Genomic DNA, 57,671 nt, shown 5'->3' with positions numbered 1-57,671 from the left:
AATTGCAGCACGCCAAACTATTTCTGTCGCTTATCTTGAGCAATTATTTGCAAAATTGAAGCGCCATGGCTTGGTATCTAGCGTTCGTGGAGCAAATGGTGGTTACCATCTTGCGCGTAATGCTGAAGAAATTACGATTTTAGCGATTATTGAAGCTGTCAATGAAACGGTTGATGCAACACGATGTGACCATAAAGGCAACTGCCAAAATGGTGCAATGTGCTTAACACATGACCTATGGCAAGAACTCTCCCACCACATTGCCGATTATTTAGCAAAAATCACACTTGCCGATCTTGTTGCACGTGACAACGTTCAAACTGTTGCACTACGCCAAACATCTTCGAGTCATCTTGATTCAGCCCTTTTATCGGTTACAGGTATTTGACATGAAACGTCCTATTTATCTTGATTATGCAGCAACCACGCCTGTAGACCCACAGGTTGCGGAAAAAATGATGGAATGCCTGACGTTTGACGGGACATTTGGTAACGCAGCGTCTCGCTCACATGCTTATGGTTGGCAGGCAGAAGAAAAAGTTGAATATGCACGTGAACAAGTTGCTAACTTAATTAAAGCTGATCCACGTGAAATCGTTTGGACTTCAGGGGCAACAGAGTCAGATAACTTAGCATTAAAAGGTATTGCTGAGTTTTATGGCTCGAAAGGCAAACATATTATTACGAGTAAAATTGAACACAAAGCCATTTTAGATACTTGCCGTGAGCTTGAAGAAGATGGTTTTGAAATCACTTATTTAGAACCAGAAGAACGCACAGGTCTAATTACCCCTGAAATGGTACAAGCGGCTTTACGCCCAGATACAATTCTTGTTTCACTGATGATGGTCAACAACGAAATTGGTACAATCACTGACGTTGCTGCAATTGGTGAATTAACTCGTGCCAACAAAACTTATTTCCACGTTGATGCCGCACAAGCTGCTGGTAAAGTTGAAATTGACCTAAGCACAATGAAAGTTGACTTGATGAGTTTCTCTGGTCACAAAGCATATGGCCCGAAAGGCATTGGTGCTTTATATGTACGTCGTCAACCACGTATCCGTATCAAAGCGCAAATGCACGGTGGCGGTCATGAACGTGGTATGCGTTCAGGTACACTTGCAACCCATCAAATCGTAGGTATGGGTGCTGCATTTGAATTAGCAGGCAAAACTTTAGTAGCTGAACAAACACGTTTACGCGCACTTCGTGACAAACTTTGGAATGGCTTACAAGACCTTGAACAAGTGTTCTTAAATGGCCACCCTGTTTATAACGTTGCTAACTACTTAAACGTAAGCTTCAACTTTGTTGAAGGTGAATCATTAATGATGGCACTCAAAGATGTTGCCGTATCAAGCGGTTCTGCATGTACTTCTGCAACACTTGAGCCTTCTTATGTTTTACGTGCATTAGGTCTTTCTGACGAATTGGCACACAGCTCAATCCGTTTCAGTTTTGGTCACTATACAACTGAAGAAGACATTGATCACGTAATTAAAATCAGTAAAGCTGCCGTTGAAAAACTTCGTGCACTATCTCCACTTTGGGATATGTATAAAGATGGTATTGACCTAAGCTCGGTTGAGTGGGCTGAACACTAATTCCCTCAATACACGCATTGCACTGAAACTCAGTGCAATGCCACCACATTAACCTTGTAGCAATACATATTATCAACGGCTGACCCCGAGTTCTGGAGAAGCATCATGGCTTATAGCGAAAAAGTAATTGATCATTACGAAAACCCTCGTAATGTTGGTGTGTTAGATAAAGATGCAGAAAATGTAGGTACAGGTATGGTCGGCGCACCTGCATGTGGCGACGTGATGCGCTTACAGATCCAAGTTAATGATAACGGCGTCATTGAAGAAGCTCGTTTCAAAACTTATGGTTGTGGCTCTGCAATTGCCTCTAGCTCTTTAGTTACTGAATGGCTTAAAGGTAAAACTCTTGATCAAGCACAATCAATCAAAAATATTGATATTGCAACTGAACTTGAACTTCCTCCTGTAAAAGTACACTGCTCTGTACTTGCAGAAGATGCAATTAAAGCTGCTGTTGAAGATTACCGTAGCAAAAAAACCAAAGCTTAATATCGATTGTTTTCACTCGATACAGATGATTATTTAACGGAGTTTTCATGATCCATTTAACTGAAAATGCTGCAACTCATATCAGCAATTACTTAAGCAATCGCGGTAAGGGTGAAGGTATTCGTCTTGGTGTGAAAACTTCGGGCTGTTCAGGCTTGGCATATGTATTAGAGTTTGTTGATGATATTGATACGCATGACCAAATGTTTGAACAATTTGGTGTTAAAGTTTTTATCGACCCGAAAAGCCTTGTCTATCTTGATGGCATGGAAATGGACTATGTTAAAAATGGTCTAAATGAAGGTTTCGAGTTCAACAATCCCAATAAAAAAGGCGAATGCGGCTGCGGTGAATCATTCACTGTATAATGCCCTTTGGTTTCTTTTTACATTAAAACAGTGTCCAACACTGTTTTAATTACATTCAATACCATGCTTTTAAACATATCATTGCGGACACCTCTCCCATGAGTCATTTTGAGTTATTTAATCTCCCAACTGAACTCGATATCGATCTTGCTCTACTGAAATCCAATTTCTTAGCATTACAACAGCAATATCATCCAGACAAAGCTGAAGACAAAGATCGTGCGCTCATCAAATCAAGCGAAATCAATCAAGCTTATAAAGTCTTGGCAAATGTCGATAGTCGTGCTGCGTATTTACTGTCTTTAAAAAAACAAGATCACCATCTCGATCAATCGATCAGTGATTTTGAATTTTTACAGTCAGCGTTAGAAATTCGTGAACAGCTTGATGAAGCATTCGATACCGCAGAACTTCAATCTTTAAAAAAAGAAGTTCAACAATGGATGGATGGTTTAGTCCGAGAGTTTAAACTTGACTATACACATGAAGAATGGGCAGATGCACGTGATACTGTACGTAAACTGCGCTTTTTCCAAAAAGTCATGAATGATATTGATAAAGCTGAAGATCAACTTCTTGATGATGAAGATTTTGATCTTGATGATGAATTTTAATACTGTTTATTTTTAGATTTATTTTTTGTTAAGGATGTAACACAATGGCACTCTTGCAAATTGCAGAACCCGGACAATCAAGTGCGCCACACGAACACCGCATTGCGATCGGTATCGATTTAGGCACCACACACTCTTTGGTTGCCACCGTACGTTCTGGTCAGGCAAAAGTTCTTCCTGACGCACAAAATCGCGTGTTACTTCCCTCTATTGTTCACTATTCCAAAAACTCAACGGAATATGGCGATGCAGCGAAACCCTTTCTGACCACTGATCCGAAAAACACAATAAGTTCAGTTAAACGTTTCATGGGTCGCTCAAAAGCAGATATTAAATTTCAACACTCTTACACCCTTGTCGGTGAAGATAATCAAATGCCTGCATTTGAAACTGCTCAGGGACGTAAAACACCTGTAGAAATTTCAGCTGAAATTTTAACGCAACTTAAAATTCGTGCAGAAGACAGTTTAAGTAACGAAATTAATGGTGCAGTGATTACGGTTCCTGCTTATTTTGACGAAGCACAACGTCAAGCAACCCGTGATGCTGCACAACTTGCAGGTCTCAATGTTTTACGCTTACTCAATGAACCGACTGCTGCTGCTGTAGCCTATGGCTTAGATCAAGACAGCAACTTAGAAACCGATCGTAACTATGTGATTTACGATTTAGGTGGCGGTACTTTTGACGTTTCAGTACTACGCTTCTCTCAAGGTGTATTTGAAGTTTTAGCGACGGGCGGACACACCGCACTCGGTGGTGATGACCTTGATCGCCTGATTGTCAAATGGGCAAAAAAACAACTCAATATTGAGACTTTAGATGATGCTGAATATGCACATTTCTTGGTGTCTGCACGTAAAGCCAAGGAAGCGTTAAGTGATGCACAAAGTGTTGATCTTAAAGTTCTTGATCACCACATTGCTTTAGATCGTGCAACATTTGAAGCGATTATCAAAGTTGCCTTAGACAAAACAATTAGTGTTTGCAAACGTGTATTACGTGATGCCAAATTACAACTTGATGATATTCAAAATGTTGTTTTAGTCGGTGGTTCAACACGTTCTTATGCCGTACAGCATGCTGTACGTGATGTATTTAACCAAGAACCACTCTGCACTATCAACCCCGATGAAGTCGTTGCAATTGGTGCTGCAATTACAGCAAATCAATTGATTGGTAACAGTCTTGATGGCTCATTACTGCTTGATGTTACACCACTCTCCCTCGGTCTTGAAACCATGGGCGGATTGGTTGAGCGTCTAATTTCTCGCAACACCCCAATTCCTGTCGCACGTCGCCAAGAATTTACCACCTATCAAGATGGTCAAACGGCAATGTTGATTCATGTGGTACAAGGTGAACGCGATTTAGTTGAACATTGCCGTAGTCTTGGACGCTTTGTCTTACGCGGTATTCCACCAATGACAGCGGGTCAAGCGCGTATTGAAGTAACATTCCAAGTAGATGCCGATGGTCTATTGGCTGTTTCTGCACGAGAAACGTCTTCAGGTGTGCATGCCCAGATTGACATCAAACCATCGTATGGTTTATCTGATGATGATACACAGCGTTTACTTCTTGATGGTTATAAATTTGCTGAAGAAGATAAAAACCTTCGTCACTTAAATGAAACCAAAGTAGAAGCACGTCGAGAACTTGAAGCATTAGAACAAGCACTCAAAGCCGATGCTACGCTACTCTCGAAAGAACAGCTCAATGCAATTCATCAGGCTGCCGAGCAACTCAAGACACAACTTGAAACTGATCAGATTCAATTGATTGAACATGCAGTCGAACAGCTTAAAGTTCACAGCGATGCTTTTGCAGCAGCACGAATGAATCAACATATCGATGAAGCCCTCAAAGGTACACGATTGGATGATTGGTCAAACTCAAACTAATTTATAGGACAAGACTATGCCACGTATTAAAATCTTACCACATGCAACGATTTGTCCGAATGGTGCTGAGTTTGAAGTGAAAGCGGATGCAAATTTATGCCAAAGCTTACTTGAAAATGGCATCAAAATTGAACATGCTTGTGACATGTCTAAAGCCTGCACAACATGTCACGTTGTCGTTCGTAAAGGTTTCGACAATCTAGAAGAAATGGATGATATTGAAGCTGACTTACTCGATCGTGCTTGGGGCTTAGAACCTGATTCTCGCCTGTCATGCCAAGTAAAAATTACAGATGAAGATTTGGAAATTGAAATTCCAAAATATACACTCAACCATGCATCTGAAAATCATTAATTTAAAACGATATAGTTTTAAAGATAAAACCACTCAAATTGAGTGGTTTTTTTACATTCTTTTATATTAAAATAAATAAAACTTTAGCATCAATGTGTTGGTAAATCGACTTCATCTTCTACTTTTAATTTTGCAATACCCTGAGAATTAGTCAATTGCTGTTGCATTTGAATACGTTTAACCATTTTTTCCATTACTTGAATAAGCTCTGAATATTCAAAATTTTGTACTTCTTCAAGATTCAACACCAAATGAAATCCTTTATACTCATAATCAAACCACTGTTGATTTTCATTGCGACTTTGAGAATAACGTTCCATCACCTGCCAAGTTTTTACAAGACCTTGTATACCTTTCAGTTCAATCGGCTCTTGCGGTGCACAAAGATAAAAGTTTTTAATTAAACGATGAGTTTCATCAGAAATTAGAATTTCATCAATATCAGCAGCACTTTGTAGACGTGCAGCAAGATTCGCATCACGCCCTACAATGGTATACGCCATACGATGTACCGCACCATAGTTCCCAACGTGACAATATCCTGTACTCACCCCCATGCGAACATGTAATGGTGCATATCCCATTTTCACCCAACGCTCACGTAAAAATTTCATCTGTTGGCGCATCATCAGTGCCATTTCGATACAGTTACGCGCATCCTGTTCTACACCCTGCGAATCTGGATCACCAAAGAAAATTAGGATGGCATCGCCCATAAATTTGTCAATGGTTGCACCATACTGCTTGGCAATTTCAGTCATATGACTCAAATAATCATTCAGTAAAAATGCTAAATCATCAGGAATAAGGGATTCTGAAAGCTCAGTAAAACCCTGAATGTCTGAGAAAAAAATCGTGATTTTTTTACGCTTATATTCAAGTTTTGCTTCCGACTCACCACGCATAATGGACTGCCACAACTGTAAAGGCGCATAACGACTGAGTTGATTAGACAATTCAATATAGCGATTCATTTCATTAAAATAGTTTTCACGTTGTTGATCAATCTGTATAACACGGCGACTTTGATAATAATTACCAATACAGATAAAGAGCATAATACTCATAAAAGCAACAACAGAGAGCTCAGGGCTTGTTTGCTGAAAATAATCATCAAAACCAAATACAAAAATAATGCTTAGGTAAAAAACAATAATTGCAATAAGCCAAGAAAGTGAAGCAATGAGAAATGAAATTTTGCTATTAAGTGCGGTATAAACCAATGCAAAAACACAGACAAATGATACAACTAAACTCAGATGTACTGCAGCTAAGGCCACTGCCACAACCACAACATCAATTAGGAAATAAACATTTTTACGAACATTACTGTCAAATCTATATTGAATCCAACGCGATAAACGTGGACTAATCAAAAAAATAAACAGTAAAAATAAAGGAAAGTAAATCTGATAATTTGCAATAGGTGAAGTGAAATAATAAATCGTCACCATTAGACTGATGATCGTGTAGCCTATCGCACGAAGAAAAACTTCAAATTGCTCAGGCTCTTTATCAAGCATGCGATCAAATGGCACGAACTATTTCACTCCAATCCCAGATTGGTACTCTATTCCTGCGAGTACCTTTATTTTGTACTTATTTCAACTTAATCCATACGCCAATCAAAAGGCATATCCCCTTGACCGCGTAGAGCAAGCATCAGTGTTTGGCGCATATGTGCCAACACATCATTTGAATACGGTACAGCAGGTGTACCCCATACAGGCTGTGGCCAAACAACGTCATTTTGGTAGCGTACTATATGATGAAAATGTAGTTGTGGCACCATATTTCCAAGTGCAGCGACGTTCATTTTATCTGCACGAAAAACACGTGATAATTGGCTCGATAACCAACTTGATTCACGTAAAAATTGTTCTTGGTCAGCTTGGCTCAATTCATATAGCTCTGTAATTCCAGGTACACGTGGAATCAAAATAAGCCATGGGAATTGCATATCATTCATTAAACGACATGTTGAAAGCGGAAAATCGCCGACAAAAAATGTATCTTGAGCAAGTTGTGGATGCAAACTAAACATATCTTTATAAATGACGCAAAATTAGAATGATGAAGTAATACTAACACATCAGTTTTAGTGTGAATATTGCTAGTATTGTGTTTTAGTACAAATAAATCATGTTTGAGCTGTAATAGATCACAGCTCTACTTTAAACAATCTCGATAATATTTCAAGCACTACTATAAAAATTTTCTGACTGTTCAGTTAGATACTCTAAATTAAAAAAATATACACATTAACTGAACAATCTGAGCCTATTTGATTTCACTAAGCAGGTTATTCAATAAGTCGGTCATAAACTGAATTCGCTTATCTGCTTCATCAAGCATGACCATAACTCGTAGACGTTGCCCCCCCTCCATACGGAACCATGTTGGGTGCTTTTGCATTAATTGAATAATACTGATGGCTTGAACAGGCGTATCAGGAGAGAATTCAATTGCCCCGCCATTTTTTCCAATATCAATTTTGGTTATACCCAATTGTTCAGCTTTAATGCGCATTTGATGCACGCTAAACAATTGCTTAACGGGTTGTGGAGGCACACCAAAACGATCTATCAATTCCATGCGAATATTATCGAGTTTTTCTTGTGTATCAGTATTACTAATCCGTTTATAAAACATGAGGCGTTGATGCACATCACCCAAATATTCATCGGGAATTAGTGCAGGCATATGCAGAGTAATTTCAGCAGTCAATGATAATGGTGCATCAAAGTTTGGTGTTTTACCTTGTTGAATGGCTTTAGTCGCTTTCTCAAGCATTTCCATATACAAACTATAGCCAATGGCATTCATTGAACCACTTTGTTGCTCGCCCAAAAGCTCACCCGCACCACGAATTTCTAAATCTTCAGTCGCAAGCATAAAACCTGCACCCAAAGTTGAGGCACGAGAAATCGCATCTAAACGTTTTTCTGCATCACCCTTTAAGCCTTTGATTGATGGCACCATTAAATATGCATAAGCTTGATGATGTGAACGTCCTACACGTCCACGAAGCTGATGCAGTTGAGCCAAGCCCAATTTATCAGCACGTTCAATAATGATGGTATTGGCATTTGGAACATCAATCCCTGTTTCAATAATCGTTGAACACACCAAGACGTTATATTCTTTATGATAGAACTGCTGCATGACTTGTTCGAGTTCACGTTCACGCATTTGCCCATGTGCTACGGCTACACGTGCTTCTGGCACTAAATTTCTAACATTTTCCGCTGCTCGCTCAATCGTATCGACTTCATTATGTAAAATATAAACCTGCCCACCACGCAATATTTCACGCAAAATTGCTTCTTTCATGGTGTCGTCAGTTTGTTCATTAATGAAGGTTTTTACTGCCAAACGACGAGCAGGTGGTGTCGCAATAATGGATAAATCACGCATGCCACTAAATGCCATATTCAGCGTTCTTGGAATAGGCGTCGCAGTGAGAGTGAGCATATCAACATCGGCACGCATGGCTTTAATACGCTCTTTATCACGCACACCAAAGCGATGCTCTTCATCAACAATCATTAAACCTAAATTTTTAAACTGAATATTTTCCTGCAAAATTTTATGCGTACCAATCACAATATCGACTTTACCATCTGCTAAATCAGCAATGGTTTTGGTATGGTTTTTACTTGTTCCAAAACGTGATAAAACCTCTATACGAATGGGCCAATCAGCAAAACGATCTTTAAAGGATTCATAATGTTGCTGTGCAAGCAATGTTGTCGGGACAAGCACAGCCACTTGTCTATTGTTCTGTACAGCAACAAAAGCTGCACGCATCGCAACTTCTGTTTTACCAAAGCCCACATCACCACAGACCAAACGATCCATTGGTTTCGCCAATTGCATATCATGCAAAGTTGCTTCAATCGCATTTGCCTGATCTAAGGTTTCTTCATAAGCAAATCCACTTGAAAATTGCATATAACTGCTTTGATCAAGTTCAAAACTAATACCTGGTTTCGACTGACGGCGCGCCTGTATATGTAATAACTCAGCCGCAACATCATGAATTTGTTCAAGTGCTTTACGTTTTGCCTTATTCCAAGCATCTGTGCCCAATTTATGCAGTGGTGCTAAATCAGGATCACCACCACTAAAACGACTAATCAAATGTAAATTGGTTACAGGGACATAAACTTTGGCATCATCTGCATAGTTCAGCTGTAAAAACTCATAATCTTGATCATCAATATTCAGCGTCACCAAACCAGCATAACGTCCCACACCATGATCTATATGCACTACAGGCGCACCTAAACTTAATTCAGTTAGACTTCTAACTAAGAATTCTTCAGACACTTCTTGTTGGCGTTTACGGCGACGCTGTACCACACGATGTTCATATAACTGATTTTCTGAGATAACAGATAAATCATCGGTAATCACTAAACCACGATCAAGTGGCGCATGGGTAATGGCAACTGAAAAGTTTGATTGCTGAAAAGCAGCAAAATTTTCAACCACAGGAATTTCACCCAAACTCGCACGTAATGCATCTTTTAAGGTTTCACGGCGACCTGCACTTTCTGCAACGAGCAAAACAGGATGATTGGCATCATCGACATATTTTTTCACAACCTTAAAGGGTTGCTCACTTTTAGGATCGACAGGAAGCTTAGCAGGTTCTTCCACATGTAAATTGAAAGCGCCTACTTTGACTTCTATTGGCTCATTCGATGCAATAATTCTTGGAAATTGATTGAAATATTCATACAACTGATTGGGTTGAATAAAAATTTGCTCAGGTGGCAATAACGGCTGATCAATATTATGACGACGATCTTCATAACGTCGCATGACATCTTTCCAAAAACTCACTAGACCTTCATCAATATATTGGTCTGTAATGACAATAGCATTACTTGGTAAGTACGATGTCAGGCTACTTTGCGCTTTCATTGCTTCAGGACTAAAGAATAGCGGGAAATAAAAATCGAGACCAGGAGATGCAATGCCTTCCATGACATCTTGATAAATCGGGTTTTTTTTCGGATTTGCTGTTGGGAAACTTTCAGCATAACGATCACGAAACACTGATCGTGCTTCTTTCAATGGGAATTCTTTTGCAGGAAGCACAATAAAATTTTCAAGTTTATCGGTTGTGCGCTGTGTTTCTGGATCAAAGAATTTTAAGCTATCAATTTCGTCATCAAATAAATCGATACGAATCGGCGCACTCTGCCCCGAAGCATAAATATCCATAATACTGCCACGTACAGCAAATTCACCATGGTCATAGACGGTATCGACCAAATGATATCCCGCTTGGATCAAGCGCATTTTTTGTTGTTCTAAGTCGAACTTCTGTCCAACTTTAATATCAAAATGCTCACCCAACACCCACGAGGTTGGTGCCACACGCTGAGCTAAAGTTGTCGCGGAAACCAGTAAAATCCCTTTCTTTGGCATGTTTGCCAAAATAGATAAGCGTTCAGAGACGATATCTTGATGCGGTGATAATCGATCGTAAGGTAAAATTTCCCAATCTGGAAAAACCGTAGGTTTTATGCCATAAAACTCTAACTCGCTTTCCAACTGCCCTAAATGCTGATTATTCTTGGCAATGAGTACCAACAATTGTTCGGATTGCTCTGATATTTCTTTAAATAATAAGGCGGCTGATGAACCTAGCATTGAGCCGATCCAACGCTTTTCGCCAGCTTTAAGTTGTTTTAGATTGAGGTCAGAGATTGCTTGTTTAAACATAATCGCATAAGGTCTAAAAGACATGGACGATAGTTTAGCATGATGATTTTATACCGTTGAGTGATTTTGTTTTATCTTGTTGATTGATTAGATATACAAGTTTTAAAATTTCTTCGATCGTTCGTATATTAATGTTGCCACGCAGTAAAATTAAGAAAATGAACTCAATATTTTTCAATATCAAGCTTTAAGCATAAACTTCAATCATTTTTATAATCTATTAGATTCCTTTCACATCAATGCAAATTCAAGCAAATTACACCTGCATCAAAATCAAATCATTTGGGTTCTACAGAATCATCCGATGTAAAAGCAAGCACAACATAATATTCTTCTACTTCAGCTACAACTTTAGCGATATCCTAAGAAGTTGTTTTCATTTTTATAAAGGCTTTATCGTACTCATATTTACATACTTAATATTTTCAACATTCAAAATATTGCACCCCAGAATCTGTTCACTTAGTTCGGAAAACAGAAAATAAACCATATCATGCTCAGGTACAGCATTTTCATGATCATCTATATAGTAAACCTTACAAATGTTTCCTTCTTCCCACTCTTCTATCGAATCCGCATCAAAATCTGCCCCTTCAATATTTTTAGTCTGCCATTCTCCATCATGGTCTTCATATTCAAGCTCATAAAAAACAGTAGCATTTAACCATTTCGCTTCAAAAGCGGATAATATTCCAGTTTGCTTAATTCCTTCATCTTCATTTTGTGAAATTGAACGAATAAGCTGAGCATTTTCAAAAATACCATAAACATAGTAACCACCACTATCAAACATACCGAATACAATCAGCTGATCTAACAAGCCTAGTTCACTTAACTTCTTGCTCCATTGCTCTTCTTCAAACATTGAAAGTGAATAATCTGCATGATAGATAATTAAATGATCTGATATAAATGCCAAACTATAATTTTCAATAAGCCGTGTATCCAAATATATTTCAGAGCTCTTATAAAGCTTTGTATTATTCAACTTTTCGACCAATGCAACTGCTTCTTGCAGAGTTCCTTTAAACGGAATAATTAGACCACCCGCCGAAATTCCCATTTTCCCTCCTATTTATCTCTTTTAAATTCTTTATAATAGTCATTAAGTTTCTGAATAATTTTCTTAAATTGTTTTAAATTTTCCTCTGTATTACCTAATCGTGCTATGTATCTCCCTGATGCAATTTCCAAATCAATTTTTTCATTGATTAAAATGGCTTTGTAAAATAAAGCATTTAAATCATCAAAATTTTTTAGTTTACGATTCGAAAAGTATTCTAGACGTTCTTTCAGTTCAGTATTTAAGATAACGCCATCAACAATAAAACCCTGTTCAGCATTAAATACAATGTTATTTCCTTGCAAAAACACTTCTTCTGCTTTGGCTTCTTTACTCTTAAATAAATCTGTCAGCTTATTCAGCATCTTTCAATCTCAGACATTAACAATAAATGAAGTTTAATCTGATTTGATAAATGATAAAACTTAGAATGCTTAGGCTATTCTAATCAGTAATAAAAAAGCACCCTTTACGGATGCTTTTTAAACTGAAAATTAAACGCCATATTGCTGTTGTAAATATTTCACAATCGCTTCTGACTCAAACAATTGAGCTCCTGTGTTTACATCAACCAAATACGGCACTTGAATATCATTCTTTTGACGCCCCATCACAGGTACAACTTTTTCACGCTTACCACCTGCAAGCGGAATATATTTACCCGGTTTTAAACGTAGAACTGATGGTCCTTGATCCTGCCAACGTTCTTTTGGAACATTATGAAAAACAAATGGTAACTCAAGCTCAGTTAACACACCACGTACCACACGAGTATAAGGACTTGCCTCAAATCCCCACAATTCCAAAAGTTCTTTTGGCGCTTCCCGATTAATAATTTGTTTATCAATCCATACACCACGCGCACCATTAATCAATGTTCCTGCAAAAGCCACTACAGGATATTTTGGATAATGTGCATATTTTTTCGGTGTCGTACCACTTTTACCATAATGTTTAAATAAATAATCTACAATATCAACCGACTCATACATTGCTGTTTCAGTATTTTCATCGACAAAATATGGAAAACGTAATTTACCACCTTGTTCTTTGACGATTTTACGGTATTTGGTGCCACCCTTTGGACATGGATACACTTCATAATCCAAGTTCAATAAAGTTAAAACTTCACGTACACGGCGACAAAATGGTGACCCCTCAAACTCATACAACTTTAAAGCTTTTTCAGGTTGAATAGGAAATGCTGTGCCATTTGCCCCTCGACCACCTGCAGTAATTGTAGATGCTAAAGCCTGTACTACTTTAATTTGATGATGCACCATTTTGCTATCCTTGGGTTTTTCTTACCCGGTTTTATCTATCTTATAAATGATCAATCGACCAATTTTTCTTTTGAAACCACAATTCCGTTATTATCTGCATAGATATATTCACCTGAATTGAAGCTTACACTACCAAAATACAATGGCACATCCACTTCGCCTATGCCTTTACGATTACTTTTTCGTGGAATTGCTGCCAATGCATGCACCCCTAAATCAAGTTCTGCAAGTGCATCAATATCACGGACACAACCATAAATAACCACACCATTCCAATGATTCTTCACTGCTGATTCTGCAATCATATCGCCCATCAGCGCACATCGCATAGAAGCCCCACCATCAACCACAAGTACTTTTCCTGTACCGTCAGTCGCTAACAACTCTTTTACACGCGAATTATCTTCAAAGCATTTTACTGTAACAATTTGACCACCAAAGGTTTTACGTGCGCCATAACTTTGGAAAAAGCGTCCATCCATTGACGGAATAAGTGTTTGAATATCTTTTTCAGGATTGTCATCAAGTAAATCACAAGTCACAAATGGAACGGGCATGTTTGTTTTCCTTATATCGTTGATTTATGTTGCTGTATGCGTAAATTATCATAAATTTCAAATGGAATATTCTGACTTTGCGCTGCATCGACCATAGTATGAGCCACTTGCGCTGCGGTCACAGGCTTATATTTGAAGGTATCGGGTACAAATTTTGAGAATTTTCGATACAACTTTTGTGTCGCATCTTCAAGGATGCGTGACTCTTCACGCTCTCCCAATAAAAGCGATGGACGGATAATCGACACGCGCTGCAAACCAAGTTGTTGTATATATTGTTCCAAGCGGCCTTTGACTTGATTGTAAAATATTCGTGATGATGGATTGGCACCCATTGCACTCACCAAAAGATAATGTGCATCTGTTTTAGCAATAAGATCTGCAAAATGTGCATTCATCTCAAAATCAATACGATAAAAATTTTCTTTTGAGCCTGCTTTTTTCAATGTCGTGCCCAAACAACTAAAAGCTTGGCTATAGCCCTTCACGTCATCTTCACTTAATAAAAAAGAGTCATGAATAATAAACTGTCTTACCTTTGTGTATTTTTTCAGCGCTTGATCTTCTTTACGCACTACCGCCGTAATCTGCTCACAAAAAGGGTGCTGATTCAGCTGTTTTATTAAGCTTTTCCCGACTAGACCCGTTGCACCTATTACAATTACACTTTTAATCGAATTTGTCATTTTTTAAGCATTCCCCTTTCAATCTGCCTAATGTATCGATTTAATTCGGAAAAATCTGCATCAAAAATGTAGCCAAACTCTGTCAGGACTTGACTTTAGCGCTCCATTTAATCACAATGTGGCACTCGTTTACGGGCTGGTGAAAATCTTCTGATGTTGGTTTTCAGTTGTTATTTCAGCCCGCCCAGACCAATCTAATTCAAGGAGTGCACGAGTGGCAAACTCTGCTCAAGCAAAAAAACGTGCTCGTCAAAACGTTAAAGCACGTAAACACAACGCAAGCTTACGTTCTATGGTTCGTACTTACATCAAACGTACTTTGTCTGCAATCGCTACTGGCGAACATGCAGCTGCAACAGAAGCTTACAAAGCGACTGTTCCAGTAATCGATCGTATGGCTGATAAAGGCATCATCCATAAGAACAAAGCTGCTCGTCATAAGAGCCGTTTAAATGCACAAGTTAAAGCGTTAGCTAACTAATTTATGCATGTGAAAAAAGCCCGCAAGGGCTTTTTTTGTGTCTGTAAAAACAATCTTGGTCATTAATCGTTGAAAATAAAACAGATTCAAACGTAAAAAATTAGCGATTAAAAACGTAATACTAAATTTAAAAAATAACTAAATAATTTCAATTTTAAAATTGTTTTTCCACCATTTTATTATTTAAATTCATTCAAAGCGGATTTGTTTCTTTTGGCTATTATTTTTTGATAACCACTTTATATTTTTTATGGTTTTACATTCAAATTTGACATATTATTTCTATAATTCATTACATTAATAATCTACGATATGATAAAAATACAAGCAAATACTCCTCTCTTTATAGCAAAAAACTTACTTTGTGCTTTACTATTCACCACATCAAGTCTTAGCTTTGCCACATCAGACGTATCAACTACACAATTTCAACAAGCTGAAGTCTTACTCAAACAAGAGAAGTATGCACAAGCCTTTGAACTGCTTAAATCTGCTGCTGAAGCAGGTCATGTTCCTGCACAAGCTGAACTCGCACGCCAATATATGGATGAAGAAGCTGATTATTTTGATTATGCACTCGCAATGCAATGGGCAAAAAAAGCTGCCGCTGCAAATAATCCATCAGGTATGAATAGCATTGGTTATTTATATAATAATAGTTTCGGCGTTGAAGAAAATAATCCAGAAGCCATGAAATGGTTTTTAAAAGCCGCGAACTTGGGCTTTTCCAAAGCCAAATATAATGTTGGCAAAATGTATTTAGATGGACAAGGCATCAAACAAGATGTGAATAAAGGGCTTTCTCTCATTAATACAGCTGCCAAAGAGGGTTATCTTGATGCACAACTCGAACTTGCCGATGCCTATCATCTTGGATGTACAGAGGGTGTTGAAATTAATGCTAAAAAAGCTCTTTATTGGTATGAACAAGCCTTAAAACAAAATGATGCGGAAGCCCAATATCAACTTGGACGAATTTATCAAGATGGCTTGGAAGAAATACAACCAAACGCTAAAAAAGCTGTCGAATATTTAACACTCGCAGCAAACCAAAACCATGCCTATGCACTCAATAGCCTTGGAGTTATTTACCATGATGGTCAAGATAACATTCAAACAGATATGACCAAAGCTATTGCTTACTACAAGCAAGCTGCTAAATTAGGTAATGAAATTGCTTACGAAAATCTTGGTCTTATTTATAAACAAAGCAATGATATTCAAACTGCTTTAGAGATGTATAAAAAAGCAGGTGAAATGGGTTCAGATGAAGGCTATTTTAATGCCGCTGAAATTTACGATAATAGTGATAAAATTAAAACAGATAATAAACAGGCTTTTAAATATTACAAACTCGCAGCCGAAGCAGGACACGAAGATGCACAACGTCGTTTAGCCGAAATGTATGAGCAAGGAATAGGCACTAAAAAAGATATCAGACAAGCAAAATATTGGCTTGATTTAAGCACAGGCGATGCTGAAATATAATACGATTAACATGTTTAAATCATCAAAAAGTAGGTTAAGACTTTCTATAACCTACTTTTTATAGACCAGTACACGAAAACCACCATTTTTAAATTTTATTCTCTCTAGCACTTTACCACTCTAAGCGCTGAAACTCCCGAATAGACAATGACCCCAACTGACCTCGCCAAACCCATTTCAGTTGACTGTCTGCAAAATCATCCCCCTCAAACCATACAAATAAACCTTCCATCATCTCAGGCCATTCCGATTGATCAATGCGGGTACGTCTTGATATCACTGCAATAATTGCGGCCAAAATAGTGTCGTGGCTTACAGCCAAACTTAAACCATTATTATTGGTTGGGTGAGTTTCATAAATTAATTCAAGTACATCCAGAACACCCCGAATAGAATGTTTCATTCCAGGCAAAGCATTATTAACAAAGCTATTGATAAAACCTAATGCACCTTGCTCACGAAAATAAGGTGCTGCTTGTTTAATATCAAGCACGAAACTACCTGGCTCAACCAATAAGCCTTGTTCAATAATTTCAATATGATGAGTATTATTTTTAGCAGAAACTGCATCTGCACCCTCAATCATCAATGCAGCAGTATCAACACAACGCTGGATTGGACTTGAAATACAGTGCTGAATCACACGATCTGTATTTTCAATCAGGCATTCTCCCCATGCATAGGCAAGTTCTCGCCCCTGAGAGGTCAGTTGTAAGTCATATCCTGACAAACCTCGACCATCCACAATTTCACGCAACGAATGTCGTGTAAATAAGGTGACAGGCACTTGAGCTGTCGGCAGTAAATCCATTGCTCTGAGCATACTTTCAGGCAGTAAATTAAGCGACATAATTTCTCGAATGGCATAAAGGGTCATTCACTATAACAGTTATTGACCGACACTAAAACGTGTAAAGCATGCCACATTTTCATAATTCAATATTGCTGTAAATGTCACACAGAAACATTCTGCAATGCATCTAAAGCGAGTTGTTTATTATCCTCATTCCGATAAGCAATAAAACCTGCATTTAATAAGGTATCTCGTTGATTATAGATAAAAGGTTGAGCATCTAGACTCACCAATCCACCACCAATACTTTCAAGTAAGCCCTGTCCTGCACTTGTATCCCACTCTGATGTTGGATGAAACCGTGGATAAATATCAATTTCACCCTCAAGCATCATACAAAACTTATAAGCACTGCCTGCCTCACGGCGCATAACTGGATTTTCTTGTTCAAGATAATCAATGTATTGCTGATATTTCGGATTTTTACTACTGTGGCTTAAACCTACTTGAATGGCATCTTGCTGAGTTTCTTTAAACTTGTTGTAACGCTCCCAACGCTCCGTCACAAATGAACATTTATAAGGAAGCTCAGTTAAATAACCCAAATACATCACTTGCTCAGTCGGTACTGCAATCACTGAAAAAATGGTTTGATGGTTTTGGATCAAGCTCAAATTAATAGTAAATTCATCTCGTTTATGAATAAATTCTTTAGTTCCATCTAAAGGGTCAAGCATCCAACACATTTCCCACGTATGTCGTTCAGTATTGTCACTTTCTTCGGACAACACAGGCAATTCGGGTGTAATTTTTGCCAATTGCTCTATCAAATACGTATTAACTCTCAAATCTGCTTGTGTGACAGGCGATTCATCATTTTTGCGCTCAATATTAAATGCCTGACCATCACAATAGTTTTGATATTCCTCAAGTAGAATCTGACTCGCCTTTGCCATAATCGGCACAAGTTTTAAAATTTGTTCATCTTGCGGTACTTGAGTTGTTATAAACATAGCAAAAACCTGTCCTAAGCGAAGTGATTCTATCAGCATTATATTTTCTAATTTTTATATTGTAGCTGATAAAAATTCAATAATGTATCTATTGAAAATCTTAGAACATCACTTAAAATTGAGTAAATTTATGATCACTATACGCACGCAAAATCATACTAGTTGAATTCACAATAATTTTATCATCTATAACATACTGCATTTCACTCAATACGATCCTCCGTATCACTCATTCGACTTTACTGTCCTAAAACCAACATGACTAATCGCCAAATCGCTTTCTTGCGGATGTCGTGCCGCAGCTCTATATCGTGCACAATAATTGTCTGCACACAAGTATGAACCACCTTTAATGGTATAATTATTAAATGCCTGCGGTTTATGTGCATGCAATTGTTGCTCTGTCCCCATATGGTCGTCATGGCTACCTACGAATGGCGTTTGGGTGTATTCCCACACATTTCCAATCATGTCATAAAGTCCAAATCCATTGGCAGCAAAGCATCCTACAGGTGCCACACCTGCAAAAGTATCAGTTTGATCGTTATGATATGGAAATTCACCTTGCCATACATTGGCATTTACATGATCTTTATCTAAAGAAGCACTTACATCACGTTGATGACTAAAGGCTTTGGCGGCATATTCCCACTGCTCTTCCGTGGGTAAATCACGACCTAACCATTTTGCATACACCATAGCATCTTTTAGCGTAATCATGCGAACAGGTTCATGCTCAGCGATGGGTTTAGAATTCGGCCCTGTTGGTTGTTTCCAATTGGCATTGGCTTGCAATTGCCACCATGTTAATTCTCCCACTGTTTGCGTAGGTGGTGTAAATACAGCAGCTTCACCTTGTTTTTCAGCTTCCGTCACATAAGCTGTAGCTTGAACAAAACTTCGAAATTGTGCATTGGTGACTTCGGTGGCATCGATCCAAAAATCATCCACTTTTCTTTCACTTTTCAGTAATGAACGTTCTTCAGGATAATGATCATTACTCCCAATTTGAAAAGTTCCACCTGAGATTCGTACCATACCTGCATGTTTATTTTGCAACCATTGTTGCGGTAAGCCGCTATAAGCCTGACATTTCTCTAAAGTTCCCAAAGCAGTTTTGCTTTGCTCAGTTGCATTTAAATCCGTTTTGGCATTACAACCCGAAAGTAACACAACGGCGACTAGGCTGAGCACATAAGTTAAGAGGGATTTATTTTTCATGGCATTTACTCAATACGCTAAGTCAAAATATTTCAGCAACTTCATAAAATTCAGCTACGCTATATTCGATAGCGCAACTGAATCTCAGCCAAAAAATGCATCTTTTGGCTTATTTCAAACAATGCTTATTATTCAAGATCGTTATACTGAATATCAAAGTTCTTATCGGTAATGAATAAAAAAGTCACATCATTATCTTCTTGAGCACCATGAAACATGGTTTCACCTTCAGGAAACCATACAAAGCTTCCTGGAGCAAATTCACCAACCGAAGTCACTAAAATGCCATCTAAAACATACATGCCATGCGCACAATGATGCGTATGAGATTTATTCATAAAACCCGCTTTATAACAGGCTTTAGAAATTGACATCCCCGTCATATTGTCTAAAAACAACGGTTTCATAAAAATACTTGCATCAAGTTCAGGAATAGGTAATTCCTGCCAAGGCATACGATTGCTATCCATTGTGATCACTTGTGAATGACTCTCCATGTGAAACTCCTGTTTATTCCATTAAATGATATCAATTCATTACGTTAAAAATGAGTAATGATTAAAATGGGTAATTCGGCGCTTGTGCCTGAATCGTCATCCATTGCCATTGGGTAAATTCATCCACATTTGCAGGGCCACCAATGCGCGTACCATTACCTGATGCACCAAAACCACCAAATGGATTCAGTGTTTCATCATTGACTGTTTGATCATTAATGTGTAATAGACCGACTTTTAAAGATTGTGCCACTTGCATGCCATGACTGACATTTGAGGTAATAATGCCAGCAGACAAACCATAATCGCCCATATTAGCCAAGACGATCGCTTCTTCATCTGTTGCAAATGGAATAAGTACAGCGACAGGGCCAAAAATTTCTTGTTCGAAAATAGGATTATCTTGCGTAACCTGAGACAACACTGTTGGCTCAAAGAATACACCGTTTGCTTTGCCACCCACTTCTAGTTTTGCACCTGCAGTAATCGCACTTTGAACTAGACCTTCGACACGTTGGCACTGTCTTTGATTGATTAATGGACCAATATTCACGCTTGGATCCATTGGATTGCCCATTTTCAATTTTTGGACTTTTTCAACTACTCGTTGTTTTACTGCTTCAAAAATCGATTGATGAATTAATATTTTACCTGAAGTCATACAAATCTGACCTGAATGCAAAAACACACCCCAAGCAATATTTTGTGCCGCAAGTTCAATATCAGCATCATCTAAAATTAACAGTGAGTTTTTACCGCCTAATTCTAAAGATACTTTTTTCAGTGTACGCCCTGCACCTGCACCAATAATACGACCTACTTCAGTTGAACCTGTAAACTGAATGCTCGCAATATTCGAATCATTGACCAAAGCTTCGCCAACCTCAGCACCACCCGGTAAAACATGCAGTAAACCTTTTGGCAAACCTGCAAGTTCAAAAATGCGTGCGATGACAAAACCACTACTCACTGCTGTACGCTCATCTGGCTTTAATACCACGGCATTACCCAATGCCAAGGCAGGAGCAACCGCACGAATCGCTAAATACAATGGAAAATTAAAAGGTGAAATCACACCAACTACACCTAGTGGCAGACGCTTTGCCAAACTGAATTTTCCATTTTGCGTTGGAAGTACTGAACCTTGAACACTCGATGGTAAGGTCATCGCATTTTTCAGCGCTTGAATGGCTAAATCGGTTTCAAAACTTGCTTTCATGACAATCGAACCACTTTCTTTGATCAGCCATTCGATGATGTCAGCTTTATGATCAATCGCCACTTGAATTGCATTTTCAAAAATTTGTGCACGTTCTTGGTATGACAATGCCCACCATTTTTCTTGAGCGATTTTCGCTTGTTCTGCAGAGTGCTGAACATCACTTGGTTGAGCATAGCCCATGACACCCAATGGATCGCCTGTTGCCACTTCAGTCACCGCATAGTTTTTTTCTGCGACTGTCCATTGACCATTAAAAAAACGATTTTCCCAAATTTCAGTTGCTAATATACTCATTTTTCTATCCTTAACTCATTGAAATGTGATCAAAACACAATCACGATTTACGTCGAAATCCCTTCCAATATAGGTAAAAACCAATATATTGTGTTAGATATATTGAATATATGCATATAGCATGCCAAATTTTATTTTTATAAAAATCATAAACATATGAAATGTGATATTTTATTGTCTATATTTTTCACACATCCTAAAAGCAATCTGTCCAAATCCTAGACACTCTATTTTTGCTTTTTCATCCGCAACAAAAAAATGAAGTAAATGCAGTGAATAAGTATGTAGTCACTGCGCTATCAGCATCAATTTAGATATTTATAAACCGTTGATCTTGAAATATTAAGTCGCTTGGCAACCTTCGTCACATTCATATTTTCTTCTTGATAAACACGTTTAATGGTTTCTCGTGTTAATCCATCTAGGTCTGATGTTGACTGAATCTGTAAAGGTGTTGTCACATGCCCTTTATCCTGTAACAGTAATTCGGTGATCATTGAATCCTCTGAAAAAACCGCGGATACTTTCAGCACATTCATTAATTCACGAATATTCCCCGGCCATGCATAATTTAAAATTTGCGCTTTAACTTTGTCTGAATAGCGATAATCACCTAAATTTGCCAAAATAGTATTTGCAATCGTGAGCTTATCATCCCGATCTCTCAGCGGACTCAACTCAATTTCATAGCCCCGAATACGATAATATAAATCACTACGAAATAATCCTTGATCGACTAAATCTTTCAGGTTTCGATTGGTTGCACAAATAAGTTTAAAATTAGATTTTAATGCAGTTCGACCACCAACTCGATAAAACGTATTGTCTTGCAACACACGTAAAACTTTGACTTGTAAATGAATAGGTAAATCACCCAATTCATCTAAAAATAAGAAACCGCCATTTGCCATTTCTACCAAGCCAATCTGCCCTTTAGCTTTTGCACCAGTAAAAGCACCACCTTCATAACCGAATAATTCAGATTCAAGTAAATTATCAGGAATTGCACCGCAGTTAATTGAAATAAAAGGCTGTTTTTTAAATTGATCGTGAATTTGTTGCGCTAAAAACTCTTTCCCTGTCCCTGTTTCCCCCGTAATTAAAATAGGAATATCCGCTTGAATGGCGCGGATACATTTCTGTAATTTAACATCCGCCACTTGACTCGTATTTTTCTGTGGATGAATCACTTTGGCATAACAAAATGCATGATCATTTTTCTTCAATAAATGGATATCATTGCTGTGATGCATAATTGATTCTATATTGACAAAAATTTGATTAATTTCAGTGCCTAAAGCATCTTTCACCTGACAGCCAATCAACTGACTTGCCACCTGATTCATATGCGTAATATGACCATTCTGATTAAATGCAATTAAACCTGAATAAGCACCACCGATTAAATCGGGAGTATTTTGAAAATATAAAAAATACTTTGCTTCTTGTGTAGTACGAATAAATTCATTTTCAAATTTATAAGACTGATATAATAAATGATTCAGCCAATTCCCTGTTGCAATTGAAATTTTAGAGGTAATATCTAAAGCACCAAGAATATCGCCTCGCCCATTAAAAATAGGCACAGAAGCACATGAAAATGAAGAAAATTCTTTTAAATAATGCTGATGCCCATTTAAAGCAATTGGTAAACGTGAATCTATACTGCAAATCGGTGCAATCGTACCAAAGTTTTCCTCTGAGACTACTCGACCTACTTTCAGAAATTCATATAAACTATCAGTAGAGTCATCATGTAACTCTTTTACAATTAAACCCATATTATTAATCAGAAAAACACTGATACTTTGTTGTTTATATAAGTTAAAAATATTTTCGAGATAAGGCTGTGTTAATCGAGCAAGCTGTTGATCATCATAACTTAGTGATTGAATCTCAAAATTTTGTTTGTTAATAATAGAATTATATGGAGTCAAACCTGCATTTTTAGCTTTTTGCCATGAATCTAGAATGGGCAACTGATCTAGTTCAAGTTCAGGTCGAATACCTGATTCAAAAAAATCATACTTTATGCTTTCCCATGATAGCGACTCAATCAATTTATTCATAAAAATCCCTTTAAGAACATTATATAATGATCGATAGATACAACAAATAATCATTTGTATTCAATATCATTGCATAAGACAAATTTATTTATTTCAAATGATGACTTAATGTTATCTATAGATTATAAAATAAATAGGAATACTTGATAATAGTCATTTAAAGCATAATTAAATACATTTAAAATCTATATATAAAATTAAAAACAAAGCATTGATAATCAATTCATATATTTAATATTAAGCACATACCCAAAAAAAAACTAACTGAATTAATTCAAAATTTTATTCAGATCAAATTAAATATTTTTTTTGAAAATATAAATTCTCAAATGAGTTACGTTTATATAATGTCAAATTATTTTCAATCCTGTGTTTTAAATTTGGACACCTCGAAAATAATTCGTTAAATATCTAGACATAAGAACCGAACATATAGACTCAAGTTATTGATTTAATAATATTTAATCTATTGGCATGCTTCATGCTAATAAAGTGATTAGAACGGAGCGCTGTGTGCCCCATACGTAGCCGAATCACTTTTATATTTGATGTAAGGGAACTACATTGATGAAAATTTTAAGTAAATTTAAGATTAAACCGACCTGTCTTTTTATTCTTCCTTTAACGAGCCTTTTTTTGGGCGTGCCTGTCATCACCATTGCACAGGATATCTTGCCTTTTCCATTGGCACCTTCAGCAAGTATCGCAAAAGATACGATGGAAGAATCTACTCATATTCGTCGAATCGAACAACAAAAACTCCCTGCCGATGCACCAAATATTTTAATTATTCTCTTGGATGATGTCGGTCCGGGTATTCCCGATACCTATGGTGGTTTAATCCATACCCCCAACCTGAGCCGTGTTGCTAAACAAGGGATTTCATATAATCAATTCCACTCCACGGCAATGTGCTCACCTACTCGTGCGGCTTTGCTTACAGGTCGTAACCACACACGTGTCGGCAATGGACAAATCACTGAACTTGCCAATGATTGGGATGGTTTTAGTGGTGTCATTCCAAAAACCTCTGCAACACTCGCGGAAGTCCTTAAAAATTATGGATATAGCACTGCAGCTTTTGGTAAATGGCATAATACACCAACGGCACACACGACCCAAGCAGGACCATTTGATTATTGGCCAACACATTATGGTTTTGAACATTTTTATGGGTTCTTTGGCGGAGAAGCTTCTCAATATGACCCATCTTTAATTTTAAACACCCAATATGTTGATAAACCTGCAAAAACTTCACAGGGTGCTTATCACTTAACCGATGATTTAACCGACAATATGATTGGTTGGATGAAAACCCAAAAAACCTTAAATCCTAATAAACCATTACTCATGTATTGGGCACCTGGTGCTGTACATGGGCCACACCAAGTCGATCAAAAGTGGGCAGATAAATACAAAGGTCAATTTGATGCAGGATGGGATGAATATCGAAAAATAGCCTTTGCAAGACAAAAAAAATTAGGGTTTATTCCTAAAAATGCACAACTCACGCCACGCCCTGACTCGTTGCCTGCATGGGAAAGTATCCCGCAGAATGAACGCGCATTTCAAACACGTTTAATGGAAGTCTTCGCAGGTTTTGTTGAGCATACTGATTATAACGTTGGACGTATGCTCGACGGTCTTGATGAAGTAGGGATTGGAAACAATACTTTAGTCTACTATATCTGGGGCGATAACGGCTCAAGTGCCGAAGGTCTCCAAGGCACCATCAGTGAAATGCTCGTATTGAACCGTATTCCAAGTAAAATTGATGATCATATCCGTGTTTTAAATGAAGAATTGGGCGGACTTGATGCGCTAGGTACAGCTAAAACCAGTAGCATGTATCATGCAAGTTGGGCTTGGGCAGGTTCAACGCCATTTAAAGGCACTAAATTGGTGGCATCGACCTTAGGTGGTACACGTCAGCCTTTAGCAGTTTCTTGGCCACTAAAAATTGAAGCTGATGCAAAAATGCGTAGCCAATTCCATCATGTCAACGATATTGCTCCGACCATTTATGAGATTCTAAACATTACCCCACCCAAAGTGGTCAATGGTTTTACGCAAGATACCTTAGATGGTGTCAGCATGGCATATACCTTTAACAATGCCAAAGCTGAAGGGCAAAAACACACCCAATTCTTTGACATTATGGGCAGTCGTGCCATTTATAAAGATGGTTGGATGGCAGGAACCTTTGGACCTCGTGTGCCTTGGAGTGCAACTAATCCGGGCATGGCAACTTGGACACCTAACAAAGACGTTTGGGAATTATATAATCTTAAAGAAGATTTCACCCAAGCCAATGATTTAGCAAGAAAATATCCTCAAAAATTAGAAGAGTTAAAAAATAACTTTATGGAAGAATCTCGTGCCAATAAAAATCTACCGATTGGTGGTGCACTGTATACCATGATTCATCCTGACAAAATGTTGGTCAATCCTGCCACCGAATATAATTATAAATCGGTCATTACACGTATCCCTGAATTTACTGCACCACGTTTGGCAAGCAGAAATAACAACCTAACGATTGATGTTAAAAACCCTGACAATGCCAATGGCGTATTGTTTGCAATGGGTGGCTTCGGTGGCGGTGTGAGCTTATTTATTCAAGATGGTTATTTACATTATGAATATAACGCCTTCGAAATTGAGCGTACCAAACTCAAAAGTGCGGAAAAACTTCCGATAGGCGATTTAAAGATTGAAGTTAAACTCAATAAAAAACCATCGGTAGATGGGATCAAGCATTTATCTTCAGGTGATTTACAAATTTTGGTTAATGGTAAAGCTATTGCACAAGGCACCATTCCGAAATTGGTCTCTTTCGGCTTTACGGTGAATGAAACTTTTGATATTGGTTCAGATGTCGGGTCACCTGTTTCCTCGGCTTACTATGACCAAGCACCATTTGCCTATAACGGAAAAATTAACAATCTTAATGTGAAATATACCCCTTAAGGTCGGCTAAATTTTGGCTAAAAATCTTGTGTTTTTAGCCTCTTCAATTGGATTCCTACGGCAGATTTTTTAAATTTGTCGTTATAAATCCTGAGTAAAACTTCGTTTTTTCGCTTCTGATTTTTCAATTTTTGAAGAGTCATGGGTACTTTATAACTTTTTTAGGTCAAAACCCTTAAAAACCAAAACAAATCAAGACTTAAGCATCAGCACTTGATAAACGAGCAACAGGATCGTTGCTTTTTACCTCCTCAAGGAATATGACAACATGAAACATTTTAATTTCACCTTACTTGCACTAAGCATGTGTGCCATCAATCCTGCACACGCAAATTTTATCGATCAATCTACAGTGACATTGACCACAAAGAATGTCTATATCGATCGTAATTATATGGGTGAAGGAGTTGCTCAACCTGCCTCTAAAGAATGGGCTCAAGGTTTTATGCTCAATATGAATTCAGGTTATACCAAAGGTGTAATTGGTACAGGGCTTGATGTTTATGCAGGTTTAGGGTTCAAACTGTGGGGAGATGCAGAGCATTCAAGGGGCACAAGTATGTTACCGCTTGATCCTATCACGGGAAAACCGGAGAGTAGCTTTGCTGAAATTAGCGCAACTGCAAAATTCAAATATGCAGAGACGGAATTAAAATACGGTACATTATTTCCAAAAACACCTGTGGTCATTGCCTCGTTTAGCCGTGCCCTACCTCAGTCTTATCATGGGGTTCAATTGGTTTCAAAAGATATTAAAAATCTCAAACTCGAAATGACGTACTTAGATCAAGTCAATCAGCGAGATTCGACCAATTATGAAGATATTAAATTGATCCCTGCTAATGGACGTTTTAAACCTATTTCAAGCGATTACCTTTATTATATAGGCGCCAATTATGCATTGAATCCACAGACAGAAATCACCTTATTTCATGCCAATTTTCATGATATTTATCAACAATATTATACTGGGCTTAATCACAGTTACCCCATCAATGATGCAATGAGTCTGTCTACCGATTTTCGTTATTTCCGCACCCTTGATGAAGGAAAACAGCTTGCAGGTAATATTGATAACCATCATGGCAATTTAGTTTTCGGTGTTTCTCAAAATAATCATAAATTGAGTGCAGGCTATATTCATAACTCTGGCAATACTGCAATGCCTTACTTAAGTAGTGGCGAAACTGCAACTTATATGGACTCTTGGGCAACGGATTTTCTCAATAAAAATGAGAAGGCCTACACTATTCGCTATGACTATAATTTTAAAAATTATATTCCAGGACTAAGAGCCATGACACGCTACACTTATGGTCAAGACATTAACCTTGACCATATTGCAGGGCTAGAAAATAAAGAACTGTATGAAAAAGAATTGGGCTTTGATTTGATGTATCAAGTACAAACAGGCGTGTTTAAAGGTTTAAATTTCCGTGGTCGTTATGCAAATTATGATACTAATCACGGTGTAAAACCAACATTTAAATCTGCCAATGAAACCCGTTTCAATATTGATTACACGTGGAAATTTAAATAAATCGTTCACCTTTATTGAAATGAATATTCTCTCTCCCTGCAATCGCTTGATCACAGGGACAAGTTTTTTGTTGAATCACGCTGTACAATAAAAACTCAATGTCTGTTTTTTGGACACTCGTCCACAAATCGAACACCACATTCCAATTTAAATCCTTAATAATCAATTGGTTAAAATTGGCACACTTTTTGATTAAGTTAGCTTTATTAACATACTGAAATTAATATCACCAAAACAATATAGGTCACATCAAGGAGATGAAAATGACTGATTTAATAGATATTCAAGCTGCGGTTACAGAAGGTCAAGGCGCAGATTTTGTTTTACAAGATTTAAAAATCAGACCACCACAAGGCAATGAAGTGCTTGTTAAAGTCGTTGCCACAGGAATGTGCCATACTGATCTTATCGTGAGAGATCAATATTACCCTGTGCCATTACCAGCTGTGTTAGGGCACGAAGGCGCAGGCATTATTACTGCTATTGGTGAGAATGTAAAAGACCTTGCTGTTGGTGACCATGTCGTTTTAAGTTATGGCTACTGTGGGATATGTAAACAATGTAGCTCAGGTGCGCCTGCTTATTGTAGCGAATTTTTTGCACGTAATTTTAGCGGTGCAGATCCACAAGGTGAAAATGCAATTTGCAGACATAATCATGAAAATGTTCACGATCATTTCTTTGCGCAGTCTTCATTTTCAACCTACGCTCTAGGCCTTGAAAATAACACAATTAAAGTCGATAAAAATGCACCTTTAGAACTACTTGGCCCTTTAGGTTGTGGCATCCAAACAGGTGCAGGCGCTGTCATGAATAACTTAAAAGTAACACCAGCAAGTAGCTTTGTCACCTTTGGTGCAGGTGCCGTAGGTTTAAGCGCACTTTTAGCCGCTAAAATTTGTGGTGCAACCACAATTATTGCCGTCGATATTGTAGAAAGTCGATTAGAACTTGCCAAAGAACTTGGTGCAACACATGTCATTAACAGTAAGAATGTAGATTCTGTACAGGCCATTAAAGACATAACAGAAGGTGGTGTTACTTTCGCTTTAGAGTCGACAGGTCGTCCTGAAATTTTAAAACAAGGCATAGATGCTCTAGGTATTTTAGGAAAATTAGCAATTGTTGGTGCGCCTCCTCTAGGGACATTGGCGCAGTTTGATGTCAATGACCTTTTACTTGGTGGTAAAAGCATTGTTGGTGTTGTTGAAGGCAGTAGTGTGCCAAAAACCTTTATTCCACAATTAGTTGATTTATATCAAAAAGGATTATTTCCTTTTGATAAATTAGTGAAATTTTATGACTTTGAAAATATAAATCAAGCTGCTTTAGATAGTCAAAGCGGTATCACACTCAAACCAATTATCAGAATTGTACAGCCTTAAATATAGATTGAATTGCGATTGTATGGACTCATCATGCAATCGCTTTTTTATGTGCATCTATTTTCATATTTAAACAAACTTCACACCCCATGATGTACATAAGCCAATTAAAAATTTAAGATTTTTAATGCTGATGACGTTCAAAAATTTATTAGGATTCACCATGAAACAAGGATTGTCGCTTCTTTTACTCAGTGCAAGCATTTTGGTGCAACACAGTTATGCAACATCAGTTGAACCACAGAAAATACCACAGCTTGAGCGCAAGCAAGATGAGCGAAATGCACAACGCGGTTTGATAGCTCGTCCATACAGCACATTAACGGATGAGCAAGGTAAACTGATTTGGTCGTATGATGATTATGAGTTTTTAAAAAATTACTCAGGCAATAGCATCAATCCAAAATTACTTACTCAAGCAAAATTAAATCAAAATATCGGCTTATTTAAAGTCACCGAAGGCGTATGGCAACTAAGAGGTTTTGACTTAGCCAATATTACCGTAATTGAAGGGAAAACAGGATGGATCATCGTCGATACCCTCGCTTCTAAAGAAACCGCGGCTGCTGCGCTTAAATTTTTACGTGCGCAATTAGGTCATAAAAAAATCAGTGCGATTATTTTAACTCACAGTCACTATGACCATTTTGGTGGTGTCGCAGCCTTTATGGAAGATAAAAACATTCCAATCATTGCACCATCGAGCTTCATGGATGCCGCAACGAATGAAAATATTATGGCAGGCCCAATTATGGGAAAACGTGCGTCTTATATGTTTGGTATGAATTTAGATGTCAATGAAAAACAATTGGTTGATAGTGGCTTAGGTAAAGGATTGTCTTTTGGCACAGTTACCATTGCCCAACCGACCATTTTAATTGATCAACCTGAGCAAAAACTCAATGTCGATGGTATCGAGATAAAATTTTTTAATATCCCTGACTCAGAAGCACCATCTGAATTAACCTTTAGCATTGAGAGCAAAAAACTTTATTGTGGTTCAGAAATCATTACGCATACTATGCACAATTTATACACTTTAAGAGGAGCTAAGGCTCGCGATACCTTAAAATGGATCCGATATCTAAATGAAGCAAAAGAGTATAATAATCAAGCCAAAACTGAAATTTTAGTTTCGCAACATCATTGGCCTGTATGGGGAAATCAAGAAATTTCTGAATTTATTACATTACATCGTGATGTGTATAAATTTCTACATGATCAAACCTTAAAAATGATGAACCAAGGCTATACTGCAGATGAAATTGCCGAAAAAATTCAACTGCCTGAAAATTTAAATAAACACCTCTCGATGGGTGGCTACTACGGCAGTATCAAACATAATGTCAAAGGTATTTATCAATACTATATTGGATGGTTTGATGGTAACCCTGCCAATTTAGACATGCTACCAAGAAAACAACGTAGCTTAAAATATGTCAGCATGATGGGTGGTGAGCAAGCAGTACTCAAGTCAGCCTTAAATGCACAAAAACAAGATGAACCTCGTTGGGCGGCTGAGCTTTTAAATCATATTTTGAATGTAAACTCTAATAATGAAGCTGCAAAACAAGCACTTGCCGATGTCTATTTAACTTTAGGTTATGATGCAGAATCGGTGTCTTGGCGTAATTTTTATATCAGTGCAGCAAAAGATTTACGCAATGAAAAATCAAGTTATGACCGTAAAAAAATTGATATGTCTGCAATTTTACAGCACGCCCCTACGACTGCATTTTTAGAAAAATTATCGACCTTAATAAAGATTGATGCCTCAGATAACACGGTGTATATGCAGATTGATCAAACTGATTTATATGAAATCTCTCTTCAAAATTCAGTAATGAATTATAAAGTGGTCGATGCTAAATCTGTGGGAAAAAAGATGGTTTTAAAGATTTCAAAAACGGATTTAATCGCCATCATGAATAGTGCTAAAAAAGTCGAAAATCCTGCCGAGCAACAGTTTTTTAATAACTTTGATTTTAAAATTACACCTATTAATTTATTGTATTAAATGCTAATACCTATTCAATAATAATTTATATGAATTGTTTTTAAAATTAGAAAATAGCTCTGAAATCATTGATTATTTCAGAGCTTAATGTTTATTTTACCACCTAATTAAATGCTATTTTAAAATTCAATACTCATAAAGATTGGCTACATCAACATCTCGATCAACCTGAATGTTATGATCAGTCATGTTTTTTTATTTAACACAAATATGCAAAATACGTTTTCCGATAGTGATCAAATCAGTGTAGTTTCTAGTTTTGCAACATTGGTCAATTCAAATTTCCATGGCAATATGAATGCAATCTGTTGGCATAGAAATTTGCTTGGCGACTTTAAGGAAATCGTGTCAAAGCTTGATTTAATAGAAAATATAACTGAAATTTCGATTGAAGATCTTTCCGCGTTACAACTTTCAGAACAAGGTCATATTGCAAGAGAAACTATTCTTAATGACATCCAACTACTAAGCGATTTCGGTGCATCCCCCTCTCTAAATTTGCTTAAAAATTATGAACGAGATGATGAGTTTGATTTCATTTCAACTGATGTATATTCATTTCATGTAGACCGTGCACCCATTGAAACCAATACTTTTTTATGTACTTATTATGGTCCTGCAAGTGATATTTTGCCCAATAATCAGGTTGAGCAAAAAACTAGCATTCCTAGTATCAGAGAAAAACTTAAAGAAATATATGAAGGTACAGAAGATGAGTTTGAAGCTTTCTTAACAGATTATTGTTTTGATCTGCATTATCAAGCCAAAGAAAACTCACAACCCGTAAACTTGGGCTCAGGGCATCTGTGGCGTTTAGCGGTAGAACATCCAAAACAACAGGTCTTACCATGTGTACATAGAGCACCTGTTGAAAAAGATGGTGAGTTTCGATTACTGCTGATTTGTTAAATAAAGCTACAAATTTTACTCAATAAATCTAAAAGTTATGCGGTTTCTACCTGCCCAACCGAATGATAAGCGCGATTAAAATAGACTAAACTTTCATCTTGCTGACTGTGCTGAATAGCAACCACACGACACATAAAAATACTATGTGTTCCGACTTCCTGAATTTGCTCAATCTGACAATCAAAACTGACTAACGCATCTTTTAATATCGGTGCACCCGTTTCTAGCTTTGCCCAAGAACCTAGCTTAAAGCGTTGTTCAGAATTAAATTTACTTGAGGCAAATGCATTTGAGATGTGTTCATGTTGTGAACCTAATACATTCACAGACAAAATTTCATTTTCCATAAAATGAGTATAAGAACGAGAAGATTGATTCATACAAACCAACAATGTCGGTGGTGTATCGGTCACACTACACACAGCAGATGCAGTAAATCCATGCATTCCTGTCTCGCCTTTTGTCGTAATGACATTAACAGCAGTCGTTAACAAAGACATTGCATTTCTAAAGTCAGTCGCTTCAATCATCTTTTCAATCTCAAATTTGAATTTTGCTTATTTCAAGTCGGAATGAGCAAATAATGATTTGATCAATCAAAATGGTTGATCAAATCATCATAGCTTGTCCTTATTCTGAAAAACTCAATTCTTAAAAGTTCTCTTCTTAAAAGAACCGAATTAAGCTGAGAGTTCTTTACGAATAATTTCAGCACCAGCACTTAAAGCATTCAGTTTACCACGTGCCACTTCACGTGCGAGTGGTGCCATACCACAATTGGTTGATGGATATAGCTTATCAGCATCTACAAATTGAAGCGCTTTGCGTAAAGTATTGGCAACTTGTTCAGGCGTTTCAACCTTATTGCTTGCCACATCAATCGCACCGACCATCACTTTTTTGCCACGAATCAATTCAATTAAATCCATTGGCACATGTGAATTTTGACATTCAAGTGAAATAATGTCGATCTTAGATTTTTGTAATTTTGGAAAGGCTTCTTCATATTGACGCCATTCTGAACCCAAAGTCTTTTTCCAATCTGTATTGGCTTTAATGCCATAACCATAGCAAATGTGTACCGCAGTTTCACACTTCAAACCTTCAAGCGCACGTTCTAATGTCGCCACGCCCCAATCATTCACTTCATCAAAGAATACGTTAAATGCTGGCTCATCAAACTGGATAATATCTACACCTGCAGCTTCTAACTCAAGTGCTTCTTGATTGAGAATTTTGGCAAATTCCCAAGCCAATTTTTCACGGCTTTTATAGTGACCATCATATAACGTATCAATCATCGTCATTGGACCAGGAAGTGCCCATTTAATCGGTTGTGTGGTTTGACTGCGTAGAAACTTTGCATCTTCAACGAATACTGGCTTTTGACGACTTACAGCACCCACAACAGATGGCACACTTGCATCATAACGATTACGAATACGCACTGTCTCACGCTTTTCAAAGTCCACACCATCTAAATGTTCAATAAATGTCGTGACAAAATGCTGACGGGTTTGTTCACCATCACTGACAATATCGATGCCTGCATGTTGCTGTTCTTGCAAAGATAAACGCAAAGCATCTTGTTTCGCCTCCAGTAATTCATCGCCTTGTAATTTCCAAGGTGACCAAAGTTTTTCTGGTTCTGCTAACCAAGATGGTTTTGGTAAGCTGCCTGCTGTTGATGTTGGGAGTAAAATTGCCATGTCTAATCTTCTATCTCAATGTTTTTAAAACTAAGTCTGTAAAGTAATATGCTTTAAAATGCTGTTCTTTAATCTATTCGGTCAATCAAGCTGCGTGTTCTTGCTTCGCATTTACAGCAACAAACTTTTCAGCCCATTGCTCAAGAATGTCTTTGTACGGCTTGATAAAGTTTTCTTCCGTCCACTTACCTTGTTTTACTGCCAACTGACCACGCTCAACACGATCATAAACCACACGAGTCAATGAAAAATCCTGAAAATCCAAGCTTGGTTGGTAAACCAAACCTGCAACCGAGTTAGTATTATAAATTTCAGGGCGGTAAATTTTTTGGAAGCTTTCCATGGTACTGATCGCACTGATTAATTCAAAATCGGTATAGTCAGTCAATAAGTTATCTGCTGAATAAAATGCCAACGGTGCCGTCGCATTTTTAGGTTGGAAGTAACGCACACTTAAACCCATTTTTTTAAAATATTCATCAGTACGCGAATATTCATCATTTTTATATTCCACACCAAGCACAGGATGAATATTTGCTGTACGGTAATACGTTTTTGAAGTCGAAACGCTCAAGCAAATCACAGGTTGTTTTTTAAATTCTGTTTTAAAAACCTCTGAATTGACCAAATGCTGATAAAGCTTGCCGTGTAAATCACCAAAGTACTCAGGTTTTTCATTGATTTTAAAACCGAGTTCAGGCAATACCACACTAAAATCGTAATCGCGTACATAAGAAGAAAAACTGTTGCCAATCATGCCTTCAATACGCTCATTGGTTTGATGATCAATGACTGTGCTTTTGAGTGTTTCAATAAAAGGGAACGTATTTCCATTTCCCTCAATATCAATCTCTGCTGAGATAATATCAATTTCAAGTGAATAACGATCAGCATTTGGATTATCGCAACTCGCCAAGGTGTTAAAGCGGTTGTTAATCATTGCCAAAGTTCTACGTAAATTTTCTTGGCGATGCTCACCACGAGCCAAATTGGCAAAGTTTGTTGTCAAACGTGTGTTGTCAGCAGGTTGATAATTTTCATCGAAACGAATGCGCTTAATTGAACATGCGAATTTTTGACTCATGGTGCTCGCCCCTAATTTCTGAGATAAAACATAATTTTCTTGAATGAGCTAAAGATACATGAACTCATACATGAATAAAAATGATTTAATCTAAGTCAATACTGAGTAAAATTCACTTTAATAATTTATTAGATTAATAATGAGCGACATAAAACGATTAAAAGAAATGATTATTTACCTTCTTATGTAGAAGGATGACGAAGTAATTTTTGTTCTGACACCTCATCAACATGTATGAGCATTTTGTGAGAGTGAGAAGATAAAATTATGTACACAAATATGTTTGTAACGTAAAGATCTTTGTTAAACTTTGAAAATACTTGAATAGATTAGATCAGGTGAATTTTCATAAAATCTCTTTATTTTATAAGGCTTATGCGAATTTATTTGAACTTTAAAAACCATTGGAGAATTTTAAATGCAGAAACCTATCCTTATGTTCGATATGGATGGTACCCTTCTCGATTTAGCTTTTGACGATTTAATTTGGAATACTCGCCTACCTGAACGTCATGCCGAAACACATCAATGTACACTTGAACAAAGCAAAGAAATACTTCATACCTTCTACCAACAACACAATCACACGCTGTGTTGGTATTCCTCCAAATATTGGACAGAAAAAGTCGAAGTCGATGTACTGAAACTGCAATACGACAATCAAGAAAAGATTGCACCTCGTCCGGGCTGTTTTGAACTTTTAGAACAATTAAAACAACATGGCTATCGCTGTTGGTTACTGACCAATGCAGATCAGGCGGGTTTACAACTCAAACTTGAAAATATTGATTTAAGCCCTTATTTTGAAGTCATGATTAGTAGTGAAGAAATCGGTTATTCCAAAGAATTTGTAGAGTTTTGGGAAATTTTGCAGCAAAAACATGATTTTGATCCACAATATGCAATGATGATTGATGACACTGAAAAAGTGCTTCAAGGTGCTGAAAAATTTGGAATCACCCAACTCATTACCATTGTACAACCTTCAAGTGGTCGTGCTGCACGCCAAGCCCATGATTTAAATTACCCTGCAATTCAAAATCTTACCGAACTACTCCCACTGATTGAAACCTCAATTACACTTCAAAAGGAATTCAATGTCAAAACAGCCTGAATCACCTGTAACGGAATCGATGCGTGTAGACAAATGGCTTTGGGCAGCGCGTTTTTTTAAAACCCGCTCCATTGCAAAAGATGCCATCGAAGGCGGTAAAGTTCACTTAAATGGTGAGCGTGTAAAAGTTTCAAAAGAAATTCGTATCGGTATGGAACTCACAATTCGCCAAGGCTTTGAGCAAAAAACGGTGCAAATTAAGGCATTATCAGCGGTACGTGGTGGTGCACCCATTGCCCAACAACTTTATGAAGAAACTGAAGTTAGTATTGCTCGTCGTGAGTTGCTTTCCTCACAGAGAAAATTGCATAATCTTGCTCGACCCGAACATCGTCCAAGTAAAAAAGACCGTCGCGACATCAACAGGTTTAAACAGGACAATGATCAGCAATTTGACCAACAATGGTCGTATTTGGATGACTAGTTCCAGACTTAAATCAGGCATGCAGATAGTGCGACACATCATGTCGCTACAATCCAAATAAACATAGAAGAGAAAAGTTTTTTCTGTCACTATGGCTGTCGTGGACAAAGACTGAATCTAAGACATCCACTTAAGTTATTAGTGATATACATCGTTTTTGAGGTTACGAGATGGATGATAATAAAAGTAAGGCACTGAACGCAGCACTCAGCCAAATTGAGAAACAGTTCGGTAAAAACACCGTCATGCGTTTAGGTGACAATACGGTACAAGCAGTTGAAGCAGTATCTACAGGCTCTTTAACGCTTGATATTGCACTTGGTATTGGTGGCTTACCGAAAGGTCGTATTGTTGAGATCTATGGTCCTGAATCTTCAGGTAAAACAACCATGACCTTACAAGCGATTGCTGAATGTCAAAAAGCAGGTGGTACATGTGCCTTTATTGATGCTGAACATGCACTTGACCCACAATATGCCCGTAAATTAGGGGTCGATATTGACAACCTATTGGTTTCTCAACCCGATCATGGTGAGCAGGCTTTAGAAATTGCTGACATGTTGGTACGTTCAGGTGCAATTGACATGATTGTTGTCGATTCTGTGGCAGCACTCACACCAAAAGCTGAAATTGAAGGCGAAATGGGTGATTCACACATGGGCTTACAAGCTCGTTTGATGAGCCAAGCACTACGTAAAATTACAGGTAATGCTAAGCGTTCAAACTGTATGGTGATCTTCATTAACCAAATTCGTATGAAAATTGGTGTGATGTTTGGTAGCCCTGAAACCACAACAGGTGGTAACGCCCTTAAGTTTTATGCTTCTGTACGCTTGGACATTCGCCGTATTGGTCAAGTTAAAGAAGGCGATGAAATTGTTGGTTCTGAAACGCGCGTTAAAGTTGTGAAAAATAAAATGGCGCCGCCATTCCGTGAAGCATTATTCCAAATTTTGTACGGTAAAGGTGTAAACCATTTAGGTGAATTGATTGATCTTGCCGTTTCACAAGAATTGGTCAATAAAGCTGGCGCTTGGTATTCTTACAAAGGCGAAAAAATTGGTCAGGGTAAAAATAATGTGATTCGTCACCTTGAAGAAAATAAACACATTGCAGAAGAGTTAGAAAAACTCATTCGTGAACAACTACTCACGACTGCAATACCTACTGATGAAAAAGATGAAGAAGAACCTGAATTTCTTGATGCTTAAATCATCACCATTAAACTAAACAATTAATACAAAACGCTCTTCGGGGCGTTTTTTATATACCAAACCTATTTAATGCAGAATAATGCATTTACCCTTGCCATTCAGCGTTACACTTGACATGAAAGACACTTTTTAAATTTTTGAATAGCCATGACCGAATCCAAATTTACTAAACTTATTGATTATGATGCCCTCAAACAACAGTTTGGAGAAGCGCATCCTAAGCATGTTTCAACAACCAATGAAGAAAATTTAGATCAAGATGCTTTACGATTTACAGCCAATCAGCACAATAAGCGATTTCTACGCCAACAGACTCAGAATAGCAATGATTCTGATATTGACTCTAATGATCAAGATAATACCTCCACACAAGCACAGAAAATAGGACTCACAGGCACTCGCCTGCGCTCATACGCCTTTGCTGTATTGACCCGTAGAGAATACTCAAAAAAAGATTTAATTGAAAAACTCGCTTTATATGCTGAAAATCGAGATGAAGTAAATACGCTTGTAGATGAACTTTCTAGAGAGAATTACCAAAGCGATCAACGTGTTGCTGAAATGCTCGTAAGAAGCCAAATACGCAAAGGAAAAGGTCCAAATCGAATCAAGTTAGCGCTCAGAGCAAAAAGTATTGATAGCGAGCTTGCCAAACACGATATGAACGAAATTGATTGGTATGAAGAAGCCTATCAACTCAAAGTAAAAAAATACGGTACAGAAGTGAGTAAAGATCCAAAAATCAAAGCAAAACAAATCCGTTTTTTACAATATCGAGGTTTTGAAATGGATGCGATTATAAAAGCAATATCAAGAAGAGAAGAATAAATTAAGAACAAATATAAATATTATTTTAATTATGGTGGCAACCCCACTAGCAAAACTCCGGCACATCATAGTTCTGATACCGTTGCTACCTTCCGGTCCTGGCGGGGTTCTCAGATTACAATTGCGAAGCCACCAGCGGGGCTACCATTACAAGAAGAGAGTATAGAGATTTTTTTACATCTTGCAAGTGCGTATTTTAATTTTAAGCAAGTTATTCATTCGTTTGAGTATTTATTCGCCAAATCTAATTTATACAGCTTAAATGAGTATGTTTCCCCGATTTCGATTACATCACATCCATGATTTAAACCAATATATGGCGACATTGTAAAAGCCACTTGCAATTCAAGGCAGAGCCGTTTTAAATGAGTTCATCATATTATTTTGATGCGTCCCCTTATCAAAAATAAGTAAATACGTACCTGTTGTTCAAGATGGATTTCATTATGCTCAGAAAGCATGCTTTACTCGCAATTTCACTCCTCAGCGCAGCGACACTTTATGCTGTTCCGATTGAATCTAACTCATTAAGCAGATTAAGTGCCTCTAATAGCAACACCCCAAACAATAGCAATATGAATTGGGATTTATTACAAAAAAATCAGAATCTTGAAAATCAAGTCCGTGCATTACGAGGCAAAATTGAAGAACAAGATTATGCCATTGAACAGCTAACTAAAGAACTTACGAGCAAATATACCGACTTAGATCAACGCTTAGAACTTCTCAACCAACGCCTAGATCCAGATAGTGATACAGCACAAGAAGAAGCAACTGAGCCTAAAACTAAAGTTACTCAAGAAATGACGACAGCTCCACAACAAACAATTCCACTTAGTCCAGTTCCAACTGTACCTAATAAATAAACAGCCAAATAAAAAAGACATCTTAAAGATGTCTTTTTTATTTTAATCCATTTTGTATCCATGCTTAACGCACAACACCACGTACTGACTTAGTCAACGAATCAATAAGTAACTGTACTTCTGCAACTTCTGGCAAAATTTCTGCTCGGATTTGCTCAATCGCTTGATCTGTAGTCAATCCTGATTTATAAATCAGCTTAAATGCACTACGCAAACCTTGTATTGTATTTTTAGACCAACCTTTACGGCGCATACCTTCTACATTCATACCAAATGCATGTGCAGGATTGCCTGACACCATCACATAAGCTGGAACATCTTTTAAAATCAATGATGCACCACCAATCATGCTGTAAGAATCAATCTTACAGAATTGATGAATACCTGAGTTACCGCCAATGATAACAAAACTACCAATGTGAACATGCCCTGCTACACCGACATTGTTAGCAAAAATATTGTGATCACCCACCACACAATCATGTGCAATATGTGTATTGACCATCAATAAATTATGACTACCAATTTTAGTCAATGCTTTATCTTGCACAGTACCACGGTGCAAACTACAGTGTTCACGAATTTTGTTATGATCACCGATTTCAAGCCAAGTTTCTTCGCCCTGATATTTTAAATCTTGGCAAACTTCACCTACACTGGCAAATTGAAAAATTTCGTTGTGTTCACCAATTCGAGTATACCCACCCACAACAACGTGTGAGTGGAGCTGTGTACCTGAACCAATGCTGACATTGGGACCAATAATACAATACGGCCCAATTTTAACATCAGCCGCAATCACGGCTGATGGGTCAATAATTGCAGTTGAATGGATTAAATCTTTATTGCTCATGCCTGCTCTAATTTCTGATGAGAAATGATAATTTCAGCGGTTGCTGCAACCACGCCGTCTACACTGGCAGTACATAAATATTTGTAAATGCCACGTTTTTGCATGAGTAATTCTGATTTTAGCACGAGTTGGTCACCAGGTACGACTTGTTTTTTAAATCGTATTTTTTCGGCACCCGCAAAAAGAAACAATGAACCTGGACGTGGCTTTTCGCCATTCATAATAAAACCAAGCACACCCGATATCTGAGCCATCGCTTCAACAATCAGTACACCCGGCATAATTGGATAGCCTGGAAAATGTCCCTGCATAAACTCTTCATTAATAGAAACATTTTTATAACCAGTAATGGCATTTTCAGTAACCTCAGTAACACGATCAACCAATAAAAATGGGTAACGGTGTGGAAGATACTCACGGATGGTCTGTACCTGCATAGGAAGTTCAGGTACTGCAAATGGTAATGATTTTAACTCAGACATAATTATTTACGCGACTTTAAAGTTGTTTCAAGAGACTCAATGCGAGTTTGCATATCATCAAGCTTTTTCACAATTCGGGTCAATGGCACATCTGCTAATTGTCGAAGGCGAACCACGGTACGTTTCCATTGTCCTGATTCAAACAAACCTGTTCCTGAAGAATAAGATCCGGCTTCAGAAATAGTTTTTGTGACCATTGACATTCCTGTAATTGTCACATTATCAGCCAATGAAATATGACCAACGATACCGACACCACCAGCAAGCACGCAGTTTTTGCCAATCGTACTACTTCCTGCGACACCACACTTCGCAGCAATCGCAGTGTGTGCACCAACTTTGACGTTATGAGCGATTTGCACAAGGTTATCAATAATTACACCTTGCTCTAAAATCGTATCATCCAAAGCACCACGATCAATACTACAATTTGAGCCGATTCGGACATCATCTGCAATCTGAACCGAACCCAATTGTGCAATACGATGCCATTTTCCCTGATAAGGTGCGAAGCCGAACCCTTCTCCACCAATGACTGTATTGGCATGGATACGCACTCGATTACCTAATTTACTCGCAGCAGTAATCGTGACATGTGAATCAATAAAGCAATCCTTACCAATCTCTACACCATCATCTATTTTAACTTGCGATTGGATAATCGTATTTGCTCCAACCACACAATTTTCACCAATCACCGTGTAATGCCCAATATAGGCATCATCAGCAACAATAGCAGAAGGGTCAATTTGTGCAGTGCTTTCAATACCACGTTTTTGTACTTTTATTTCAAATGCATGCGTCAGCATCGCAAAAGCGAGGTAAGGATTATCAACAATGATAAAGTTTTGATGAGCTGTCAGTCTTGACTGTAAAACAGCAGGAATAATTAATGCCCCTGCTTTTGAAGCTTGTGCTGCCTCTATATATTTTTCACCATTCACAAACGCAATGTGATGGGGCTGTGCCTGTTCTAAACTGGCAAGATTTTCAAGTACAAGATTGTGTTGACCAATTGACTCACCTCTAACGAGCTGAGCCAATTCATCAAGCTGAAAACGATTGGATTTCATTGCTTATTTGATTGCATTAACCTTTTGAATCATTTTAGCAGTTAAATCATACTTCGAGTCAAATGCAATCACTGTATTCTTGTTCAATACAAGATCAAGACTGTTTTCAGTGCGCAATTGTTCAGCAGCCTGCTTTACACGTGTTTCAAATACGGAATTTGTATTTTGGATTGTAGACTGAACTTTTGTTTGCACACTTTGTTGAATCGTTTGGAATTCAGTCACTTTCGCTTGATACTGCGCATTAATTTGCTGCGCATTTGCACCTTGAGCCTGAGCTTTTTGCTTTAATGCCTCAATATCTTTGGTGATTTGTTCAAGTTTAGCCGTTTGTGGTTTTACTGTTTGCTCAAGCGCTGCATTCTGTTGTTTCAAATACGTGCTACTTTCAACCACTTTTTCAATATCAACAACACCATAACCCGCAGCATGTGTTAAACCTGTAATACCCATCGCCAAACTTAATAATGCAACTTTCATTTTTTTCATCATCATTCCTTTAGTTATACATTAAAACAGTAATCGGATGACCGCACTTAGAAAGTACGGCCGATTTCAAACTGAATTTCTTTGGTTTGATCGCCTGGTTTATCATTCAATGGGAATGCATAACTCAGTGATAATGGACCAATCATCGTAATCCACGTAAAGCCTACGCCTACGCTATAACGCATATTACTTAAATCGAAGTCAAAGTTATCTTTACAATATTGTTTTGCATCGACACCTGGATCTTTTGAACCTTCCGAATCACCCTGAAGATATAAAGTGCCTTGCGCGGTACTACAATTCGTATCAAAAACTTGTGCACCCTCAGCAAAAATCACAGGACGAATTTGACGAGCCCAATCACCCTTAAATGGAACAGGTAGTGCAATTTCAGTACCGAACTGAATCAAAGCATTACCACCCACTTCCTCAGGATCGTAATCTTTAGTATGACGTTCATTATACGTTACGCCCGGATAATTCGGTCCAAGCGTACTGTTATCATAACCACGTACTGAACCATAACCACCAGCATAGAAGTTTTTATAGAATGGTAAATCATTACCGTAACCTAACTTACCATAACCACGCCATACAAAATCACGCCCTAATGGGAAATAAGCTTGTGCATCGTAGGTAAGTTTCTGATATTCAACATCACTACCCGGCAATGCAATTTCAGCATTTACACGATGTGACATACCTGAGGTCGGGAAAATTGGACGGTTTAATGTGTTATAAGACCAACCTAAGTTTAAGTTATAGGTTAAAAACTCACCCTCAAACTCATCACCGTAAGGAATTTCCTCTACAGCACATTTAACGCCCGTGATCACATCCTTACCTGTTACAGGATCTTTCTCAGTGATATCCTGCATTTGCGACTTACCATTGTCATCTGTCGGGCAATAGCTCGTTTCATGGTTTTTCTTGCCACCATTTGCTAACAGATAATCACGCACATAAGTCGAAACATATGGACCTGTGGTCACTTTAGTATTGTCAATGTTTAAACCTGCACTGACATTCTGGTTTTCATCAATTGGGTAACCAAAAGTCAAACCACCACCAAAGCTATCTGTAACGTAATTATTAACGTTATAGTCATTATCCAGTTTGGTTTTACGGTAATACATATTGTAACCACGACTCACACCATCAATCGTGAAATATGGATCGGTTACACTTAAGTTATAATAATCTTGTGTTTCTGAACGCGAAAGATCAATAGCAACACGATTACCTGTGCCCAAGAAATTGGTTTGACTTAAGCCTGCTTGGAAGGTAATACCACCACTTTGCGAATAACCTACCGCTAAAGTACTTGTACCTGAATGTTGCTCTTCAACTTCAACATTCAAATCGACTTGGTCGGGTGCATTTGGAATACGTACAGGTTTAACATCCACTTTACTAAAGAAACCCGTACGCTCTAGACGGACTTTTGACAAATCAATTTTTTCATTGCTTGCCAATGCACCTTCCATTTGACGCATTTCACGACGTAATACTTCATCAGCCGTTTTAGTGTTTCCTGAGAAGTTAATACGGCGTACTGTCACTTGCTGACCAGGGTTGATATAAAAATTTAAATCAACCACATGAGTTTCATTGTTAATTTCAGGAACAACGTTCACTTCAGTATAGTAATACCCTGCATTACCATATTTACGAAGCAATAACTGCTTAACAGCATTCACTTTTTCTTGCGAATAAGTTGTACCATCTTTATAAAGTTGTAAGGCTTTCAACTCTTCAGGTTTATATAGCGCATCACCTAAAAACTTAGTTTCACCAAACTTGAATTGCTCGCCTTCGTGTATTGAAACTTCAATGAAGATATTCTTTTTATCTTCACTGATATTCAAATTTGAGCTATTAATGTCAAAGTTGATATAACCCTTATTCAAATACAGTGCACGTAAAGACTCTAAACTTGCCGCCATTTTCTCACGAGCGTAGCGATCATTACGTGATACAACAGACAACCAACCACTTTCTTTTACAGCGAAGACCTGTTTAATCTCATCATCTTTAAAGACTGTATTACCAATCACGTTGATATCAAAAACTTTCGCAGGTTTACCTTCGTTAAAGTTAATATCTAAATCAACACGGTTATTTGGACGCGCGATTGTTTCAACTTTCACATCGGCATCATAACGACCTTGCTGTGAATACTGTTGCTCAAGTTCAGTCTCCAAAGTTTGCAATGCAGACTTCTTCAGCACCTCACCTTCAGCAAGACCCATTTTCTTTAAACCTTCTTCCAATGCTTCTTTTGGAATCAGCTTATTGCCTTTGAAGTTAATTTTAGAAATAACTGGTCGCTCAACAACAGTGAACACCAATACGTCATTCTCTTTACTGGCTTTGATATCATCAAACATATTGCTTGCATAAAGCGTACGAATTGAGTCTGCAATAATAGGATCTGAAATGCGACCGCCACTACTGACTGGCAACATTGCCAGTACACTGCTTTGAGTCAAACGAACCAAACCATCTACACGGATATCACGTGCAATAAATTCGTCTGCTGCATATACGTGTTGTACAGCTGCCATTGCACTTACAAGTGCAAGTGGCATAAATAAATGTGAACGCTGCATGCCTATTATTTTCCAGTAAAGTTAATTGTCCATCTATAACGTTTATAAACGCATAAAATCATTAAATATTGCGAGTATCATCATGCTACCCAACAGTAACATACCAATTTTCAAACCAACCAATTGTATTTGTTCAGAAACAGGTTTACCACGTATTGCTTCAATTATGTAATAAACCAAGTGACCGCCATCAAGCATCGGTATTGGCAATAAATTTAGAATCCCCAAACTCACACTCATCAGTGCCATAAAGGAAATAAAGGTTTGCCAACCCATTTCAGCACTTTGACCTGCCACTTTTGCTATGGTAATTGGCCCTGATAGATTATCCAGCCCAATTAAACCACGCACCATTTTCACCATGGAGTTCAAAATCATCGCTGAAATTTGACCCGTTTTTTCAACTGCCATGACTGCAGCTTCAGCAGGATTATATTGAATCGTTTGCTTATATTCTGCAGGAATATTGACCTGACCTGTCTGCGCCTGAACACCAAGCATACCAGTCACTTGTCCCATATTGTCACGTTTACCCTGTGGCATGACTTTTAAATGAACAATTTGACCTTTTCGCAACACATCCATCGCCAAAAGTTTTTCAGGTGATTTTTGTACCACATCCACCACATCAAACCAATCTTTCATTGGCACTTGATTAATTGCAACAATCTTATCGCCTTCTTTCATGCCTTGACGAATCGCCGCACCATCTTCACTGAGTTTAAAAACAACAGCAGGAATTTCAGGACGATACGGTACAAAACCTAGTACATCAAAAGGTGATTGGGTTTGATCTTTTAAGAATGCTTGAATCGGTAGTACAAAATTTTGTACTTGACCTTGACGTTCAACTCGCAAATCGATATGCCCTGTTTCACCAACACGATCAACCAATGCATAATTGAGCTTTTCCCAATTGGGTGTTTCAGTACCATCAATCGCTACAATTTTATCACCCGCTTGTAGTTGCATCGTTGCAGCAGGTGTATTCGGTAGAATTTTACCAATACGCGTATTCAATTGCTCTTGAGCAGGTAGAAATAGAATCCAAAATAAAAATGCTGCAAAAATCAGATTCACCAATGGTCCTGCTGCAACAATTGCAATACGCTTCCATGGTGATTGGCGGTTAAATGCATAAGGTAAATCTTCTGCACTGACATTGCCTTCACGCTCATCAAGCATTTTGACATAGCCACCTAAAGGCAAAGCCGAAAGCTGATACTGAATACCTGATTTTTTTGATGTCCATTTAAGCACAACAGGACCAAAGCCTATGGAATACACCAAGACTTTAACACCCAATTTACGAGCAACCCAATAATGACCAAACTCATGAATGGCAATTAATGGACCAAGTAAAAAGATAGCAGCAACAATGATAAAAAGAACATTCATGCCTTAGCTTCCCAGTTGTAAAATGCGCTGTTCAGCAACCTGACGAGCAAGTCGATCTGTATGCAAAATAATATCAATACTTTCTGCAACACCATTTTGAACATGATTGAGCGTATATTCAACTGTTTCTGCAATCTGTAAAAAACCAATTTTCTGCTGTAAGAATGCAGCAACTGCTATTTCATTGGCTGCATTTAAAATTGTAGCCGCTAAACCACCATTTTTCATCGCTTGGCGAGCCAACTTTAAAGCTGGAAAACGAACTAAATCAGGTTCTTGAAAATCCAACCGTGATTGTACGAACAAATCTAGCGGTGGCACATCCGTCTGAATACGCTCCGGCCATGCCAAAGCATGAGCAATTGGCGTACACATATCAGGGTTACCCATTTGAGCCAAAGTTGAACCATCCACATATTGAACCATAGAGTGAATAATACTTTGTGGATGCACAACCACTGTAACAAAATGTTCTTTAATTGAAAATAAATGACACGCTTCGATCAATTCCAAGCCTTTATTCATCAAGGTTGCTGAATCTACCGATATTTTTTGTCCCATCGACCAATTCGGATGCTTACAGGCTTGTGCAGGTGTGACTTGTTTTAATTGTTCTAAGCTATGATCACGAAATGGCCCGCCTGAAGCAGTCAACAAAACTTGCTTCACACCAAGTAAAGGCTCACCGTGTTTCTCAATCTGTAAATAATTTTGAGGCAGGCACTGAAATATCGCATTATGCTCAGAATCGACAGGCAACAATAATGCTTGATGCTTTTTAGCCTCTTGAATCATGATATCACCAGACATCACCAAGGCTTCTTTATTGGCAAGTAAAACACGTTTACCTGCTTTAACAGCCGCTAATGTAGGTAACAATCCTGCTGCACCAACAATTGCGGCCATAACAACATCGACATCTGTATGTTGTGAAACAGCAATTAAACCTTCCTCACCACTTAGAATTTCAATATCATGAATATTCATAGCTTGAAGCAATTGATTTAATTCATCTACTCTTACAGCAGGCACGACCGCGATTTTCGGTCTATACTGTTTACATATTTGGCTTAATTCTTCAATACGACTATACGCCGTCACTGCAAAAACCGAATATTTGTCAGGATGTTGCTCCAAAACTTTAAGCGTGCTTAAACCAATCGAACCCGTAACACCTAATATACTGACAGATTGTGACATCTATAAATTTACACCAATAAGTTTTAAAACATACAAACCTGCTGCAAAAATCGGCGCAGCAGCAAGTAAAGAATCAATTCGATCAAGTACACCGCCATGACCTGGCAAAATACGTCCCGAATCTTTAATTCCAGCACGACGTTTGATCATTGATTCAAACAAATCGCCCTGCACTGAACTAAAGACAGTAACAATAGATAAAATCAGAAAAAGAATATGTTGTGAGAGCGTTAGATTCAAGTAAACCGTTTGCACAATCACAATAATAATGGCAACCGTAACAATTCCACCCAATAAACCTTCAATGGATTTATTTGGACTAACTGAAGGTGCAAGTTTACGACGCCCTAATTTACGTCCAACAAAATATGCACCACTGTCTGCCCCCCAAACTAAAAGGAACAAGTACATGAGCCACCAAGGTGAACTTTCCCAAACATTGAAAATCGCAGTGACAGCAGCGGTAATCAGTACCAATCCAACAACATATAGGCTTGCATTATACCAACCATCATATTCTGGATAAGACTTCACCCAATGCACACTTACAATCCAAGTAAGAATTGAGGCAGCCCAAAGCAATAATGCTAAGTCGCCAAAATAAAGTGCTAAACCTGAAAGACCAGCTGTAAGTAAACCAAAGCCTGCTGCTTGAAGCTTATTTACACTGTCATTCTCATCACGTGGCATGAGCTTAAACCACTCATAACCACCCGCCCCAGCCATAAGAATCATCAACACATACATCGGGTAAGGTGATGGAGTAGCGAACATACAGCTCAGCACTACCGCGACCAATACCAATGCGGTTATTATCCGCTCTAACATTATTATTTCTCTGTATTCTGTTGTTGGATTTGCTCTGATGTTTGTCCAAAACGTCGTTCACGGCCCGCAAATACGCCAAATGCGTGATCAAGCTCTTCAACTGTAAACTCTGGCCATAAAGTCTGAGTAAAGTATAATTCTGCGTAAGCCGCTTGCCACAATAAAAAATTCGACAGACGATAATCACCACCCGTACGAATAAGTAGATCAACAGGTGGTAAGTCACCCAAACTAATATGCTGCCCAAAAAGTTCAGCATCAATTTGATCAACTTCTAACTCTTGATCTTTTACCAGTTGTGCAAGTTGACGCGCTGTATTTGAGATATCCCACATACCGCCATAACTGACCGCAATTGTTAACGTCATGTTAACAAAATTAGCAGTCCTTTGTTCAGCATGCAACATTAATTCACGTAGTTCAGGTGAAAGTCGACTGCGATCACCAATAAAACGCAAGGCAATTTCAAAATGAATCATGCGAGGAATTTGTTCAAGAATCGTTTCTTCAAGCAATTTCATGAGCAAATCCACTTCATACTGTGGACGATTCCAATTTTCACTGGAAAAAGCATAAATGGTGAGTGCAGTTATATTTTGTTTGCGACAATGTTCCACAATAGGATCAAGAACATTTTTTCCTTCACGGTGGCCATCGCCTTTTTGTAACTGTTTCTTTTTAGCAAAACGATTGTTGCCATCCATGATGATGGCAACATGTTTCGGAAGAGTCGTGTCTTCAGATGTGGTCATTGTAAATCTTAGACCTTCATCAATTCAGCTTCTTTTGCAGCAAGGCGCTTTTCAACTTCTGCAACAAATTTATCGGTGATTTTTTGGATATCATCACTTGCACGACGATCATCATCTTCAGAAATTTCTTTTTCTTTCAATAATGCTTTGATGTCACCTAAAACATCACGACGAATGTTACGAATCGCAACTTTCGCATTCTCAGCTTCATTACGTGCAACTTTTTGCATGTCTTTACGTGTTTCTTCAGTCAAAGCCGCCATTGGTACACGAATTGTATCTGAAGTCACAGGGTTTAGACCGAGACCAGACTCACGAATTGCTTTATCAATCGTAGAAACCATTGAGCGTTCAAACGGCTGTACAACTAAAGTACGTGAGTCTTCAACACCAACGCTTGCTACTTGATTCAATGGAACATCAGAACCATAGTAAGAAACCATAACGCCATTTAAGATTGATGGATGCGCACGACCCGTACGAACCTTTGCAAAACCATGCTCTAAAGATTCTAAAGACTTGTTCATACGCTCTTCAGCATCTTTTTTCAGATCGTTAATCATATGATCTTCCTTACTTATTCATTCAAAAACAAAAAATTAAAGTTCAGCAGTATAAAGTGCTTTCAGGCTTACGTACATTAGTTTGTAACGTGAGTCCCTTCTTTTTCACCCATCACTACAGAAAGCAATGCACCTGATTTATTCATATCGAATACTTGCAGGGGCACATTATGATCACGACATAAGCAAATTGCCGTTAAATCCATCACACCTAATTTTTCATCAAGTACTTGATCGAAAGTTAATGTGTCATATTTAACAGCATCATCGTATTTACTTGGATCTTTATTGTATACACCATCAACTTTAGTCGCTTTCAAAATCAAATCTGATTCAATTTCAATACCACGTAAGCAAGCAGCCGTATCAGTTGTAAAGAACGGATTACCCGTACCTGCAACAAACACACATACTTCGCCTTGCGTTAAATGGCGAATTGCATCACGACTTGAGTACGACTCAACCACAGCACCAATTGGCAATGCAGACATTAAGCGAGTTTTAATATTACGGCGTACCAAAGCATCGCGTAATGCCAAACCATTCATCACCGTTGCAAGCATACCCATTTGATCACCCGTTACACGACCAACCAAACCTTCTTTTTGCAATTGGCTACCACGGTAAAGATTACCACCACCCACCACGATGCCCACTTGCACACCCAAACCGACCATGTGTGCAATAGATAAAGACATTTGATCAAGCACTTGTGCATCAATCCCCATGTCCTTATTTCCAGCCAACGCTTCGCCAGAAAGTTTAAGTAAAATGCGCTCGTAACGTGGCTTTTTTGAATCCATCATGAGTGTACTCCGAAATCTATAGCTTAATTTTATCTGAATATCTTTAAAAATTTCTTAAACTTAAACTGTTTTTACAGCAATAAGTTTAGCAAACAGGTCATATTCATCTGCATCGGTAATTTCAACTTCAAGTAAATCGCCTGACTTGATTAGTGATTTATCAATATCTTCAACAAAGACATTGCCATCAATTTCAGGTGCATCTGCATAAGAGCGTGCAATTGCAACAGGGAATTCTTCGTCTAATTCATCAACCAATACAGTCATGGTTTGACCAATACGCTTCTGTAGTTTCGCAGCCGAAATAGCTTGCTGAACTTCCATAAAACGTTCATAGCGTTCTTGTTTAACTTCTTCAGCAACATGATCAGGTAAATCGTTTGCTGTTGCACCTTCAACCGGTGAATACGTAAAACAACCTACTCGATCAAGCTGTGCTTCTTTTAGCCAATCCAGCAACATCACGAAGTCTTCTTCAGTTTCACCGGGAAAGCCGACCACAAATGTAGAACGAATAACTAAATCAGGACATTTCTCACGCCATAATTTTAAATGTTCCAGTGTATTTTCACTGTGGGCTGGTCGCTTCATCAATTTTAAGATGCGCGGACTGGCATGTTGAAAAGGAATATCTAAATATGGAAGAATTTTGCCTTGTGCCATCAGGTCAATAACAGCATCGACATGCGGATATGGGTAGACATAGTGCAAACGCACCCAAATGCCCAATTGACCCAATGCTTCACACATATCAAAAAACTTAGTTTTAACAGGCTGACCATTCCAAAAATCCAACTTATATTTGGTATCTAAACCATAAGCTGAGGTATCTTGGGAAATCACTAAAACTTCTTTCACACCTGCATTTTTCAATGCTTGAGCTTCAGACAGAACTGAGCCTACTGGACGTGAAACAAGGTCACCTCGCATACTTGGAATAATACAGAATGTGCAACGATGGTTACAGCCTTCCGATATTTTCAAATATGCATAATGTTTTGGTGTCAAACGAATACCTTGTTCAGGGACAAGGTCGATGAACGGATTATGTTTAGGTGGCTCTGGTACGTACTCATGTACGGCTTCCATCACTTCCTGATATGCTGCTGCGCCTGTTACTTTTAGGACATTTGGATGCATCGCGCGAATTTTCGCTTCATCTTTTCCTAAACAGCCCGTCACAATAACACGACCATTGGCACTCATGGCTTCGCCAATGGCATCCAATGATTCTTGCACTGCAGATTCAATAAAACCACAGGTATTCACTACAACTAAATCTGCACCATCATAATCTGATGCAACATCATAACCCTCAGTTTTTAACTGAGTTAAAATTCGTTCAGAATCTACCAATGCCTTAGGACAACCTAAAGATACAAAACCGACTTTGGGGGACTTCATGAATCTATGCTCCACTATATTCCGCGTATTGTAAGACTTTTCTGATTATAAAAACAGTTGCAAACGGCACTCTTTGCATAACGCACCAAAATACAACCAATGTATATTCAAAATACCCAATTCGCACCAAAACAGTTCAAAAATATTGTAATGTGAATATACTCAATATAATGATGGAATTAAAAAGCACACTTAGTGTTCATTTTTATCAAAAAAAAGCGATCAACTTGAACAACAATGAAAAGTTGGCGTGTATTTTGCTTTATAGCAGTTCAGCAATCGCCCAACATCGGGTCAAATTTTCTGAATCAGCTTTTCACACTGAACAGGAAAGGATGCAAGATCAAACTGCTTTTGCGCTATTTTAATACAGGAATTTTGGACGAATGGATCAATATCCAACGATCGATTACAGACTTTTGGTCGACAACATGACCACCGCGATTTTACTGATCGATAGTCAACTTAACATTTTTTATTTGAACTCGTCTTGTGAAGCCCTTTTTGACATCAGTTTATTACGAGCATCGGGTCAACCCGTCATGAATCTTCTTCATGCGCCAAATGACGACTTTAATACTTATGAAGCCTTACTCAATACATTAAAAACGGGGCAATCTTACACACGCCGTGAAGCAACCATCAATGTTAACTTTAAAGACATGCACGTGGACTATAGTGTGTCACAACTCAATACGGGTAAGCCCTACCATCCCTTATTGATGATTGAACTTAATCCAATTGATCGCATGTTGAAAATATCTAAAGAAGAAAATCTCATACAACAACATCAAGTTGCTCGCCAACTAATTCGTGGTGTTGCACATGAAATTAAAAATCCACTTGGAGGTATTCGTGGCGCAACACAATTGCTTGCTCGTAGTTTAAATGATCCACAATATGCAGAATTCACCGACATTATTATTAGTGAAGTCGATCGTTTGCGAAATTTAGCAGATACGATGCTGGGCTCACGCCAACTTCCAAGTTACGAATTGGTCAATGTCCATGAACCGCTTGAGCGTGTACGTGCGCTAGTAGCAAATCAAACCAAAAAGAAAGTCAAAATCACACGTGACTATGACCTCTCTTTACCCGAAGTCAAAGCTGACCGAGATCAACTTATTCAAGTGATGTTGAATGTCAGCGTCAACGCTATTCAAGCCATGACTGAAAATAAAGACTTCTTTGTAGACCATCAGCCTGAACTCATTTTAAGAACACGTATTCAGCGACTGGTCACTATTAATGGCACATTACATCGTTCAACACTTCGTATCGATATTGAAGACAATGGACTCGGCATTCCCGAAGATATTATCGAATCGGTGTTTTATCCGCTCGTGACTGCACGTGCAAGTGGTACAGGTTTGGGCTTAAGCATCGCACAAAATATCATGCATCAACATAATGGAATGATTGACTGTCAATCAGTTCCTGGAAAAACAATATTTAGCCTTTATTTACCTTGGGAGACAAACCATGTCACATAATAAAATCTGGGTCATTGATGACGACCGTGCCATGCGTTGGGTGTTGGAAAAAACATTCAAGGAAGAAGGCTTTGATGTGACGAGTTTTGAAGAAGCACAATCTGCACTCGATGAACTCCCTCATAATGCGCCTGATGTCATTTTGACTGACATTCGCATGCCTGGCATTGATGGCTTAACCTTTTTAGCTAAGGTTAAAAGCAACTACCCTGATTTACCTGTCATTATTATGACAGCACACTCAGACTTAGAGTCAGCAGTATCAAGCTATCAAACTGGGGCTTTTGAATACTTACCTAAGCCTTTTGATATTGATGAAGCACTTGCACTGGTCAATCGTGCAATTTTGCATATCAATAAGCTACAACAACAAGAATCTGCAAAAACCACGCAACCAATTCAGTCAACTGAAATTATTGGTGAATCTCCTGCCATGCAGGAAGTATTTCGTGCCATTGGTCGCCTATCACAATCGCACATTACAGTGTTGATTAATGGCGAATCTGGCACAGGTAAAGAGTTGGTTGCACATGCATTACATCGTCACTCACCTCGTGGCAATAAGCCTTTTATTGCACTGAATATGGCAGCCATTCCAAAAGATTTGATTGAAACCGAACTTTTTGGACATGAAAAAGGTGCATTTACTGGAGCAAATACCCAACGTCAAGGACGTTTTGAGCAAGCCAATGGCGGTACACTATTTCTAGATGAAATTGGCGATATGCCTTTTGAAACACAGACACGTTTATTGCGTGTATTGGCAGATGGTGAGTTTTATCGTGTTGGTGGACATATTCCAGTCAAAGTGGATGTACGTATTGTCGCAGCGACACATCAAGATTTGGAAAAATTGGTTCATGATGGTCGCTTCCGTGAAGATCTCTATCATCGACTCAATGTCATTCGTATTCATATACCCAAATTGGCACATCGCTCAGAAGATATTCCAATGCTTGCGCAACATTTCCTTGCCCGTGCAGGCAAAGAACTTGGCGTAAGTCCGAAAATCTTACGTCTTGAAACCCAAGAATACATCAAGCAACTACCTTGGCCAGGGAATGTGCGTCAACTTGAAAATACCTGTCGTTGGCTCACTGTAATGATTACAGGGCGTGAAGTGTATCCTGAGGATCTACCTTCAGAACTCAAACAAATTCCACTTAGCAAAGTAGATGAAACTGGACAAGCGATCACAGGTATTGATCGGATTGCACTGCATCATTGGGATGAAATGCTAGGTCAATGGGCGATTCAAAAACTTAAAAATGGTGAAATGAAAATTCTCGACATTGCTACACCGATGTTTGAGAAAACCTTAATTAATGCGGCACTACAACAAACTCGTGGACGTAAACGTCATGCAGCTGAATTGCTCGGTTGGGGACGTAATACACTGACACGTAAACTTAAAGAGCTTGGTCTAGATTCTGTAGAAGATGAAGACGAAGATGAAAGCAGTAAAAGTGCATTAGCAGATTAAGCTGTAATCATTTAACTTTAACAAAAAATGCCCTGATGATTCAGGGCATTTTTATACATTCACTAAAATGTTCAACAACCACTATTAATTGCTCGTTTCCCATTGCTCGCCTGTTTCAGACAACAAAATATTTTCAGGAAAACGTAATGCAATCAATTGACTTGTATATGCCCGATTATACTGACGATCAACATAGCGCTTACCCACAGAGTAATCGACACAAAAAACATTCTTTTTTTGACCAAACCATTGTACTGTATCAATATATTTAAAAAATCCTGTTTTCTCATCCGTCATTTTAAAATTTCGCCAATAATGCCCAATAATCACAGGAATTTCATCTTGATAATGCACCCACCATGCAGAGCGATCGATCATGCGCCATCTCCCACCGATATAAAAAGGCTGATCAACCAAAAGTTCAGCACCTGAAGTCAATACTTTCATTGGGTTATGCATTTGCTCTACAAGGTCTTGTTGTGCCAAATAGGGTAAAAATGGAATGTCTGCTTGTGGGTTTTTCATCTGTGACCGATATTGCGCCGATTCACGTTTTGCCTGTTCTGCAATGCCTGTTTCACGAACATGATTTTCTGTCATTTGTACAAATTGATCATACGCCTGACGAGTTCCAAGTCCTTGCATACTTTTAAGTATATCAATTGAGTTTTGATCCCAGCAGGCATGTACAACGCGTAACTTTTCCGACTCTAATGCAATTGGCAAAGTTGCCAAAAAATTTAAAATATTCAATCTTTCTTGATGATTTATCTGCCTTGATGTAAAAGATTTATGATCATCTTCATGTGGCGAACCAAAAAACCAACCATTGCCCTCACGCTTTGCATCAATCAGCAAATTTAATTCATGATTACCTAAAACACATTGAGCTTTCCCTTGTTCAACCAATGCTTTTACACGCTGAATCACCGCAAAGCTGTCTGCCCCACGATCACATAAATCACCCACAAAAATAAGCTTACGTTGCTCAGGATGATGACCTTGTTCATCATAACCCAAGACATCTAACAAATGATTTAAAGCTTCAATTTCACCATGAATATCACCTACAATATCAAGAGGTTCATCGAATAATGTCTGTACAAATGCGTTGTTCATTAATCCCCCTAACAGTAGATTTATCCACAAACACAGATTTAGTTGTTTTTATCACACAGCAGATACTTTTCAAAAATTTGCACCTAACCAATTTTCCATACATTCGTCATCTAAATGAAATGCACAATTATTCATTAAATTTCTCACCTTATCTAAATATTGATCATCTAACTCATGAATATGTGGATGAATTAAGACAAAATTCAAATGATTATTTTAGCTAACTCAAAAACCAATGTACTCTCAATCGCTCGTTCAACCATAATAGTTTCAGGCTCAAATTCTTTCAACTGAGCTTCTAACGCATCAATTGAAAGCCCATTTACAGCCACATCCATTTCCCTAGATTTACGATGATTTAAACACAATGCATAGGACGGAAAAAAGTTTTATATTCAACTCTTCATAATGACATTATTACAATTTATTTTTTTTGATAATAATTTTTTAAATTCAATAAACCAACTAATTATATTCAATTATTATGACAAGCATTAAACACCATAAACAGATAAACCACTCAACAAAAAAATAAAATATCGTATAAAAATCAAATATTTCACCAACTTTTCACATCCAATACGCAGCAAAAAAATATCTTTTTTTGAAATTTTCAGAAATTTCAGCACAATAGAAAATAGCACCAATATATAAAAAGAAGCACTTATGAAAATTAGATATTTTATGCTCATTGCTATTACTTTGAGTGCGATAGATACTACTTTTTCCACAGTCGGTGGCAAGCAAATGTTGTGATTTTCAGGCTATGATCAAAATGCCCAGAAACTTTATTGATTACGCCATTATGAAGATGAAAGTGTTCGCTTACCGAACTCTATTATTATCATTTAAAAGCATGTACAGCAAAGCAAACTAAAGCACTCCCTCAATTAATTGAAGTCAGATCGCTTATCTTAGCCAGCAAACTCAAAAACTTGATACTGACTAAAATAGCACTCAATTCTACAAAAAAATTGATAAATTTCAAAAGCGCTTACAGCCTTCAAGAATCGAAGAATCAACACAATTGCATATTCAGCAACCAAATCTTATCTCACAATTCCAGAAGATACAGGCTATATCACTGAAGACTCTATTTTGCTCTCTAATCATTTAGTTATTTAGAATAATCATAAAAAAAGACCTCAACCATGAAAATAGTTGAGGTCTTTAAAATTCATAAACTTAAGCAGCTTCACGCTCACCAATTGGCGTTACTTTACGCAGCTCAGGACCCGTATAATCCGCACTTGGACGAATAATACGATTGTCTGCACGTTGCTCCATGACATGTGCAGCCCAACCTGTTA

General features: G+C 37.9%; 52 protein-coding genes, 1 other RNA gene and 1 pseudogene (1 of these 54 running past the window's edge). 21 read left to right on the top strand and 33 right to left on the bottom strand.

The window, feature by feature from the left end:
• From ACK2M2_RS06335 to fdx, 7 genes are all read left to right on the top strand, one after another.
• A protein-coding gene (locus ACK2M2_RS06335) for an Rrf2 family transcriptional regulator (protein ID WP_409510476.1) crosses the window boundary here: on the top strand, positions 1–388 show its 3' portion. Its footprint begins 89 nt before the window's first position; the window shows 388 of its 477 coding nt (coding positions 90–477); its start codon lies off the left edge, out of view; its stop codon occupies positions 386–388.
• A 1-nt stretch (position 389) separates the two neighbouring features.
• Positions 390–1,607 (top strand): IscS subfamily cysteine desulfurase, encoded by a 1,218-nt coding sequence (locus ACK2M2_RS06330; protein ID WP_409510477.1) that lies wholly within the window; start codon positions 390–392, stop codon positions 1,605–1,607.
• A gap of 105 nt (positions 1,608–1,712) precedes the next feature.
• Positions 1,713–2,099 carry a Fe-S cluster assembly scaffold IscU gene (gene iscU, locus ACK2M2_RS06325; RefSeq protein WP_409510478.1) on the top strand — a complete coding sequence of 129 codons (387 nt, stop codon included), beginning with the start codon at positions 1,713–1,715 and terminating at the stop codon, positions 2,097–2,099.
• A gap of 47 nt (positions 2,100–2,146) precedes the next feature.
• Positions 2,147–2,467 carry an iron-sulfur cluster assembly protein IscA gene (gene iscA / locus ACK2M2_RS06320; protein WP_409510479.1) on the top strand — a complete coding sequence of 107 codons (321 nt, stop codon included), beginning with the start codon at positions 2,147–2,149 and terminating at the stop codon, positions 2,465–2,467.
• A 98-nt stretch (positions 2,468–2,565) separates the two neighbouring features.
• Entirely contained in the window at positions 2,566–3,081 is a 516-nt protein-coding gene (hscB, locus tag ACK2M2_RS06315; protein WP_419346728.1) for a Fe-S protein assembly co-chaperone HscB, read from the top strand.
• A 44-nt stretch (positions 3,082–3,125) separates the two neighbouring features.
• Positions 3,126–4,985 (top strand): Fe-S protein assembly chaperone HscA, encoded by a 1,860-nt coding sequence (gene hscA, locus ACK2M2_RS06310; protein ID WP_419346726.1) that lies wholly within the window; start codon positions 3,126–3,128, stop codon positions 4,983–4,985.
• Between the two features lie 16 nt (positions 4,986–5,001).
• On the top strand, positions 5,002–5,340 hold the full coding sequence (gene fdx, locus ACK2M2_RS06305) for an ISC system 2Fe-2S type ferredoxin (RefSeq protein ID WP_409510482.1): 339 nt from the start codon (positions 5,002–5,004) through the stop codon (positions 5,338–5,340).
• 89 nt (positions 5,341–5,429) lie between these two features.
• Here the strand turns inward: fdx and ACK2M2_RS06300 are convergent, their stop codons facing one another.
• The 8 genes from ACK2M2_RS06300 to ACK2M2_RS06265 form a co-directional block, all read right to left on the bottom strand.
• Positions 5,430–6,878, bottom strand: a complete 1,449-nt coding sequence (locus ACK2M2_RS06300) for an adenylate/guanylate cyclase domain-containing protein (protein ID WP_409510483.1) — start codon at positions 6,876–6,878, stop codon at positions 5,430–5,432.
• Positions 6,879–6,949: 71 nt separating this feature from the next.
• On the bottom strand, positions 6,950–7,384 hold the full coding sequence (locus ACK2M2_RS06295; RefSeq protein ID WP_409510484.1) for an HIT domain-containing protein: 435 nt from the start codon (positions 7,382–7,384) through the stop codon (positions 6,950–6,952).
• 236 nt (positions 7,385–7,620) lie between these two features.
• On the bottom strand, positions 7,621–11,079 hold the full coding sequence (mfd, locus tag ACK2M2_RS06290; RefSeq protein WP_419346893.1) for a transcription-repair coupling factor: 3,459 nt from the start codon (positions 11,077–11,079) through the stop codon (positions 7,621–7,623).
• Positions 11,080–11,461: 382 nt separating this feature from the next.
• Positions 11,462–12,142, bottom strand: a complete 681-nt coding sequence (locus ACK2M2_RS06285) for a hypothetical protein (protein ID WP_419346722.1) — start codon at positions 12,140–12,142, stop codon at positions 11,462–11,464.
• A gap of 8 nt (positions 12,143–12,150) precedes the next feature.
• Positions 12,151–12,507, bottom strand: a complete 357-nt coding sequence (locus ACK2M2_RS06280) for a hypothetical protein (protein WP_419346719.1) — start codon at positions 12,505–12,507, stop codon at positions 12,151–12,153.
• A gap of 129 nt (positions 12,508–12,636) precedes the next feature.
• Positions 12,637–13,425 (bottom strand): glutathione S-transferase N-terminal domain-containing protein, encoded by a 789-nt coding sequence (locus ACK2M2_RS06275; protein ID WP_419346717.1) that lies wholly within the window; start codon positions 13,423–13,425, stop codon positions 12,637–12,639.
• A gap of 50 nt (positions 13,426–13,475) precedes the next feature.
• A complete protein-coding gene (rraA, locus tag ACK2M2_RS06270; protein ID WP_419346714.1) occupies positions 13,476–13,982 on the bottom strand; it encodes a ribonuclease E activity regulator RraA in 507 nt (168 codons plus the stop codon).
• Positions 13,983–13,993: 11 nt separating this feature from the next.
• Positions 13,994–14,668, bottom strand: coding sequence for an NAD(P)H-binding protein (locus ACK2M2_RS06265; RefSeq protein WP_419346712.1), 675 nt, complete (start codon positions 14,666–14,668; stop codon positions 13,994–13,996).
• 214 nt (positions 14,669–14,882) lie between these two features.
• On the opposite strand from ACK2M2_RS06265, the gene rpsT reads away from it, so the two are divergent.
• Both rpsT and ACK2M2_RS06255 read left to right on the top strand, forming a co-directional pair.
• Positions 14,883–15,149, top strand: coding sequence for a 30S ribosomal protein S20 (gene rpsT / locus ACK2M2_RS06260; RefSeq protein ID WP_409510490.1), 267 nt, complete (start codon positions 14,883–14,885; stop codon positions 15,147–15,149).
• 312 nt (positions 15,150–15,461) lie between these two features.
• Positions 15,462–16,637, top strand: coding sequence for a hypothetical protein (locus ACK2M2_RS06255; protein WP_419346709.1), 1,176 nt, complete (start codon positions 15,462–15,464; stop codon positions 16,635–16,637).
• Positions 16,638–16,749: 112 nt separating this feature from the next.
• On the opposite strand, the gene ACK2M2_RS06250 is transcribed toward ACK2M2_RS06255, so the two are convergent.
• The 6 genes from ACK2M2_RS06250 to ACK2M2_RS06225 all read right to left on the bottom strand — a co-directional run bounded on the left by ACK2M2_RS06250 (position 16,750) and on the right by ACK2M2_RS06225 (position 23,746).
• Complete coding sequence (locus ACK2M2_RS06250; protein WP_419346706.1) at positions 16,750–17,487, bottom strand: histidine phosphatase family protein; 738 nt, start codon at positions 17,485–17,487, stop codon at positions 16,750–16,752.
• A 104-nt stretch (positions 17,488–17,591) separates the two neighbouring features.
• Complete coding sequence (locus ACK2M2_RS06245) at positions 17,592–18,443, bottom strand: 3'(2'),5'-bisphosphate nucleotidase CysQ family protein (RefSeq protein ID WP_419346704.1); 852 nt, start codon at positions 18,441–18,443, stop codon at positions 17,592–17,594.
• Between the two features lie 225 nt (positions 18,444–18,668).
• Positions 18,669–19,664, bottom strand: coding sequence for an SUMF1/EgtB/PvdO family nonheme iron enzyme (locus tag ACK2M2_RS06240; protein WP_419346702.1), 996 nt, complete (start codon positions 19,662–19,664; stop codon positions 18,669–18,671).
• Between the two features lie 128 nt (positions 19,665–19,792).
• Positions 19,793–20,161, bottom strand: coding sequence for a cupin domain-containing protein (locus ACK2M2_RS06235; protein WP_419346699.1), 369 nt, complete (start codon positions 20,159–20,161; stop codon positions 19,793–19,795).
• A 61-nt stretch (positions 20,162–20,222) separates the two neighbouring features.
• Positions 20,223–21,677, bottom strand: a complete 1,455-nt coding sequence (locus ACK2M2_RS06230; protein WP_419346697.1) for a benzaldehyde dehydrogenase — start codon at positions 21,675–21,677, stop codon at positions 20,223–20,225.
• A gap of 305 nt (positions 21,678–21,982) precedes the next feature.
• Positions 21,983–23,746, bottom strand: coding sequence for a sigma-54-dependent Fis family transcriptional regulator (locus ACK2M2_RS06225; protein ID WP_419346694.1), 1,764 nt, complete (start codon positions 23,744–23,746; stop codon positions 21,983–21,985).
• A 567-nt stretch (positions 23,747–24,313) separates the two neighbouring features.
• On the opposite strand from ACK2M2_RS06225, the gene ACK2M2_RS06220 reads away from it, so the two are divergent.
• The 5 genes from ACK2M2_RS06220 to ACK2M2_RS06200 all read left to right on the top strand — a co-directional run bounded on the left by ACK2M2_RS06220 (position 24,314) and on the right by ACK2M2_RS06200 (position 32,567).
• Entirely contained in the window at positions 24,314–26,716 is a 2,403-nt protein-coding gene (locus ACK2M2_RS06220) for an arylsulfatase (RefSeq protein WP_419346692.1), read from the top strand.
• A gap of 304 nt (positions 26,717–27,020) precedes the next feature.
• On the top strand, positions 27,021–28,256 hold the full coding sequence (locus ACK2M2_RS06215) for an OprD family outer membrane porin (protein WP_419346891.1): 1,236 nt from the start codon (positions 27,021–27,023) through the stop codon (positions 28,254–28,256).
• 263 nt (positions 28,257–28,519) lie between these two features.
• Positions 28,520–29,641 (top strand): NAD(P)-dependent alcohol dehydrogenase, encoded by a 1,122-nt coding sequence (locus ACK2M2_RS06210; RefSeq protein WP_409510499.1) that lies wholly within the window; start codon positions 28,520–28,522, stop codon positions 29,639–29,641.
• A 163-nt stretch (positions 29,642–29,804) separates the two neighbouring features.
• Positions 29,805–31,658 (top strand): alkyl/aryl-sulfatase, encoded by a 1,854-nt coding sequence (locus ACK2M2_RS06205; protein WP_419346690.1) that lies wholly within the window; start codon positions 29,805–29,807, stop codon positions 31,656–31,658.
• Positions 31,659–31,868: 210 nt separating this feature from the next.
• Positions 31,869–32,567, top strand: a complete 699-nt coding sequence (locus tag ACK2M2_RS06200) for a DUF1826 domain-containing protein (RefSeq protein WP_419346687.1) — start codon at positions 31,869–31,871, stop codon at positions 32,565–32,567.
• A 35-nt stretch (positions 32,568–32,602) separates the two neighbouring features.
• On the opposite strand, the gene ACK2M2_RS06195 is transcribed toward ACK2M2_RS06200, so the two are convergent.
• The 3 genes from ACK2M2_RS06195 to ACK2M2_RS06185 form a co-directional block, all read right to left on the bottom strand.
• Positions 32,603–33,097, bottom strand: a complete 495-nt coding sequence (locus tag ACK2M2_RS06195) for a flavin reductase (protein WP_409510502.1) — start codon at positions 33,095–33,097, stop codon at positions 32,603–32,605.
• A gap of 150 nt (positions 33,098–33,247) precedes the next feature.
• Complete coding sequence (locus ACK2M2_RS06190) at positions 33,248–34,276, bottom strand: methionine synthase (RefSeq protein WP_419346684.1); 1,029 nt, start codon at positions 34,274–34,276, stop codon at positions 33,248–33,250.
• Positions 34,277–34,361: 85 nt separating this feature from the next.
• Positions 34,362–35,360 carry a putative oxygenase MesX gene (locus tag ACK2M2_RS06185; RefSeq protein ID WP_419346682.1) on the bottom strand — a complete coding sequence of 333 codons (999 nt, stop codon included), beginning with the start codon at positions 35,358–35,360 and terminating at the stop codon, positions 34,362–34,364.
• Positions 35,361–35,778: 418 nt separating this feature from the next.
• Here ACK2M2_RS06185 and ACK2M2_RS06180 point away from each other — a divergent pair, with 418 nt between their 5' ends.
• The 4 genes from ACK2M2_RS06180 (at position 35,779) to ACK2M2_RS06165 (ending at position 38,940) form a co-directional block, all read left to right on the top strand.
• A complete protein-coding gene (locus ACK2M2_RS06180; RefSeq protein ID WP_419346680.1) occupies positions 35,779–36,474 on the top strand; it encodes an HAD-IA family hydrolase in 696 nt (231 codons plus the stop codon).
• Positions 36,458–36,898, top strand: coding sequence for an RNA-binding S4 domain-containing protein (locus ACK2M2_RS06175; protein ID WP_419346678.1), 441 nt, complete (start codon positions 36,458–36,460; stop codon positions 36,896–36,898). The genes ACK2M2_RS06180 and ACK2M2_RS06175 overlap by 17 nt, the downstream gene beginning before the upstream one ends.
• Before the next feature lie 170 nt (positions 36,899–37,068).
• Positions 37,069–38,109, top strand: a complete 1,041-nt coding sequence (recA, locus tag ACK2M2_RS06170; protein ID WP_409510564.1) for a recombinase RecA — start codon at positions 37,069–37,071, stop codon at positions 38,107–38,109.
• Positions 38,110–38,259: 150 nt separating this feature from the next.
• The gene (locus ACK2M2_RS06165) at positions 38,260–38,940 is read left to right on the top strand and encodes a regulatory protein RecX (RefSeq protein WP_419346675.1); all 681 of its coding nucleotides are present in this window, start codon (positions 38,260–38,262) and stop codon (positions 38,938–38,940) included.
• A gap of 41 nt (positions 38,941–38,981) precedes the next feature.
• Here the strand turns inward: ACK2M2_RS06165 and ffs are convergent.
• An RNA gene (gene ffs, locus ACK2M2_RS06160) (signal recognition particle sRNA small type) lies at positions 38,982–39,078 on the bottom strand.
• Positions 39,079–39,386: 308 nt separating this feature from the next.
• On the opposite strand from ffs, the gene ACK2M2_RS06155 reads away from it, so the two are divergent.
• Positions 39,387–39,806 carry a YbgF trimerization domain-containing protein gene (locus ACK2M2_RS06155; RefSeq protein WP_419346672.1) on the top strand — a complete coding sequence of 140 codons (420 nt, stop codon included), beginning with the start codon at positions 39,387–39,389 and terminating at the stop codon, positions 39,804–39,806.
• A 64-nt stretch (positions 39,807–39,870) separates the two neighbouring features.
• On the opposite strand, the gene lpxA is transcribed toward ACK2M2_RS06155, so the two are convergent.
• The 12 genes from lpxA to rimO all read right to left on the bottom strand — a co-directional run bounded on the left by lpxA (position 39,871) and on the right by rimO (position 52,266).
• Complete coding sequence (gene lpxA / locus ACK2M2_RS06150; RefSeq protein ID WP_419346669.1) at positions 39,871–40,659, bottom strand: acyl-ACP--UDP-N-acetylglucosamine O-acyltransferase; 789 nt, start codon at positions 40,657–40,659, stop codon at positions 39,871–39,873.
• Entirely contained in the window at positions 40,656–41,141 is a 486-nt protein-coding gene (gene fabZ, locus ACK2M2_RS06145; protein ID WP_409510568.1) for a 3-hydroxyacyl-ACP dehydratase FabZ, read from the bottom strand. The genes lpxA and fabZ overlap by 4 nt, the downstream gene beginning before the upstream one ends.
• A 2-nt stretch (positions 41,142–41,143) precedes the next feature.
• A complete protein-coding gene (lpxD, locus tag ACK2M2_RS06140) occupies positions 41,144–42,214 on the bottom strand; it encodes a UDP-3-O-(3-hydroxymyristoyl)glucosamine N-acyltransferase (RefSeq protein ID WP_409510569.1) in 1,071 nt (356 codons plus the stop codon).
• 3 nt (positions 42,215–42,217) lie between these two features.
• Positions 42,218–42,703, bottom strand: a complete 486-nt coding sequence (locus tag ACK2M2_RS06135; protein ID WP_409510570.1) for an OmpH family outer membrane protein — start codon at positions 42,701–42,703, stop codon at positions 42,218–42,220.
• Between the two features lie 47 nt (positions 42,704–42,750).
• The gene (gene bamA, locus ACK2M2_RS06130) at positions 42,751–45,315 is read right to left on the bottom strand and encodes an outer membrane protein assembly factor BamA (RefSeq protein WP_419346665.1); all 2,565 of its coding nucleotides are present in this window, start codon (positions 45,313–45,315) and stop codon (positions 42,751–42,753) included.
• Between the two features lie 42 nt (positions 45,316–45,357).
• Positions 45,358–46,713, bottom strand: coding sequence for an RIP metalloprotease RseP (gene rseP / locus ACK2M2_RS06125; RefSeq protein ID WP_409510572.1), 1,356 nt, complete (start codon positions 46,711–46,713; stop codon positions 45,358–45,360).
• Between the two features lie 3 nt (positions 46,714–46,716).
• Positions 46,717–47,913, bottom strand: a complete 1,197-nt coding sequence (gene ispC, locus ACK2M2_RS06120; RefSeq protein ID WP_409510573.1) for a 1-deoxy-D-xylulose-5-phosphate reductoisomerase — start codon at positions 47,911–47,913, stop codon at positions 46,717–46,719.
• Positions 47,914–48,741, bottom strand: coding sequence for a phosphatidate cytidylyltransferase (locus ACK2M2_RS06115; protein WP_409510574.1), 828 nt, complete (start codon positions 48,739–48,741; stop codon positions 47,914–47,916).
• A gap of 2 nt (positions 48,742–48,743) precedes the next feature.
• A complete protein-coding gene (gene uppS, locus ACK2M2_RS06110; protein ID WP_419346661.1) occupies positions 48,744–49,493 on the bottom strand; it encodes a polyprenyl diphosphate synthase in 750 nt (249 codons plus the stop codon).
• Between the two features lie 8 nt (positions 49,494–49,501).
• Complete coding sequence (gene frr, locus ACK2M2_RS06105; protein WP_409510576.1) at positions 49,502–50,056, bottom strand: ribosome recycling factor; 555 nt, start codon at positions 50,054–50,056, stop codon at positions 49,502–49,504.
• 77 nt (positions 50,057–50,133) lie between these two features.
• A complete protein-coding gene (pyrH, locus tag ACK2M2_RS06100) occupies positions 50,134–50,862 on the bottom strand; it encodes a UMP kinase (protein ID WP_409510577.1) in 729 nt (242 codons plus the stop codon).
• A gap of 60 nt (positions 50,863–50,922) precedes the next feature.
• Positions 50,923–52,266 (bottom strand): 30S ribosomal protein S12 methylthiotransferase RimO, encoded by a 1,344-nt coding sequence (gene rimO / locus ACK2M2_RS06095; RefSeq protein WP_419346657.1) that lies wholly within the window; start codon positions 52,264–52,266, stop codon positions 50,923–50,925.
• 386 nt (positions 52,267–52,652) lie between these two features.
• On the opposite strand from rimO, the gene glnL reads away from it, so the two are divergent.
• Positions 52,653–53,759: a nitrogen regulation protein NR(II) gene (glnL, locus tag ACK2M2_RS06090; RefSeq protein ID WP_419346654.1), complete on the top strand. Its 1,107-nt coding sequence runs from the start codon at positions 52,653–52,655 to the stop codon at positions 53,757–53,759.
• Entirely contained in the window at positions 53,749–55,242 is a 1,494-nt protein-coding gene (gene glnG / locus ACK2M2_RS06085) for a nitrogen regulation protein NR(I) (protein WP_409510580.1), read from the top strand. The genes glnL and glnG overlap by 11 nt, the downstream gene beginning before the upstream one ends.
• A gap of 84 nt (positions 55,243–55,326) precedes the next feature.
• Here the strand turns inward: glnG and ACK2M2_RS06080 are convergent, their stop codons facing one another.
• The 3 genes and pseudogenes from ACK2M2_RS06080 to ACK2M2_RS06070 all read right to left on the bottom strand — a co-directional run.
• Entirely contained in the window at positions 55,327–56,361 is a 1,035-nt protein-coding gene (locus ACK2M2_RS06080) for a metallophosphoesterase (RefSeq protein ID WP_419346651.1), read from the bottom strand.
• A 203-nt stretch (positions 56,362–56,564) separates the two neighbouring features.
• On the bottom strand, positions 56,565–56,693 hold the full coding sequence (locus ACK2M2_RS06075) for a hypothetical protein (protein WP_409510582.1): 129 nt from the start codon (positions 56,691–56,693) through the stop codon (positions 56,565–56,567).
• A gap of 853 nt (positions 56,694–57,546) precedes the next feature.
• Positions 57,547–57,671 (bottom strand): annotated as a pseudogene (locus ACK2M2_RS06070) (2-methylcitrate synthase); the annotation flags it as partial.

The sequence above is a fragment of the Acinetobacter sp. TY1 genome (assembly GCF_048551395.1).
In the GTDB taxonomy this organism is placed as follows: Bacteria; Pseudomonadota; Gammaproteobacteria; order Pseudomonadales; family Moraxellaceae; genus Acinetobacter.
This window is presented reverse-complemented; position numbering and strand designations above follow the sequence as displayed.

What these genes read in the sequence shown, in the direction of transcription:
- ACK2M2_RS06330 (WP_409510477.1), top strand. Translation starts at nt 390, where the DNA reads ATGAAACGTCCTATTTATCTTGATTATGCAGCAACCACGCCTGTAGAC.
- iscU (WP_409510478.1), top strand. Translation starts at nt 1,713, where the DNA reads ATGGCTTATAGCGAAAAAGTAATTGATCATTACGAAAACCCTCGTAAT.
- iscA (WP_409510479.1), top strand. Translation starts at nt 2,147, where the DNA reads ATGATCCATTTAACTGAAAATGCTGCAACTCATATCAGCAATTACTTA.
- hscB (WP_419346728.1), top strand. Translation starts at nt 2,566, where the DNA reads ATGAGTCATTTTGAGTTATTTAATCTCCCAACTGAACTCGATATCGAT.
- hscA (WP_419346726.1), top strand. Translation starts at nt 3,126, where the DNA reads ATGGCACTCTTGCAAATTGCAGAACCCGGACAATCAAGTGCGCCACAC.
- fdx (WP_409510482.1), top strand. Translation starts at nt 5,002, where the DNA reads ATGCCACGTATTAAAATCTTACCACATGCAACGATTTGTCCGAATGGT.
- ACK2M2_RS06295 (WP_409510484.1), bottom strand. Translation starts at nt 7,384, where the DNA reads ATGTTTAGTTTGCATCCACAACTTGCTCAAGATACATTTTTTGTCGGC.
- mfd (WP_419346893.1), bottom strand. Translation starts at nt 11,079, where the DNA reads ATGTTTAAACAAGCAATCTCTGACCTCAATCTAAAACAACTTAAAGCT.
- ACK2M2_RS06285 (WP_419346722.1), bottom strand. Translation starts at nt 12,142, where the DNA reads ATGGGAATTTCGGCGGGTGGTCTAATTATTCCGTTTAAAGGAACTCTG.
- ACK2M2_RS06280 (WP_419346719.1), bottom strand. Translation starts at nt 12,507, where the DNA reads ATGCTGAATAAGCTGACAGATTTATTTAAGAGTAAAGAAGCCAAAGCA.
- ACK2M2_RS06275 (WP_419346717.1), bottom strand. Translation starts at nt 13,425, where the DNA reads ATGGTGCATCATCAAATTAAAGTAGTACAGGCTTTAGCATCTACAATT.
- rraA (WP_419346714.1), bottom strand. Translation starts at nt 13,982, where the DNA reads ATGCCCGTTCCATTTGTGACTTGTGATTTACTTGATGACAATCCTGAA.
- ACK2M2_RS06265 (WP_419346712.1), bottom strand. Translation starts at nt 14,668, where the DNA reads ATGACAAATTCGATTAAAAGTGTAATTGTAATAGGTGCAACGGGTCTA.
- ACK2M2_RS06255 (WP_419346709.1), top strand. Translation starts at nt 15,462, where the DNA reads ATGATAAAAATACAAGCAAATACTCCTCTCTTTATAGCAAAAAACTTA.
- ACK2M2_RS06250 (WP_419346706.1), bottom strand. Translation starts at nt 17,487, where the DNA reads ATGTCGCTTAATTTACTGCCTGAAAGTATGCTCAGAGCAATGGATTTA.
- ACK2M2_RS06245 (WP_419346704.1), bottom strand. Translation starts at nt 18,443, where the DNA reads ATGTTTATAACAACTCAAGTACCGCAAGATGAACAAATTTTAAAACTT.
- ACK2M2_RS06240 (WP_419346702.1), bottom strand. Translation starts at nt 19,664, where the DNA reads ATGAAAAATAAATCCCTCTTAACTTATGTGCTCAGCCTAGTCGCCGTT.
- ACK2M2_RS06235 (WP_419346699.1), bottom strand. Translation starts at nt 20,161, where the DNA reads ATGGAGAGTCATTCACAAGTGATCACAATGGATAGCAATCGTATGCCT.
- ACK2M2_RS06230 (WP_419346697.1), bottom strand. Translation starts at nt 21,677, where the DNA reads ATGAGTATATTAGCAACTGAAATTTGGGAAAATCGTTTTTTTAATGGT.
- ACK2M2_RS06225 (WP_419346694.1), bottom strand. Translation starts at nt 23,746, where the DNA reads ATGAATAAATTGATTGAGTCGCTATCATGGGAAAGCATAAAGTATGAT.
- ACK2M2_RS06220 (WP_419346692.1), top strand. Translation starts at nt 24,314, where the DNA reads ATGAAAATTTTAAGTAAATTTAAGATTAAACCGACCTGTCTTTTTATT.
- ACK2M2_RS06215 (WP_419346891.1), top strand. Translation starts at nt 27,021, where the DNA reads ATGTGTGCCATCAATCCTGCACACGCAAATTTTATCGATCAATCTACA.
- ACK2M2_RS06210 (WP_409510499.1), top strand. Translation starts at nt 28,520, where the DNA reads ATGACTGATTTAATAGATATTCAAGCTGCGGTTACAGAAGGTCAAGGC.
- ACK2M2_RS06205 (WP_419346690.1), top strand. Translation starts at nt 29,805, where the DNA reads ATGAAACAAGGATTGTCGCTTCTTTTACTCAGTGCAAGCATTTTGGTG.
- ACK2M2_RS06200 (WP_419346687.1), top strand. Translation starts at nt 31,869, where the DNA reads ATGCAAAATACGTTTTCCGATAGTGATCAAATCAGTGTAGTTTCTAGT.
- ACK2M2_RS06195 (WP_409510502.1), bottom strand. Translation starts at nt 33,097, where the DNA reads ATGATTGAAGCGACTGACTTTAGAAATGCAATGTCTTTGTTAACGACT.
- ACK2M2_RS06190 (WP_419346684.1), bottom strand. Translation starts at nt 34,276, where the DNA reads ATGGCAATTTTACTCCCAACATCAACAGCAGGCAGCTTACCAAAACCA.
- ACK2M2_RS06185 (WP_419346682.1), bottom strand. Translation starts at nt 35,360, where the DNA reads ATGAGTCAAAAATTCGCATGTTCAATTAAGCGCATTCGTTTCGATGAA.
- ACK2M2_RS06180 (WP_419346680.1), top strand. Translation starts at nt 35,779, where the DNA reads ATGCAGAAACCTATCCTTATGTTCGATATGGATGGTACCCTTCTCGAT.
- ACK2M2_RS06175 (WP_419346678.1), top strand. Translation starts at nt 36,458, where the DNA reads ATGTCAAAACAGCCTGAATCACCTGTAACGGAATCGATGCGTGTAGAC.
- recA (WP_409510564.1), top strand. Translation starts at nt 37,069, where the DNA reads ATGGATGATAATAAAAGTAAGGCACTGAACGCAGCACTCAGCCAAATT.
- ACK2M2_RS06165 (WP_419346675.1), top strand. Translation starts at nt 38,260, where the DNA reads ATGACCGAATCCAAATTTACTAAACTTATTGATTATGATGCCCTCAAA.
- ACK2M2_RS06155 (WP_419346672.1), top strand. Translation starts at nt 39,387, where the DNA reads ATGCTCAGAAAGCATGCTTTACTCGCAATTTCACTCCTCAGCGCAGCG.
- lpxA (WP_419346669.1), bottom strand. Translation starts at nt 40,659, where the DNA reads ATGAGCAATAAAGATTTAATCCATTCAACTGCAATTATTGACCCATCA.
- fabZ (WP_409510568.1), bottom strand. Translation starts at nt 41,141, where the DNA reads ATGTCTGAGTTAAAATCATTACCATTTGCAGTACCTGAACTTCCTATG.
- lpxD (WP_409510569.1), bottom strand. Translation starts at nt 42,214, where the DNA reads ATGAAATCCAATCGTTTTCAGCTTGATGAATTGGCTCAGCTCGTTAGA.
- ACK2M2_RS06135 (WP_409510570.1), bottom strand. Translation starts at nt 42,703, where the DNA reads ATGAAAAAAATGAAAGTTGCATTATTAAGTTTGGCGATGGGTATTACA.
- bamA (WP_419346665.1), bottom strand. Translation starts at nt 45,315, where the DNA reads ATGCAGCGTTCACATTTATTTATGCCACTTGCACTTGTAAGTGCAATG.
- rseP (WP_409510572.1), bottom strand. Translation starts at nt 46,713, where the DNA reads ATGAATGTTCTTTTTATCATTGTTGCTGCTATCTTTTTACTTGGTCCA.
- ispC (WP_409510573.1), bottom strand. Translation starts at nt 47,913, where the DNA reads ATGTCACAATCTGTCAGTATATTAGGTGTTACGGGTTCGATTGGTTTA.
- ACK2M2_RS06115 (WP_409510574.1), bottom strand. Translation starts at nt 48,741, where the DNA reads ATGTTAGAGCGGATAATAACCGCATTGGTATTGGTCGCGGTAGTGCTG.
- uppS (WP_419346661.1), bottom strand. Translation starts at nt 49,493, where the DNA reads ATGACCACATCTGAAGACACGACTCTTCCGAAACATGTTGCCATCATC.
- frr (WP_409510576.1), bottom strand. Translation starts at nt 50,056, where the DNA reads ATGATTAACGATCTGAAAAAAGATGCTGAAGAGCGTATGAACAAGTCT.
- pyrH (WP_409510577.1), bottom strand. Translation starts at nt 50,862, where the DNA reads ATGATGGATTCAAAAAAGCCACGTTACGAGCGCATTTTACTTAAACTT.
- rimO (WP_419346657.1), bottom strand. Translation starts at nt 52,266, where the DNA reads ATGAAGTCCCCCAAAGTCGGTTTTGTATCTTTAGGTTGTCCTAAGGCA.
- glnL (WP_419346654.1), top strand. Translation starts at nt 52,653, where the DNA reads ATGGATCAATATCCAACGATCGATTACAGACTTTTGGTCGACAACATG.
- glnG (WP_409510580.1), top strand. Translation starts at nt 53,749, where the DNA reads ATGTCACATAATAAAATCTGGGTCATTGATGACGACCGTGCCATGCGT.
- ACK2M2_RS06080 (WP_419346651.1), bottom strand. Translation starts at nt 56,361, where the DNA reads ATGAACAACGCATTTGTACAGACATTATTCGATGAACCTCTTGATATT.